General features: G+C 58.6%; 57 protein-coding genes, 1 tRNA gene and 2 pseudogenes (1 of these 60 only partly in view). 8 read left to right on the forward strand and 52 right to left on the reverse strand.

Translation table 11 applies throughout. The features are described 5' to 3' along the window. Positions 1-333: IS30 family transposase (locus tag T518_RS00005; RefSeq protein WP_036373367.1), on the forward strand; the 333-nt coding region annotated here is incomplete at its 5' end. Here the strand turns inward: T518_RS00005 and T518_RS00010 are convergent. The 4 genes from T518_RS00010 to T518_RS00025 all read right to left on the reverse strand — a co-directional run bounded on the left by T518_RS00010 (position 325) and on the right by T518_RS00025 (position 2,713). Beyond that, positions 325-771 carry a hypothetical protein gene (locus T518_RS00010; protein WP_036373370.1) on the reverse strand — a complete coding sequence of 149 codons (447 nt, stop codon included), beginning with the start codon at positions 769-771 and terminating at the stop codon, positions 325-327. The two genes, T518_RS00005 and T518_RS00010, sit on opposite strands and share 9 nt — an antisense overlap. Before the next feature lie 25 nt (positions 772-796). Beyond that, a complete protein-coding gene (locus tag T518_RS12275) occupies positions 797-1,105 on the reverse strand; it encodes an RtcB family protein (RefSeq protein WP_282722817.1) in 309 nt (102 codons plus the stop codon). A 159-nt stretch (positions 1,106-1,264) separates the two neighbouring features. Further along, positions 1,265-1,573, reverse strand: a complete 309-nt coding sequence (locus T518_RS12280) for an RtcB family protein (RefSeq protein ID WP_051652109.1) — start codon at positions 1,571-1,573, stop codon at positions 1,265-1,267. A gap of 510 nt (positions 1,574-2,083) precedes the next feature. Beyond that, positions 2,084-2,713: a formate dehydrogenase gene (locus T518_RS00025; RefSeq protein WP_036373375.1), complete on the reverse strand. Its 630-nt coding sequence runs from the start codon at positions 2,711-2,713 to the stop codon at positions 2,084-2,086. Positions 2,714-3,063: 350 nt separating this feature from the next. Between T518_RS00025 and T518_RS11505 the strand changes: the two are divergent. Further along, a pseudogene (locus T518_RS11505) lies at positions 3,064-3,324 on the forward strand (transposase); the annotation flags it as partial. 214 nt (positions 3,325-3,538) lie between these two features. On the opposite strand, the gene T518_RS00030 reads toward T518_RS11505, so the two are convergent. From T518_RS00030 to T518_RS00040, 3 genes are all read right to left on the reverse strand, one after another. Beyond that, positions 3,539-3,997: a DoxX family protein gene (locus T518_RS00030; RefSeq protein ID WP_051652110.1), complete on the reverse strand. Its 459-nt coding sequence runs from the start codon at positions 3,995-3,997 to the stop codon at positions 3,539-3,541. Between the two features lie 256 nt (positions 3,998-4,253). Continuing rightward, positions 4,254-4,958 (reverse strand): hypothetical protein, encoded by a 705-nt coding sequence (locus tag T518_RS00035; RefSeq protein ID WP_051652111.1) that lies wholly within the window; start codon positions 4,956-4,958, stop codon positions 4,254-4,256. Between the two features lie 36 nt (positions 4,959-4,994). Further along, a complete protein-coding gene (locus T518_RS00040; protein WP_036373381.1) occupies positions 4,995-5,381 on the reverse strand; it encodes a hypothetical protein in 387 nt (128 codons plus the stop codon). Positions 5,382-5,616: 235 nt separating this feature from the next. Between T518_RS00040 and T518_RS00045 the strand changes: the two genes are divergently transcribed. Further along, entirely contained in the window at positions 5,617-6,327 is a 711-nt protein-coding gene (locus tag T518_RS00045; RefSeq protein ID WP_036373384.1) for a hypothetical protein, read from the forward strand. 54 nt (positions 6,328-6,381) lie between these two features. Here T518_RS00045 and T518_RS00050 read toward each other — a convergent pair whose 3' ends face one another. Both T518_RS00050 and T518_RS00055 read right to left on the reverse strand, forming a co-directional pair. After that, positions 6,382-6,609 (reverse strand): hypothetical protein, encoded by a 228-nt coding sequence (locus tag T518_RS00050; RefSeq protein ID WP_036373386.1) that lies wholly within the window; start codon positions 6,607-6,609, stop codon positions 6,382-6,384. Positions 6,610-6,620: 11 nt separating this feature from the next. Further along, entirely contained in the window at positions 6,621-7,574 is a 954-nt protein-coding gene (locus tag T518_RS00055) for a magnesium transporter CorA family protein (protein WP_036373389.1), read from the reverse strand. A 320-nt stretch (positions 7,575-7,894) separates the two neighbouring features. On the opposite strand from T518_RS00055, the gene T518_RS00060 reads away from it, so the two are divergent. Beyond that, the gene (locus T518_RS00060; protein ID WP_036373392.1) at positions 7,895-8,317 is read left to right on the forward strand and encodes a PPC domain-containing DNA-binding protein; all 423 of its coding nucleotides are present in this window, start codon (positions 7,895-7,897) and stop codon (positions 8,315-8,317) included. A 35-nt stretch (positions 8,318-8,352) separates the two neighbouring features. Continuing rightward, the gene (locus T518_RS00065) at positions 8,353-9,294 is read left to right on the forward strand and encodes a ketopantoate reductase family protein (protein ID WP_081828367.1); all 942 of its coding nucleotides are present in this window, start codon (positions 8,353-8,355) and stop codon (positions 9,292-9,294) included. Between the two features lie 63 nt (positions 9,295-9,357). Here T518_RS00065 and T518_RS00070 read toward each other — a convergent pair whose 3' ends face one another. The 5 genes from T518_RS00070 to T518_RS00085 form a co-directional block, all read right to left on the reverse strand. Continuing rightward, positions 9,358-10,464 carry a DUF362 domain-containing protein gene (locus T518_RS00070; protein WP_036373395.1) on the reverse strand — a complete coding sequence of 369 codons (1,107 nt, stop codon included), beginning with the start codon at positions 10,462-10,464 and terminating at the stop codon, positions 9,358-9,360. 36 nt (positions 10,465-10,500) lie between these two features. Beyond that, positions 10,501-10,668, reverse strand: coding sequence for a flavodoxin (locus tag T518_RS11510; protein WP_081828368.1), 168 nt, complete (start codon positions 10,666-10,668; stop codon positions 10,501-10,503). Between the two features lie 61 nt (positions 10,669-10,729). Next, on the reverse strand, positions 10,730-11,188 hold the full coding sequence (locus T518_RS00075; protein WP_081828369.1) for a carboxymuconolactone decarboxylase family protein: 459 nt from the start codon (positions 11,186-11,188) through the stop codon (positions 10,730-10,732). Between the two features lie 31 nt (positions 11,189-11,219). Then, positions 11,220-11,639 (reverse strand): cupin domain-containing protein, encoded by a 420-nt coding sequence (locus tag T518_RS00080; RefSeq protein ID WP_036373397.1) that lies wholly within the window; start codon positions 11,637-11,639, stop codon positions 11,220-11,222. Beyond that, a complete protein-coding gene (locus T518_RS00085) occupies positions 11,636-11,845 on the reverse strand; it encodes a hypothetical protein (protein ID WP_036373401.1) in 210 nt (69 codons plus the stop codon). Before T518_RS00085 ends, T518_RS00080 begins: the two co-directional genes overlap by 4 nt. Positions 11,846-11,999: 154 nt before the next feature. Here T518_RS00085 and T518_RS00090 point away from each other — a divergent pair, with 154 nt between their 5' ends. Beyond that, positions 12,000-12,200: a hypothetical protein gene (locus T518_RS00090; protein WP_036373404.1), complete on the forward strand. Its 201-nt coding sequence runs from the start codon at positions 12,000-12,002 to the stop codon at positions 12,198-12,200. Positions 12,201-12,270: 70 nt separating this feature from the next. On the opposite strand, the gene T518_RS00095 is transcribed toward T518_RS00090, so the two are convergent. Next, positions 12,271-13,395: an MBL fold metallo-hydrolase gene (locus T518_RS00095; RefSeq protein WP_036373407.1), complete on the reverse strand. Its 1,125-nt coding sequence runs from the start codon at positions 13,393-13,395 to the stop codon at positions 12,271-12,273. A 139-nt stretch (positions 13,396-13,534) separates the two neighbouring features. Here T518_RS00095 and T518_RS00100 point away from each other — a divergent pair, with 139 nt between their 5' ends. After that, complete coding sequence (locus T518_RS00100; RefSeq protein ID WP_051652112.1) at positions 13,535-14,413, forward strand: phosphatase domain-containing putative toxin; 879 nt, start codon at positions 13,535-13,537, stop codon at positions 14,411-14,413. Between the two features lie 17 nt (positions 14,414-14,430). Here T518_RS00100 and T518_RS00105 read toward each other — a convergent pair whose 3' ends face one another. The 8 genes from T518_RS00105 to uvrC all read right to left on the reverse strand — a co-directional run bounded on the left by T518_RS00105 (position 14,431) and on the right by uvrC (position 22,294). Then, positions 14,431-15,528: an alpha/beta hydrolase gene (locus tag T518_RS00105; RefSeq protein WP_248617130.1), complete on the reverse strand. Its 1,098-nt coding sequence runs from the start codon at positions 15,526-15,528 to the stop codon at positions 14,431-14,433. A gap of 181 nt (positions 15,529-15,709) precedes the next feature. Then, the gene (locus tag T518_RS00110) at positions 15,710-15,997 is read right to left on the reverse strand and encodes a hypothetical protein (RefSeq protein ID WP_051652113.1); all 288 of its coding nucleotides are present in this window, start codon (positions 15,995-15,997) and stop codon (positions 15,710-15,712) included. Between the two features lie 22 nt (positions 15,998-16,019). Beyond that, positions 16,020-17,384 (reverse strand): MATE family efflux transporter, encoded by a 1,365-nt coding sequence (locus tag T518_RS00115; RefSeq protein WP_036373412.1) that lies wholly within the window; start codon positions 17,382-17,384, stop codon positions 16,020-16,022. Then, positions 17,353-17,883, reverse strand: coding sequence for a tRNA adenosine(34) deaminase TadA (gene tadA, locus T518_RS00120; RefSeq protein WP_051652114.1), 531 nt, complete (start codon positions 17,881-17,883; stop codon positions 17,353-17,355). The genes T518_RS00115 and tadA overlap by 32 nt, the downstream gene beginning before the upstream one ends. Positions 17,884-18,024: 141 nt before the next feature. Then, positions 18,025-18,993, reverse strand: coding sequence for a malate dehydrogenase (locus T518_RS00125; RefSeq protein WP_036373415.1), 969 nt, complete (start codon positions 18,991-18,993; stop codon positions 18,025-18,027). A gap of 317 nt (positions 18,994-19,310) precedes the next feature. After that, on the reverse strand, positions 19,311-19,475 hold the full coding sequence (locus T518_RS00130; protein WP_036373418.1) for a rubredoxin: 165 nt from the start codon (positions 19,473-19,475) through the stop codon (positions 19,311-19,313). A 55-nt stretch (positions 19,476-19,530) separates the two neighbouring features. Beyond that, positions 19,531-20,433, reverse strand: coding sequence for a PHP domain-containing protein (locus T518_RS00135; RefSeq protein WP_036373421.1), 903 nt, complete (start codon positions 20,431-20,433; stop codon positions 19,531-19,533). A 7-nt stretch (positions 20,434-20,440) separates the two neighbouring features. After that, the gene (uvrC, locus tag T518_RS00140) at positions 20,441-22,294 is read right to left on the reverse strand and encodes an excinuclease ABC subunit UvrC (RefSeq protein ID WP_036373424.1); all 1,854 of its coding nucleotides are present in this window, start codon (positions 22,292-22,294) and stop codon (positions 20,441-20,443) included. A gap of 185 nt (positions 22,295-22,479) precedes the next feature. Here uvrC and accC point away from each other — a divergent pair, with 185 nt between their 5' ends. Then, positions 22,480-23,847: an acetyl-CoA carboxylase biotin carboxylase subunit gene (gene accC / locus T518_RS00145; RefSeq protein ID WP_036373427.1), complete on the forward strand. Its 1,368-nt coding sequence runs from the start codon at positions 22,480-22,482 to the stop codon at positions 23,845-23,847. 58 nt (positions 23,848-23,905) lie between these two features. Here the strand turns inward: accC and T518_RS00150 are convergent, their stop codons facing one another. The 29 genes and pseudogenes from T518_RS00150 to T518_RS00285 all read right to left on the reverse strand — a co-directional run. Further along, entirely contained in the window at positions 23,906-25,111 is a 1,206-nt protein-coding gene (locus tag T518_RS00150) for an alanyl-tRNA editing protein (protein ID WP_051652115.1), read from the reverse strand. Between the two features lie 24 nt (positions 25,112-25,135). Beyond that, a complete protein-coding gene (locus tag T518_RS00155) occupies positions 25,136-25,792 on the reverse strand; it encodes a potassium channel family protein (RefSeq protein WP_036373432.1) in 657 nt (218 codons plus the stop codon). A gap of 55 nt (positions 25,793-25,847) precedes the next feature. Then, positions 25,848-27,161 carry a TrkH family potassium uptake protein gene (locus tag T518_RS00160; RefSeq protein ID WP_036373438.1) on the reverse strand — a complete coding sequence of 438 codons (1,314 nt, stop codon included), beginning with the start codon at positions 27,159-27,161 and terminating at the stop codon, positions 25,848-25,850. A 59-nt stretch (positions 27,162-27,220) separates the two neighbouring features. Beyond that, positions 27,221-27,305, reverse strand: a tRNA-Leu gene (locus T518_RS00165). A gap of 61 nt (positions 27,306-27,366) precedes the next feature. Next, positions 27,367-28,536: a D-alanyl-D-alanine carboxypeptidase family protein gene (locus T518_RS00170; RefSeq protein ID WP_244881831.1), complete on the reverse strand. Its 1,170-nt coding sequence runs from the start codon at positions 28,534-28,536 to the stop codon at positions 27,367-27,369. Between the two features lie 103 nt (positions 28,537-28,639). After that, positions 28,640-30,019, reverse strand: coding sequence for a DNA repair protein RadA (gene radA / locus T518_RS00175; protein WP_036373442.1), 1,380 nt, complete (start codon positions 30,017-30,019; stop codon positions 28,640-28,642). A 51-nt stretch (positions 30,020-30,070) separates the two neighbouring features. Next, positions 30,071-30,202 (reverse strand): hypothetical protein, encoded by a 132-nt coding sequence (locus T518_RS12380; protein ID WP_255240516.1) that lies wholly within the window; start codon positions 30,200-30,202, stop codon positions 30,071-30,073. Between the two features lie 2 nt (positions 30,203-30,204). Continuing rightward, positions 30,205-32,706: an ATP-dependent Clp protease ATP-binding subunit gene (locus tag T518_RS00180; protein WP_036373445.1), complete on the reverse strand. Its 2,502-nt coding sequence runs from the start codon at positions 32,704-32,706 to the stop codon at positions 30,205-30,207. Continuing rightward, positions 32,703-33,791 carry a protein arginine kinase gene (locus T518_RS00185; RefSeq protein ID WP_036373448.1) on the reverse strand — a complete coding sequence of 363 codons (1,089 nt, stop codon included), beginning with the start codon at positions 33,789-33,791 and terminating at the stop codon, positions 32,703-32,705. The genes T518_RS00180 and T518_RS00185 overlap by 4 nt, the downstream gene beginning before the upstream one ends. After that, the gene (locus T518_RS00190) at positions 33,778-34,329 is read right to left on the reverse strand and encodes a UvrB/UvrC motif-containing protein (protein WP_036373451.1); all 552 of its coding nucleotides are present in this window, start codon (positions 34,327-34,329) and stop codon (positions 33,778-33,780) included. Before T518_RS00190 ends, T518_RS00185 begins: the two co-directional genes overlap by 14 nt. An 87-nt stretch (positions 34,330-34,416) precedes the next feature. Beyond that, the gene (locus tag T518_RS00195; RefSeq protein ID WP_036373454.1) at positions 34,417-34,869 is read right to left on the reverse strand and encodes a CtsR family transcriptional regulator; all 453 of its coding nucleotides are present in this window, start codon (positions 34,867-34,869) and stop codon (positions 34,417-34,419) included. 167 nt (positions 34,870-35,036) lie between these two features. Further along, a complete protein-coding gene (locus T518_RS00200) occupies positions 35,037-36,326 on the reverse strand; it encodes a hypothetical protein (protein ID WP_036373459.1) in 1,290 nt (429 codons plus the stop codon). A gap of 37 nt (positions 36,327-36,363) precedes the next feature. Continuing rightward, complete coding sequence (locus T518_RS00205; RefSeq protein ID WP_155948019.1) at positions 36,364-37,011, reverse strand: hypothetical protein; 648 nt, start codon at positions 37,009-37,011, stop codon at positions 36,364-36,366. After that, on the reverse strand, positions 36,989-37,843 hold the full coding sequence (locus T518_RS00210; protein WP_036373468.1) for a hypothetical protein: 855 nt from the start codon (positions 37,841-37,843) through the stop codon (positions 36,989-36,991). Before T518_RS00210 ends, T518_RS00205 begins: the two co-directional genes overlap by 23 nt. A 42-nt stretch (positions 37,844-37,885) precedes the next feature. Then, a complete protein-coding gene (locus T518_RS00215; RefSeq protein WP_036373473.1) occupies positions 37,886-38,563 on the reverse strand; it encodes a CsgG/HfaB family protein in 678 nt (225 codons plus the stop codon). A 41-nt stretch (positions 38,564-38,604) separates the two neighbouring features. Continuing rightward, positions 38,605-39,471: a hypothetical protein gene (locus T518_RS00220; RefSeq protein ID WP_036373476.1), complete on the reverse strand. Its 867-nt coding sequence runs from the start codon at positions 39,469-39,471 to the stop codon at positions 38,605-38,607. A 135-nt stretch (positions 39,472-39,606) separates the two neighbouring features. After that, positions 39,607-40,482, reverse strand: coding sequence for a metal ABC transporter substrate-binding protein (locus tag T518_RS00225; protein WP_415950080.1), 876 nt, complete (start codon positions 40,480-40,482; stop codon positions 39,607-39,609). A gap of 141 nt (positions 40,483-40,623) precedes the next feature. Continuing rightward, on the reverse strand, positions 40,624-41,031 hold the full coding sequence (locus T518_RS00230; protein ID WP_036373482.1) for a biotin/lipoyl-containing protein: 408 nt from the start codon (positions 41,029-41,031) through the stop codon (positions 40,624-40,626). Positions 41,032-41,112: 81 nt separating this feature from the next. Beyond that, positions 41,113-41,268 (reverse strand): hypothetical protein, encoded by a 156-nt coding sequence (locus tag T518_RS00235; protein WP_036373485.1) that lies wholly within the window; start codon positions 41,266-41,268, stop codon positions 41,113-41,115. Positions 41,269-41,288: 20 nt separating this feature from the next. Further along, positions 41,289-42,818: a methylmalonyl-CoA decarboxylase subunit alpha gene (mmdA, locus tag T518_RS00240; RefSeq protein WP_036373488.1), complete on the reverse strand. Its 1,530-nt coding sequence runs from the start codon at positions 42,816-42,818 to the stop codon at positions 41,289-41,291. Between the two features lie 90 nt (positions 42,819-42,908). Then, positions 42,909-44,438, reverse strand: a complete 1,530-nt coding sequence (gene scpC / locus T518_RS00245) for a succinyl-CoA:acetate CoA-transferase ScpC (RefSeq protein WP_036373491.1) — start codon at positions 44,436-44,438, stop codon at positions 42,909-42,911. 197 nt (positions 44,439-44,635) lie between these two features. Beyond that, complete coding sequence (locus tag T518_RS00250) at positions 44,636-45,265, reverse strand: redox-sensing transcriptional repressor Rex (protein ID WP_036374397.1); 630 nt, start codon at positions 45,263-45,265, stop codon at positions 44,636-44,638. Between the two features lie 604 nt (positions 45,266-45,869). Then, positions 45,870-47,192: pseudogene (locus tag T518_RS12400) on the reverse strand (O-antigen ligase family protein); the annotation flags it as partial. Positions 47,193-47,217: 25 nt separating this feature from the next. Further along, a complete protein-coding gene (locus tag T518_RS00260; RefSeq protein ID WP_036373495.1) occupies positions 47,218-48,522 on the reverse strand; it encodes a bifunctional folylpolyglutamate synthase/dihydrofolate synthase in 1,305 nt (434 codons plus the stop codon). A gap of 17 nt (positions 48,523-48,539) precedes the next feature. Next, entirely contained in the window at positions 48,540-51,218 is a 2,679-nt protein-coding gene (locus T518_RS00265) for a valine--tRNA ligase (RefSeq protein ID WP_036373498.1), read from the reverse strand. A gap of 361 nt (positions 51,219-51,579) precedes the next feature. Beyond that, entirely contained in the window at positions 51,580-52,998 is a 1,419-nt protein-coding gene (locus tag T518_RS00270; protein ID WP_036373501.1) for a diguanylate cyclase domain-containing protein, read from the reverse strand. 146 nt (positions 52,999-53,144) lie between these two features. Continuing rightward, positions 53,145-54,437: an ISL3 family transposase gene (locus T518_RS00275; RefSeq protein WP_072003553.1), complete on the reverse strand. Its 1,293-nt coding sequence runs from the start codon at positions 54,435-54,437 to the stop codon at positions 53,145-53,147. A 318-nt stretch (positions 54,438-54,755) separates the two neighbouring features. Next, a complete protein-coding gene (locus tag T518_RS00280) occupies positions 54,756-56,054 on the reverse strand; it encodes a fused HPr family phosphocarrier protein/2-hydroxyacid dehydrogenase (protein ID WP_036373504.1) in 1,299 nt (432 codons plus the stop codon). A 437-nt stretch (positions 56,055-56,491) separates the two neighbouring features. Next, a protein-coding gene (locus T518_RS00285; RefSeq protein ID WP_036373507.1) for a restriction endonuclease subunit S crosses the window boundary here: on the reverse strand, positions 56,492-57,156 show its 3' portion. Its footprint extends 619 nt past the window's final position; 665 of the gene's 1,284 nt are visible here — the last part of the coding sequence; the start codon falls outside the window, past its right edge — the gene reads right to left on this strand; its stop codon occupies positions 56,492-56,494.

Genomic DNA, 57,156 nt, shown 5'->3' on the forward strand with positions numbered 1-57,156 from the left:
AACAAGGTGATGTGTGAGGCACTCTCGGGGCAACCGCATCTTTCGGTCACGCCAGATCGCGGAAAGGAATTCTCGAAACATGCTCAGCTCAGCAAGGAACTGAAGCGTGTGACGTTCTACTTTCCTGCTCCGCACCATCCATGGGAGCGCGGGACCAACGAGAATACCAATGGGCTTCTGCGGGAGTTCTTCCCGAAAGGCAAGGACATCACGGATACGCCAGAGGATTACATCCAACGGAAGTACCATGAGTTGAACCTGCGCCCTAGGAAGTGCCTTGGCTACAAAACACCATATGAGGTCTATTTCTCAAAGGTGTTGCACTTAGCTTGACAATTCGCCTCTTTTTATTTCACTTCCTCCAAAATTACCAGCGAATGTTCGCTCAAGTGCTTTGCCATAATCGTTGGACGACATATTCCTTTTAATATTTTCGTTGGCATTCTTGACAACGCCTATATAAAGATGTATTCCATCTTCTTCACCACTTAAGATATAGACAAAATTAAACCCAGTGTTATCAAGTGCTAACAGGACATTTTCAAAAGCCTCACGATGGGGATAATCCTCATCATAGGATAACTGCGTTATTTCATAGAAGCAAACATCGTTGCGTTTAAGTCCGTCAATTTCGATTACATTGTCTGTATGGACTTTAAGCGGTTCATTCTGCATAGCCGGAATTTGATAAGACAACAATGCCATAATACTTTCAGCGTCCATTGACTCGTGTGCAATACCAGTAATCAATTTATTTTGTATAATAGGCATCTACATTCACCTCTATTTTCGCAATTCATTCTGCCGCCTTAAAATTACAAATGGGCTTCAAAATATCCAAAACTTTCACGGTATCGCCAATCACACTCAAAATATCATCAATGGACTTATACGCCATTGGCGATTCGTCCAGTGTGTCTGCTCCGACAGATGTGGTATAAATTCCCTCCATGGCGTTTTGATAATCTGTCACAGTAAGTGTTTCTTTCGCTTGTTTCCTGGACATACTCCTACCTGCACCGTGAGGAGCGGAGTTGTTCCAATCGACGTTACCTTTACCGATGGCAAGAATACTGCCGTCACGCATATTGATTGGGATAAGCACCCAATGTCAGTAAGTTAACAGAAGTAACAACCAGTCCAAAGCCAGTAGCTACATGCCTTTTGGAGAAATGAGAGTGGGATAAATCTGTCATGAATGAAATTTTAACATGGCAAACAAGCGGTTAGCCACCTCCAAAGTACCAATGCCGTTTTCTACCGATTATATACTATCACAAGATTTCAACTTCTCGTAGCAATACAGCCTTTTCAGGTCAAAAGCCTCCTGCGGTTTATCCCAAACATTCATTCCGGAAGGCATAAAATGCGCAACTTCGTCAAAATACGAAAAATCAACTGTCGTTGTGTTCAATCGAACGGTATACATACCGCAACCGATATCCCCCCCCACAATATTCGGTACTACTTTATCCGTCACGGTCATAGTCGTACCGATAGTACAGCCTTTCCCCGCATGGACATCAGGCATAATGCGAATCCTACTACCGACGGCAAAATCGTAATCACACATACGGGCAATTTGCTCTCGCGCCGTGTCATCGATGGCTTTGGCGTAAGAAATTGTCGCAGCTTTTGTTCCTTTTTATTCCTTCCATAACGATCTCCTATTTCAGCCGTTTGAGCAGAGACAGCCACCAAAGTTCCTCCTATTGCCATTCGCTCATGCTATTGCAAGTGCGAATGGCGTAATCGTTATTTTTGCGCTCCCATCAAGGGAACATTCTCCAATCGGCGAAGCGTAGCCACGGATTGGTGTCTGTCCGAAATATCGGTATAACGCAAGGACGAATGGCGCAAGCGCGATGTCAATGATACGTATTGGCGGTAGAGATTTCGAGCCAAATGCTCATAAGGCTCTCTATGCCTCCATCTCATCATTATCGAGACAGCTTTTAGCCATTTTTCGTATTTTGTGTGGGCTCATAGTTCATCCACACCTGAACCGAAGTCCCTTCGTTGCCTGTCCCTGCTCAAGCGGCTGCGACGCGAAGCTAGTCCCGTCTGGAATGCCGCCCGTATGCTACTTCTCCATCAATTCCTCCAAGATAAAGCGATTTTCTCCGGCAAGGTCGAATTTCAGCGCATAATCCACCTGCGTCTGGAGCAGAGCCTCATCAATCTTGATAGACACCTCGTCCGAGGAACGGTTCAGTTCCTTGACCATGGCGCGAACCTTGTTTCGGTCGTAGTCAATGGTCAAGATGCGATCAATGTCGTAGCAGTAGGATGTCTGGTTGCCATCATTGTTGAACACATAGCCACGTCCCTCGCCCTTTTGGAGTTCGTGGGAGCTTTTGCGGTTCGCAAGTTCCTGCAACATACCGAGGAACGCACGACGGCTCTTGTTGGCATCCACTGCCGCATCGAGGTTAAAGCCCATGCCCGCCTTGGCCTTGCCGATAGCCGCACCCAAGCGTTCCTTTTCCTCCATTAGTTCCTGCCAGATACCGAGCAGTCGCCCTACATCAAAGCCCTCGTCAGCTTTCCGGCTGACATCCACGGTGTCATCCTGCTGCCCCGCCAGAGCCTTGCTGCGGAGATGTTTCTCTGTGATAGTCATCACATTGTCCGCATCGGACAGATAGCGGTTGATATACGACATCAACTCGCTGATTTTGTTCTGCGCCTGAAAGGCTTCCTTTAGGTTCATTGCTACATTCCTCCTCTGGCTTTATATTTCTACGCATTTCCTCGCATTCCTGCCAGATTCATGTAAATTGTTTAGCTGTCTTGAAATGATTTAGTGCGTATACTCCGCTGTCACCGACATCAATAGACTATCATGCGCTCCCAAAAGTCCCGGATAGACTCAAGCTCATGGGACTCGGCGATACCCGTCTTATACCACACGGCGAGGTGTTCACTGGTAAGATAGATAAGGTAAAATATATTTCGCAAATTCAATTTCATAAAAAATAGACATAGTCTATTGCCGCTAGTACAATTAAGTTACCGCACCAAATTCGTAAGGAGGCAATAGACCATGTCTGGTAACATTATATCACCGAATTGCTTTGGGGCACAAAGGTCTCTTCGGACACCATCAGCAACCTCAACCAGAAGGCGTACAAGCACATCGAAGAATGGCGTCAGCGTCCTTTAACGGGCGAATACCCATACGTTTACGTCGACGGCATTTACCTCAAGCGCTGCTGGGGTGGTGAGATTCAGAATGTATCCGTTTTGGTCGCTATTGGCGTCAACAAAGACGGATTTCGTGAGATTCTCGGTGCAGTGGAAGGTATGAAAGAGGACAAATCGCCCAATGCCTTGCGTCCTGCTGTCTGTTTTTCCATGATAAATCCTCCTATCTCACGACTTCATCTTTTGCTATCATCAATAGCATGGCATGCGTGCCATGTGAAATGCTTATCAAAAATCATCTGTCATTCTTAAAATGTATTCCATATAGACCAAAGAGAAAGCCCTGCCTGTTCCAGGTGAACCAAAACAGACAGGGCTTTCTTGCGGATATTCAGAAAGGATTGTGTTCTTCTTCACTGACTTCATTGCGAAGCAGGTGGTCGAGGCTGTAGCGTCCCGGGCCGGCAAAGACGACGCCGAGGTAGAAGACGCCTTCCTCAAACGGGCGCGAGACCTGCAGGAGCGGTGCGCCGGAGGCAAGCTCGATGGAGGTCGCCATCATGAGGTTGCCGACGAGGAAGAGGGCCATCGGGCGGTAGAACAGGCCGAGCAGGATGAAGAGTCCGCCGAACGTCTCCGCCAGGCCAGAAAGCAGTCCGAAGAACGTCGGGAAGATATGGATGCCGAGTGCGCCCATCATCGAGCCGAGTGCCGTCCACCCCTCAGGGCCGCTTAAGAGCTTCGGCACGCCATGCCAGATGAAGGCAATGCCGATCAAGATGCGGAAGACGAGCAAGCCGATGTCCTTCTTCGACGCGATGATGCTGTTGAGGTACTGCAATGATTTCATGGTAATCGCTCCTTATTTCTATTATAATATCTAACGGATATTTATTATCTACTTATATGATATATTAAGTATGTGATCGACACAAGAGCGATTTTTTCATTTACCAGGTATGAAATGCTTGCGTATTGTTGCAACACAAAGAAAAACAGCCCGGCGATACATCGCCAGGCTTATGAAAAGAAGAACATGCCCCGCCTGCTCGTATCATAGGGATGGAACAGGCAGGGCTCTCTGTCAAGAAGACAGCGAATTACTCTTACGCAGTCTCATCGGCCTGTTTCCTGCGCCGCATGTAGAGGAAACCGCCCGCGAGCAGCAAGGCCAGGACGATGATACCGACCGTCAGGGCGATGTGCGCCTGGTTGTAGATGCGGTAGCTCGCCTGCATCCTGACGTCTTTGCCCTCCGAGATGGTCTTCTTGAGGTTCCAGGTCAGGCTCTTGCCGTCACCAGCGATGCTGTCTGCATTCTGCGTCTCAGGCTTGACAGGCAGGTTCAGCGTGAAATTATACTGGACCTGGTCGAGCATGCCCTGTACCATCTTCTTGCTCTCGGGATCCTGCGCGCCCATGTCCGTCTCCTCGCCCTTGGCGAAGAGATCGAAGGTGTAGGCGTCGTAGAACCACGAACGCGTGACGGTGACGCCTGCATTGCGGCCTTCCACCGCCGTGAACATGTCGCCGCCCTTGGCTGCCAGTGTCTCGATGTCCGGATACGATACCGTGACCTCGTAGCCCGTCATGTCGCCGTCATTGACGTCTTTGACGACGGCATCGGGATTCTCCGCGACGAATTCATTCTTCGTGGCCTTCAGGGCCTCTGCGGCAAACATATTGCCGACCATGCGCGTCACCATCGTGCTGGAGCCGTCCTCCTTGATGGTCACGCTTTCTTCCGCTTTGATGCAGCCCGCTGCTGCCAGGGAAAAGACGATGAGCAGGACTAGGAATATCCGCTTCACGTTGCTCACTTCCTCTCAAAACTCAACACCGATCCGTCACTTATCCTTTGCCTGTTTCTCGAACAAGATGGTCATGCCCGAATAGTCCGTCTTGACTTTGCCAGTCTCCACCTTCACGAAGACCATCTCACCGGACGAATCCTTGATCTTGAAGCCATTCGCCGTCTCCTCCCAGTCGCCGTTGCCCTTTTCATCGCCGACGACAGCCTTGACATCGCCGTTCGGCTGGAGGTCCAGCGTGAACTCGCCGCCGACCGTCTTCGCGACATTGACATTGATGCCGCCCATCGAGCCCGTCGTAGCCTTCCATACGCCGACGTATTCGCTGTTCTCGTACTTGTCCGACATGCAGCCAGAGAGCAGCAGGCAGAGCAGGCAGCCCGCCGTCAAGATGAGCATCATGCGCTTTGCGAATCCCTTCATGGCAATCTCTCCTTCCTCAAAGTCAAAATCCTTGAATCGCTTTCTCATTCGCTTTCAGTATACAATGGCGGAAGGCCCGACCGTACTGTACAAAATGACAGGTCAGCCAAAAAAATCAGGCCAGCATGAAAAACTGTCGCAGAAATATCCGACCTGTCATTCCCGACAGGTCGGTCGGGTCGCCGATTGTCGTATACTAGGGATAGAGAGGATTCTGTGATGCGGAGGTGATGTTATGCTGAAGCGATTCCTGATGATGCTGCTCATCTGTGGATACCTGCTGTATGCGCCGACAGCAAGGGCTTGTGAGGAAAGCCCGCTGCCTTACTGGATGGATTATCAGGCATTCCTGAGCGAGTACCGCTCTGCCATTGTCGAAGACCGTGATACGATAGGCGGCTGGCAACTGAGTGCCGCGGCCAAGGTGGCCGGCCCCGAGGGGACAGGCTACGCCTTCGTCTGGATGGACGAGGACGATGTGCCGGAACTCCTGATTGGAGATCTGGAGCGCTGGCATGTCTGGCAGGCCTACACCTGGAAGGACGGCAAGATCTACAATCTCTACCCGGAGGGCGACCCCGGCGGCGAGATGTGGATGACCGAAGGCAAGCTGCTCTACCTCGAGATCGCGACGATGAGCTGGAGCTATCACGCCTGGTCCGGCAAGCGCGCACACGCAACGGACCTGTCTTTTGCGGCGGCCTACACGCAGGACCTCGAGACGCACACGATCCGCGTCTACTGCGGCGAGCGCGATGAAGAAGGCGTTCCCATCTGGCACGAGATCCACACGGATGTCGAGAACGTCATCGCGATGATGCCGACGACGCGGATGCTCGAGCTCGACTGGCAGCGGCTCGCGGACCTGTCTGTCCCGGCTGACCATGAACACGATTTCAAGACGGGGCCGACCCGCTTCTACCGTGGCGAGGACGACAACACCTGAAAAAAAGACACATGCAGCAATACACGATTGCAGCATGTGTCTTTTCTTCTCCGTTCAGCAGGAGCTCTCTCCCCAGACGGGGTGGCGGGCGGGCTTGAGGCTCCGCACGCGGATGAGGCGCAGGGCCTCGTGCATGTCGATGTCTTCGCGCATGCCGTCTGCTTCGTAGACGCAGACGGGATCCTTGACGCCGAGCTCACTGCCCGGCATGTAGACGTATTCGCTGTTTTCAGGGTCGCCATAGATGACGCCGACCCTGAGTTTCGATTCGGCAAGTACCATGGTTCTCCTCCTCAGAACATATCGCGGTGCCAGAGCACGTAGGCACTGACGATACTGATGCTGAAGGCGATGCACATGACGTAAAGGAAGCCGTGCGCATTTTCGGCAAACGGCACAGGCACGTTCATGCCGAAAAAGCTCGAGACGACGGTCGGGATGGCCAAGATGATCGTCATCGCCGCCAAGAATTTCATGACGAGATTCTGGTTGTTCGAGATGATTGACGAGAACGTATCAGCGAGGCGCGCGAGGATCTTGCTGTACATCTCGACCATCTCTTTCGCCTGCTTGTTCTCGATGATGACATCCTCCAAGAGGTCCTCATCCTCCTCATACGCCTTGAGGATTGGCGTCAGGCTCGTGTTGTTGCGCATGCGCAGCAGTTTGTCAAGCACGGCGCCGTTCGAGCGGATGGCCGCATTGAAGTACGTCAGGCCCTTCTGCAGCTCGAGGAGGCGCAGGATCTCGCTGTTCTTCATGTCGTGGCGCAGCTGGTCCTCGATCTCCTCCGAGAGCTTCGAGATCTGGCGCAGATAGCGCAGGAAGTACGTCGCCGACTTGTAGAGGATCTGGAACAGGAAGCGCGTCTTCTTGTAGGTTCGGAAGAGACGCGATGTGCGCTCGTTGAACTCCGTGATGACAGGCGTCTCCTCGAGGCAGACGGTGATGATGTACTCATCCGTCACGATGATGGCGAGCGGCAGGGCATCGTAGCTGTCCTCGCCGCGGAAGACCGGCACATTCGTCAGGACCATGACCGAGTTCTCCTCGACGTCCGTATGGGAGCGCTCCTCATCATCGAGTGCGGAGCGCAGGAAGTCGGGATCAACCTCGGTGAGATTGCTGACGACCTTGAGCTCGTACGGCGTCGGATCGACGATGTTGATCCAGGCGCCCTTCTCGAGCGTCTTGAGCGTCAATTCCTGCAGTGGGCCGCTCTCCAGGGATTTATAGATCTGCAGCATGGATAGAATCTCCTTTCCACGGGGAGACTCCTGCCCGCTGCGCTTACCGGCAGGCCATGGAGATCACTCCCCCACTTGTATCACATCGTTTGGGATCTATCGCACTAGGGTGATCGTCCATGATCTCACCAGCCTTTCTTCTCTGTCACTTGATTCTCACAAGAAAAATGCAGCTGCCGCACGGGCAGCTTTTCCGAACTTCATTATATTACCAACGCCGCAATCTTGTCCAGCATCCGCGTGTAAAAAATGTGTTAAACCGCGCAGAGAAGGATTTCACCCCAAAAAGGCGAATCCATCCAATGAAGGAGTGATGAAACATGGAATACAAGAATATCGACAGCCAGCACATCCTCGTGCGGCTCGACCCGAACGACGAGATTGTCACCTCGCTGATGCAGGTCGCCAAGGAAGAGAAAATCGAGCTCGCCATGGTCCAGGGGATCGGCGCCGTCAAGAAGGTCGTCATGGGCGTCTACAACGTGCCGGAGCAGCACTACAAGGCCAACACCCTAGAGGGCGCCTTCGAGATGCTCTCGCTGACGGGCACGATCGACACGATGGCGGGCAAGCCCTACAGCCACTTCCACATCGCCGTCGGCGACGAGCAGGGCGCAGCGCACGGCGGCCACCTCAACGAGGCCATCATCAGCGCGACGGCCGAGATCGTCATCACGAAGCTCGCGGGCAGCGTCGACCGCCGCAAGAGCGAGGAAACGGGCCTGAACATCTGGAAGTTCTGATTTCCTCCCGAGGTCCGATCAGAAAGGAATCCCTCATGAATACCACAAATCTGAAATTCGCCATCTTCGGCGTCGGCGGCACGGGCGGCGTCATCGGCGGCTATCTCGCAAACGCCGGCAACGATGTAACGTTCCTCGCGCGCGGCGCGCACCTCGCCGCCATGCAGAAGGACGGCCTGACCATCCACACGAATCATCGCGGCGACATCCGCATCAAACCGTGCCAGGCGATGCTCGCAGACGATTACCATGACACACCCGATGTGCTCTTCATCTGTGTCAAGTATTACGGACTCGACGCTGCCATCGCGCTCACGCGCCGCATCGCGGGCCCTGACACGCTCGTCATCCCGATCCTCAATGTCTTCGGCACGGGCGCCGTCATGCAGGAAAAACTGCCCGGCAAGACGGTGCTCGACGGCTGCATCTACGTCTTTGCCAAGCGCGGAGGCCCCGGCATCATCGAGCAGCCGCAGGAAATCCTGCGCGTCTTCTACGGCTTCCGCCCGGGACAGTGTGACCGTCTCGCCCCGAAAGCTGCTGCACTCGAGAACATCATGCGCGCGGCTGACATCCACGCCCATTTCACCGAAGACATCCAGCGCGATGCCCTGACGAAGTTCTCCTTCGTCTCACCGATGGGTGCGGCTGGCCTCTACTTCGGCGTGACGAGTGAGGCATTTGGGGAGAAACCGGAAGTCCGCGAGACCTTTATCGGCCTCATCAAAGAAGTCGAAGCCGTCGGCCACGCCATGGGCATCACCTTCGACCGCGACCTCGTCGCGACCGACCTGCGGCTCATGGACGCCTTCGCGCCGGGGCTCACGACCTCGATGCAGCGCGACGTCGCCGCGGGAGGCCCGTCGGAATTTAAAGGTCTCGTCTCACGCATCGTCGAACTCGGCGAGAAGTATCACGTACCAACCCCGCTCTACCAGAAAATCAACGACTGGGGCAAGGCCCAGGGGCTTGCCTGAATCTAGATAAAAAAGCCCTGCTCCTTCCATATATAAGGAACAGGGCTTTTTATTTCGCTGAAATTACGCTTTGAACGGCTTTACATTCTTCACGGCTTCGGCCAGCGTGATGGGCGTATCCCCATGATCCATATCGAGAATGACATAGCGGTCGCAGCCCATGCCAAGTTCTTTCATATAGCTGAGCTGACGCAGGCCATGGCGGGTTTCCATGCGCTCGACGAGGTCGTGGCGGTATTTTTCCGGCAAAGCATAGACGAGGTCAACAGATGCTTGGTCGGCTGCGAGAATATCCGTCGAAGCGAGAATGCCGATATTCGGCGTGACGACCGGCTGAGCCGCCGTACCTTCGCAGTCACACGAAACCGACATGTTGCGCAGCACGTTGATGTAGGCAATGTGGTCGCCAAAATGGTCAGCCGTTGCTTTCGCAGATTCAGAGATACGCTCCATGAGTTCTTCCTTACTGATGCCCCACTGCGTACCCGTATCGCCGGTATGAATCATCTTCTTGCCGATGCGGCCGTCGGCGCAGCCAATGCCGATGTTCTTGTTGGAACCGCCGAAGCCGCCCATCGTATGGCCCTTAAAATGCGTAAGGACGAGCAGCGAGTCGTAATTCAGCATGTGCGAGCCCACAGACATTTCCGTGAACCATTTGCCGCCCTTGACCGGCAGCATAGCCGTGCCCTCTTCATCCATGATATCGACCGGCGCAAAATCCCAGCCGTTGACAGCCAGCGTCTTGCGGTGTTCGGCCGTCGTATAGCGCGCGCCCTGATAATAGGTATTCGTTTCGACAATATTGGCTTTCGGCAGTTTCTCTGCTATAAGCGTCTTGACCCACGGACGCGGGATGATGTTCGGGCCGTGCGGCTCGCCCGTATGCAGCTTGATGCCGACTTTGCCCGTCATATTCTGCGCAATGGCATCGTACGCCTTGAGCAGGCCGGCCGCAGAAAGATCCCGCGTAAAATATACGACAGCCTCACCGCCCTGACGCTGGGAAGGTGCTACATAATGGTCGCCGCCCTCTGCCGCCTTCGGTGCTGCAGGAGCATCTGCCGTCTCTGCCAGTGAAGTCTTATGCTGCCAAAGACTGCCTGCTGCTGCCGTCGCCATCGCAATTCCGGCCATTTTTACAAAATTACGTCTTGTCATGCCTTTCATGATAGTACCCCTTCCTAACGTATCAGTAAAATAAAGTTAAGCGGAAACAGACTTGGAAACGCTGACGCGGCTGCCTTTATTATGGTAGTCAAGGTCTGCCTCTGTATACTCAGGATCTGCCTCAATTTTCATGATATCAGCATTCTTGGCCTTTGCTAAGTCCTTAGCGACCTGTTCCGTACGGCCTGTATTCGAATAGTAAATACTGCCTCATAAATTTCTGCCCATCTGCTCGATCATATCGCCAAATGAGAAATGATGCAGCTTATTCTGCGTAAACTTCTTTGGCGTAACGGAACGCCGCCCACGCCTTGGGCCAGCCGCCGTAAAAGCCGACCTGCGTGATGATTTCAGCCATCTCGGCCTTCGTCACGCCATTTTTCTTGGCCTCACCGATATGGTATTTGAGCGAGCTATCCGTGATGCCCTGTGCAATAAGTGCTGAAACCGTCACGATGCTGCGGTCATGCAGCGAAAGCACATCATTTTTGCTCCAGACCTCGCCGAAAAGGATATCATCGTTATAGCGCGCAAAGTCCGGTGCAAAATCGCCGAGCTGGTTGCGTCCGGCCGTCTGCACGATTTTGACGGCCTTTTTCTGCGTTTCTGTTTTGCCATGATTCTGTTCCATTGCACTTGCCTCTTTCATCGAAAAACCACTGCCCAAAAGCATGATACCTGCCAGTAGGGCAGCCATGACTTTCATCTTGCCACTCTGTTTCATTTTATTTTTCTCCTTATTTTTCTCCCGGATTTCATGGCAGTGCATCATAGGCAGCCGAGTCTACGGGCTCGCACCATTCGTTGCTCGTCTCCTCGCCCGGTACCTCGATGGCCAGATGCTGGAACGCACTGTCTTTGGCTGCGCCATGCCAGTGCTTGACTTCCGGCGGGATGTTGACGACATCGCCGGCCTTGAGTTCTCTTGCCGGTTTTCCCCATTCCTGATACCAGCCGCGGCCGGCCGTGACCAAAAGGATCTGGCCGCCGCCCGATTCGGCATGGTGGATATGCCAATGATTGCGGCAGCCCGGTTCAAACGTTACATTGCCGACATAAACCTGCTGCAGCGAGAGTCCATTTAAATAACTCTTGCCATCAAAATACTGTGCGTAATTGACATTTTCCCCGCCGATGGCAAAGGGACTTGCCTGCTTGATTTCATCGAGTGTCATACGATCTCCCGTCCTTTCGAATGCTGTTCGAGTGTAAAAATCATATAATCGAGGCAGGAAAGTTTTTCCTGCTGCTGGTGCAGGGTCTCGACCAGATGGCGCCTGTGCCGTTTCAAGTAGCAGAGGCGCGCCTCATCGTCGGGCAGGGCATCGTACTCTGCCTGGCATTCAGGCGTGCAGCCAGCGTCAAGGAGTTCATCATGCATGTCTTTCGCTCCTTTCCTCTCCTGATGCTTTTATCATAGCAGGACATAATTGTAATGTGAAATGCTTATGTCTTAGGATATGTTATATGTTTTGCGTATCAAAATCATTGTAAAAAAATCACCTGCCCGGTAAAATAAAAGCAGATGATACTCGATGAGATTTACGCGTACCAGCCGCAGCACGCTTCTGACCGAGGACGGCATGCACCTTCGGCAGCGCGCGGAGGAAATTCTCGCGCTCGGCCTCATCGATTTCGCGCTGATGATTGAGCCGTTCCCACTTGAAGATTATCATTATATCCGCCTGCCCGAGCCTATTCCTATTGGCATCGTGACACGCGATGACAGCAAATAGGCTAAAAAAAGCTGCTGGCTGTATCATATATGGACGCAACCAGCTGCTTCCCAGTGTCTTTTACAGTTTCTTATGCCGTCTGCCACCAGGGCGAGAAGCTCTGCTTCTGGTCAAGCAGCACGAGGGCGCCGATTTCCGGGGTCAGGAGCTGATAAGATTTATCCTGGCTCGCCGCCTGCAGCCTTGCCATCGGCTCCTGCCACGGATGGCGGGCCAGCGCGAATTTGCTGTTATGCGTGGGGATGACAAATTTTGCCCCGACATCTTCACAGGCCTGCGCCGTTTCCTCGGGCAGCATGTGGATGTGATGCCATGCGAGGTTGTACTGGCCGTTTTCAGCGAGCACGCAGTCAAAGCCGCCGAACTTCTTGCCAATGACCTTAAAATGCGCGCCATAGCCGCCATCGCCCGTGTAATAAAGGCTGCGCTTTGGCGTGATGAAGGCCATGCCGCACCAGAGCGTGGGATTCTGCTTGAGGAAACGGCCCGAAAAATGCTGCGACGGCAGGATATGGACGGAGAGCGTAGCCGAAAGCTTGATTTCCGTATCCCAGTCTTCTTCGTGGATGCTGTCTTTCGCAAAGCCCCACTGCTCAAAATAGGCGCCGACGCCGAGCGGGCAGACGACGTGATGAACCCTTGACTTCAGGGCCATGACCGTCGGATAGTCGAGGTGGTCCCAATGGTCGTGGCTCATGGCAAGCACATCGATTTCCGGGAAATCCTCGGCCGTATAGACATTCGAGCCTGCAAACGCGCGGTTGATAAACCACAATGGCGAAGCGTAGCTGCTGAACACGGGGTCGATGAGAATGCGGCAGCCGCCGAGCTGCACGAAAAAGCTCGAATGGCCAAGCCAGACCACGGCATCCTGCTCGCGCGGCAGAGCCAGAAGATTCGCCTTCTCTGTCGGCAGGGGATGAGCGGGCACCAGGCCTTTCTTATCACCAAACAGAAATTTCCACGTGGCTACGAAGCGGTTTTCATGCCCGCCCTCGTCTTCCGACATGACGGGCACAGGTACGAGGTTCTCAAAATGGTCCCCATGGTAATGCGGCGAGGCCTGCATGCGTTTTAAGCGGTCACCTGACGGCAGCTCTCCAAACTTTGGCCGATGCACATAAGAATAAACGCCGCCCGCAGCCGCTGCGCCGAGCAGCCCCAGACCGGCTAAAATAAATTCACGTCTTGTCATCGTTTGCTTCCTCTCTCATTCGATAGAATGGTATTGCGAACAATTATACCGCATTTTTCTTCCTGCGCCAACAAAAACGGTAAAAAGTCACGCCGTATGTAGAAAAATTCATTTTACAGTATTGAAAGGATGCTGCCACTTGCTTTATCATATCCTGCACAAAAAAATAAATTTCTCTCTGCTGCTGGCCGTCTGTCTGATACTAATAAATGCACCAGCCATCGCTGCGGCTGCAGTTCCTGAGGAACCTGCCTGGCGGCTCGATGCGGCCATCGGCAGTGACGAGCCGATTCATTTCCGCCGCGATGCAGATCTTAAAATTGCGGGCGGCGGGCAGCCGACAAAAGAAGTCCTCGCCCATCTGCCCGCACTTCTCGGCGTCCCGCCCGATATGCCTATCTGGGATATTGACCTGCGGCAGGAATCCCACGGCTTTCTCAATCATGCGGCCGTGAGCTGGCATGGCCCGCAGAATGCGGCGAATCGCGGCCTTGCCGCAACAGAAGTCGAACAAGACGAAACGGCCCGCCTGCAGGGGGCCCTTGGACACGTTGTCCAAGCCCTGCCGATGGGCCGTTATGATGAAGAACACATCAAGGATTTGTTTGATGAACCGGTTCAAAGCTGGTCGACGGAACGCGAACTGGCGCGCAGAGCCGGGCTCGGCTACAAGCGCTTTGCCGCGACCGACATGGAATGGCCGGCACCTGCCGTCATCGATGAGTTCGTCGACTTTTACCGCAGCCTGCCAAAGAATCACGGCTGGCTCTTCTTCCACTGCCAGGCCGGACAGGGGCGCACGACGACCTTCATGGTACTCTATGAACTGCTCGAAAATCCATCTGCCACAGTCGACGAAGCCATCGCCCATCAGCGCAGCCTTGGCGGCGCCGACCTTTCAAGCGGGCCGCGTTATCATGGCCTGCAGCTTTTCGCCCATTATGTCAAAGAAAACTGTGCGTCAAATTTTCAGCAAACATGGAGCCAGTGGCTGGCTGCCCGACAAAATTCTTACTAACAAATTTTCTCATCTCATCATTTCAGATACTTCTGGAAGAATGACGTGATTTTGTCAAACGGGATTTTTTCCATATTGTCGTAAAGATCCGTATGGTTGGCACCGGGGATAATCATCAGCTCTTTGTTATCGCCTTTGAGCTTCTTGAAGGCATCCTCACCGAAGTAGCGCGAATGCGCTTTTTCTCCGTGGATGACCAGTACGGCACTTTCGATTTCATCAGCATAGGTAAGCAGCGGCATATTCATGAACGAAAGAGCATTCGTCAGATTCCAGCCCTCGTTGGAATTCAGGGAACGCGGATGATAGCCGCGCTTCGTCTTGTAATAAGCGTAGTAATCCTTGACGAACTGCGGGGCATCGGCCGGCAGCGGGTCGACGACACCGCCCGCCCGCTTGTACGTGCCCGTGCGGTAGTCCTCGGTGCGCTGAGCATTGAGTGCCCTGCGGTTTGCCATGCGCTCTTTCTTGATGGTCTCTGCGTCCTTATCGTAATCGAAGTAGCCATTGGCCATGACACGGCTCATATCATACATGGTCGAAACCACCGTAGCCTTGATGCGCGTATCCATGGCCGCCGCATTGAGAGCCATGCCGCCCCAGCCGCAGATGCCGAGAATGCCGATGCGGTCCGGGTCGACATCTTTTTCATTGGACAGGAAATCGACGGCTGCCGAAAAATCCTCGGTGTTGATATCAGGAGATGCCACATTGCGCACACCGTTCACGCCGCCGCTCTCGCCCGTAAACGAGGGATCAAAGGCAATCGTCAGGAAACCGCGTTTCGCCAGTTCCTGTGCATAAAGCCCTGAAGACTGTTCCTTAACCGCGCCGAAAGGTCCGCTGACCGCAACGGCCGCGAGTTTGCCTGTAATTTTTTTCGGCTCATAGAGGTCGGCGGCAAGTTCAATGCCGTAACGGTTGTGAAACGTCACTTTGCGATGGTTGACATCCCTGCTTTCCGGAAAAACTTTATCCCATTCTGTTGTCAGTTTCAAATTGCTCTCCCCCTGTACTTTCGTGTCTGCGACAGCCTGCTGTGTCTGCACGTTCGTCTGTGCCTTATCCGTCTGGGCGGCGGCTTCTGCCGTCATGCCCACTGTGCCTAAAGCCATGGTCACGCCTAACGTGGCCATAACCAACATCCTTTTCATGTATTTTTTCTTTTGCATCAAAAACACCTCTCATCGTGTAAGCAAATCGTCATTTTGTTCCTTGAACTGATTTAATTATACAATGAGAGGTGTTTTATTACCAATACTTGGTATTTATCCCTTTTCATGCTCAGTAAGCATATTATTCGCGAGTGCCGAAAATTTCGTCCAAACGGGCACGTACGACGCCGGCAGCCCGCGAAAATGTCTGCCCTTCCTTCCAAATCAAGTAATTATGAGAGTACAAGGCCGGCTGCAGCGGACGAAACGTCAGCTCCGGATGATGCGCTTCGTCGGTGGCAACTATACCGGCAAACGAAAGCATCAGTCCCAGACGCTGTTCGGCCAAAAAAGCTGCGTTATACGCCAGATTGCAAGTCGAACGGATGGAGAGATCGCTGGTATCACAGCCCAACCAATGATTGAACATTCCCCATATCTGCTTTCTGCTCTCAAAGACGCAGCGCTAACGGCTTAATGTGTTTGCGGTAGAAGGCGTAAATGCCGATGAGCAGTACGGCTGTGATGACCCAGCTCAGAGGATATGAAATCATGATGTTCGTGAACGTCGGTTTGGCGGCAAACGCCGTATAAATCCACGCGATGCGCACGCCGCAGATGGTCACGAGCATTAAAAGAGCCGGCGGCAGCGAGTAGCCGTAGCCGCGCAGGGCCCCCGAGAGAATCTCGATAAAGACACAGAGAAAATAAAAGCCGATGATGTAGAAAATGCGGATACGGCCAATCTCGATGACAGCGGGGTTATCATTGAACAAGGCCAGAAGCTCGTTCGCAAACAGGCAGGCCAGCGCGGAAAGCACGACGGTCACGAGCATCGTCACGCTGAAGCCCGTTTTTGTGGCTTTGCGGCAGCGCGCAAGATTGCCCGCGCCGTAGTTCTGACTCACGAACGTCGTCACGGCCTGGCCGAAGGCGATGAGCAGCACGTAAATGTTGATTTCGATGGTGAACGCCGCCGTCGAAGCTGCCATGACGACCGCACCAAGGCTGTTGATGGCCGCCTGAATGACGAGATTCGACAGGGCAAACACCATGCCCTGAATGCCTGCAGGCAAGCCGATGCGCAGGATTTCCTTCGCGTACGACTTTTCCATGCGGATGGCGCCGGGTTCGAGCCGGATGATGCCGTGTTCATGGCAGAGCGCATGATAAAGCATCCAGGCACTCAGATAATTAGACAGCGCCGTCGCCGCAGCCACGCCGCCCACGCCCCAGTCGAAAACGAGCACGGTCACGAGGTTCAGCACGATGTTGAGGCCGCTCGCTGCGGCCAAGGCTTTGAGCGGTGTCCACGTATTGCCGCGGCTTCGATAGATGGCTGACTCGAAGTTATAGAGCCCGATGGCCGGCATGCCGAGGAAGTAGATGCGCAGATAGAGCTCTGCAGCCGGCATGACGGAATCCGGCACGGCCAGAAGCTCGAGCATGGGTCTTGCGATGAGCTCACCGAGGACGGCCACGAAAATGCCTAGGAGCAGTGCCAAAAGAAAAGACGTATGGACGGCCCGTATCGTCTCTTTTAAGTCATGCGCACCGATGAAGCGTGCGATGACGACGTTGGCACCGAGCGAGATACCGATAAAGAGATTGACGAGCAGGCTGATAATCGGCGCGTTGTTGCCGACGGCCGCGAGGGCATCCGTGCCGACGAATTGACCGAGCACCAGCGTATCCGCCGTATTGAAGAGCTGCTGCAGCACGCCCGTGAGCGCGAGCGGCAGGGCAAAGATAACCATCGGCCCCGCCATCGAACCGTGCAGCATATCAACCGTCATCTTCTTCTGAACATCCATCATCTGCCGCCTCCTTCTGCTTTTTCAGCTTCTTGAGTGCCTTTTGCTGCTCGCGCCGCATCTTGAAGAAGCGCTTCATGATGCCCGCACATTCTTCCTGCAGCACGCCGGCCGTGATTTCCGGACGGTGATTGAGCGTTGGATTGCCCGGGATATTGAACACCGATTCACAGGCCCCGGCCCTCGCGTCCGTACTGCCGTAGACGACGCGGTCGACGCGGCTCATGACAATGGCACCGGCACACATCGGGCACGGCTCGATCGTCACGTAGAGCGTGAGTCCCGAGAGGCGCCAGCGTTCCTGCTTCGCGCAGGCCTCGCGTATCGCGATCATCTCGGCGTGCGCCGTCGCATCGTGCCAGACCTCGCGCATGTTGTGGCCGCGCGCGACGACCTCGCCCTCGCTGTCGACGAGCACGGCGCCAATCGGCACCTCCTCGAGGTCATACGCCTTCTGCGCCTCCTCGAGCGCCAGCCTCATGTAGTAGGCATCATCGTGCATCAAACATCCCCCTGTTCTTCTCACCAATTCATTCTCAATACGAACATCATAGCGCAGCCCGCCCTCCACCGTCAACTGGACACAAAAAAGCTCCTGCCGAAGCAGGAGCTTTCTTTATGCGATTGCAATTGCAGGAGGCAATTATTTGAGGGCATCGCCGAGTTTTGCGTTCGTGTTGCGAGCAGCCTGAACGCTCTCTTCGAATTTAGCCTTCTCGTCGCCATCGAGCTTGATCTCGACGATCTTCTCGAGGCCGTTCTTGCCGAGGATGCACGGTACGCCGATGCAGAGGTCCTTCTCGCCATACTCGCCTTCGAGGTAGACGCAGCACGGGATGAGCTTCTTGGCATCGAGGGCGATGGCTTCAACCATCGTAGCAGCTGCAGCGCCCGGTGCAATCCAAGCGGACGTGCCAAGGAGCTTCGTCAGCGTAGCGCCGCCGACCTTCGTCTGAGCGACAACGTCGTCGAGTGCTTCCTTGCTCAGGAGCTGCGTTACAGGGATGCCGCGCAGCGTTGCATAGCTGACGAGCGGAACCATCGTCTTGTCGCTGTGGCCGCCGATGACCATGCCATCAACGTCAGCCGGCGTAGCCGGATAGCCAGCCTTCGTCAGAGCCTGTGCGAGGAAATAACGGAAACGGCTGCTGTCGAGCATGCCGCCCTGGCCGAGGATGCGGTTGCGCGGAAGCTTCGTGTCCTTGAGCGTCAGGAACGTCATAGCATCCATCGGGTTGGAGATGATGATGAAGTAAGCATTCGGGGAATACTTGAGGGCCTGGTCAACAACGCTCTTGACGATCTTAGCGTTGACGCCGATGAGATCCTCACGGCTCATGCCCGGTTTGCGCGGCATACCAGACGTGACAACGACAACATCAGAACCAGCCGTCGGAGCATAACCTTCCGGATCGTTCGGCAGAGCCGTAACGCCCGTTACCGTCGTGTCAAAGTTCAGCATGTGAGCCGTCTGCATGATATCCATGGCCTTGCCCTGCGGAACGCCTTCCTTGATATCAACAAGAACAACCTCGCTGCAGAACTTCTTCGTAGCAAGAACGTTTGCGACCGTTGCACCAACATTACCTGCACCAACAACTGTTACCTTCATAATAAATTGCCTCCTTATAGTTTGAAAGCGACATTCTGAGCAACCTGTCAGAAACCGCCTTCGGAATGCCAACAAAGTATGCATCAGACTTATGATTCATTACGTGTAAATTATAGCAAAGTAACATCAAAAAATCAATGCATTCTGTGTACATTTTATTGCGGCATTAGCATAATTTATTCATGACGTGTGATTCCAATCGGTCATGAATGGCTGAAAGACGCGCCGCATAAGGGAATGATGCAAAAAAGGGGAGAGAAACCACCCGGTCTCCCTCCCCTTGCGCATGCCTGCTTCACGACACGGCAGCACGGCCATCAGGACTGCTGTTCTTCGAACATGTCCTTGCCGACGCCGCAGAGCGGGCAGACGAAATCATCCGGCAGATCCGCAAACGGAACGCCCGGTGCGAGATCGTAATCCGGATCGCCCTTTGCCTCGTCGTAAATCCAGCCACAGACCGTGCAAACCCAAACTTTCATCAGAAAAGCCTCCTTTTGACTTTTGATTCCATACACTAAATACTTCTACAGGTCTTTAATTCGCGATGCTCCCGCCATTCTCCTGCTTGCCATCGCGAAATTTTTTGCAGGAAAGAATGATTTTCGTGTAGACCTCGTAGGGAATGGCCATATTGCCCGCGATGCCGTGGCCCATCTCGATCTGCGGGCGGTTGCTGCCGTGGAAGTCTGTGCCGCCTGTCGTGAGCAGATGGTACTTCTCAATCATGTGCGCGGCAAAGTCAGAATCCTCCTGCGTGTAGTTCGGATACCAGCGCTCCATGCCGTCGAGCCCCATCGCGTGCAGGCGCGCGATGGCCGCTTCCTGCTCGGCGCGCGAGAGGCCCTTGAGGCCGATCTTCTTGTGGAAGTGTGCGAGAGATGTCACGCCGCCTGCCTCGTGGATGACGGGCAGTGCCTCCTCCACCGGCATATTCTGGTCGAGGCCGAGCTCTCTGACCGCCGGATCGAGGTAGTGATCCCAGAGCGGCTGCGCCCTGTCGTAGAGGTGCAGCGAGACGAGGTAGCGCATGATGGCGTAGCGGTCGAGCACCTTGCCATAGGCGAACGGGCGGACTTTCTCCAAGGAGATGTCGATGCCCTTGGCGCGCACGTAGTCGATAATCTCAGGGATTTTCCCCTCCTTGACGCGGCGGATCTCGGCGTAGAGCTGGCGGAAGCTCGGATGGTCCGCATCAAAGCCCAGGCAGACAATGTGGAGCTTGCGATCCATGAAGTCGGCCGTGAGCTCCATGCCGTTCAGGAAATCCAGCCCCTGCTCCCTGGCGGCGGCAGCGGCCTCCTCATTGCCCGCGATGTTGTCGTGGTCTGTCAGCGCGAAGGCTGAGAGACCCACTTCTCTGGCGTGGACGGCCAGGTCGTGCGGCGAATAGCTGCCGTCCGAGACAAGAGAGTGGACGTGCAGATCGATGATGTTCATAATTTCTTTATTCCTTTCCATTGGCGCCATCTGCATGATAGCGCGTCATATCACGCTGTGCCTGAAAAAAATGATAGACTGCCTCGGCCGCGGGGCGGTTCATGCCCGGCGCCTGCTGCAGTTCCTCAACGCTCGCCTCGCGGATGCGCGCAATCGTGCCGAAGTGGCTGCGCAGCGCCTGGCGCCGTTTCGGGCCGATGCCGACAATGTGGTCGAGGATGGAGACGAGATTGCGCTTGCCGCGCAATTTGCGGTGGTACGTGATGGCGAAACGGTGCGCCTCGTCGCGGATGCGCTCGATGAGGTAGAGCGCCTGGCTGTGGCGCGGCAAGACGACAGGCTCGCTCTCGCCCTCCGTGAAGACGAGCTCGAACTGCTTGGCGAGGCCGACGACAGGCACATCCTTGTGACCGCCCGCGCCGCGGATGATCTCGAGGGCTGAAGAGAGCTGTCCCTTGCCGCCGTCGATGACGATGAGGTCTGGCAATTCTTCCTCGGGCAGTCCAACATAGCGGCGCGTCGTGACCTCGCGCATTGAAAGGAAGTCGTCGGGCTTGCCCTCTGTGCTCTGGATCTTGAAGCGGCGGTAGTCCGACTTCTTGGGAAGACCGCCCTCGAAGACGACCATCGAGGCGACAGTCTCCGACCCCTGGATGTGCGAGATATCGAAGCACTCCATGCGGTAGGGCATCTTCTTGAGCCCGAGATAGCGGCCGAGCTCGCGCACGGCACCCATCGTCTTCTCGTCAGCCTGCTTGATGCGCGCGGCTTCATCCGAGAGGTACTTCTCGGCATTGCTCTCGGCCATCGCGACGATGTCGCGCTTCGTGCCGCGCTGCGGCACGAGGAGCTGCACCTTATTGCCGTGCTTCTTCTCGGTCAGCCAGCTCTCGAGGAGCGCCCGCTCCTCCTCTGCGATGGCCAGCGGCAGCAGGACCTCGCGCGGCACGAAGGCCGCCCGATGATAGTACTGCGAGAGGAACGCCGCGAGGATGTCGGCGTCGCTCTCCTCCTCGCTGCCCTGCAAGAGGAAGTGCTCGCGCCCGATCATCTTGCCCGCGCGGATGAAGAAGACCTGGACACAGACGCCGATCTCCGAGCGCGCGATGCCGATTGCGTCCTGATCGCCCGCACCCGTGACGATATTCTGTTTCTCGGCGATCTTCTGCACGGCGCGAAGCTGGTCCCGCAGGCGCGCCGCCGTCTCGAAGTGGAAGGCCGCGGCCGCCTGCTCCATGCGGAACTTCAATTCGCGCTCCACATCCTCCGTGCGCCCTTCGAGGAAGAGCAGGACGGCGCGGATCATCGCCGCGTAGTCCTCCTTCGTGACCTTGCCGACGCACGGCGCGAGGCAGCGCTTGATGTGGTACTCCAGACAGGGCCGGTCCTGCAGGTGGCGGCAGGTGCGCAGCGGGAAGAGGCGGCGCAGGAGCTTCAAGCTCTGGTGCACGGCCGTGACGTCCGTATAGGGGCCGAAGTAGCGCGAGCCGTCCTTCGTCACGCGGTGCGTCAGGAAGACGCGCGGGTACTCCTCCTGCACCGTGACCTTGACGTACGGGTAGCTCTTGTCGTCCTTGAGGCTGATGTTGTAGTGCGGGCGATGCTTCTTGATGAGGTTGCACTCGAGGATCAGCGCCTCGACTTCTGAGTGCGTCATGATGATCTCAAAATCCGCGATGTGCGAGACCATTGCCTTGACCTTCGGCGAGTGGTTCTTGTTGTGCTGGAAGTACTGGCGCACGCGGTTCTTGAGGACGACCGCCTTGCCGACGTAGATGATGCGGCCCGACGCGTCCTTCATGATGTAGACGCCGGGGCTGTCCGGCAGCAGCTTGAGTTTCTCTGCGACAATGTCCGTCAATCGCTCACGACCTTTCTTAAACTGCATGGTTGAAATTCATTCCATTATACCGCAAATCCCACGGGGATTCCATGAGGGAATATTGCATTTCCGCGGTGCATGTGATAAAATCAAGGCAGATTTGGAATTAGCAGCTGGTTATAATATCTGCTATCGTAATACTGTGATTCAGGAGGGATTTTCCCATGTTCAAACGCGTTCTGATCGCCAACCGCGGCGAGATTGCCGTGCGCATCATCCGCGCCTGCGAGGAGCTCGACATCGAGACGGTCGCCATCTTCTCGGAAGCAGACGAGAATGCACTTCACGTACAGCTGGCCGACCACGCCGTCTGCGTCGGCGGCGCCGATGCCACAGACAGCTACTTAAACAAGGACTCGATCCTGCGCGCAGCGCTCGAGACGGGCGCTGACGCCATCCACCCGGGCTACGGCTTCCTCTCGGAGGATGCAGACTTCGCCCAGCAGGTCACCGAGCACGGCATCACCTGGATCGGACCGATGCCGGAGACGATCCGCCTCGTCGGCGACAAAGACGTCGCCCGCGCCTCCATGCAGCCGTCCGGCATCCCGATGGCCAAGGGCAGCGAGCCGCTCAAGAACAACAAAGAGGCTGTCAAGGCGGCCAAGGAAGTCGGCTACCCCGTCATCCTCAAGCCGGTCTCGGGCGGTGGCGGCAAGGGCATGTATGTCGCACACGATGAGGACGAGCTCAAGGACATCCTCGACACACTCGTCGACCTCAAGAAGATCAACTACTACTTCGAGCACTACATCGAGCGTTCGCGCCACATCGAAGTCCAGATTGTCGCCGACAACTACGGCGAGGTCATCCACCTCGGCGAGCGCGAGTGCTCCATCCAGCGCCGCAACCAGAAGCTCCTCGAGGAGTCGCCGTCGATCGCGCTGACGCACGAGATGCGCAAGCAGGTCGGCACGCTGGCCGTCAAGGCCGCCAAGAGCGTCCACTACTCCAACGTCGGCACGGTCGAGTTCCTCCTGGACCTCAAGGACAACCAGTTCTACTTCATGGAGATCAACCCGCGTATCCAGGTCGAGCACGGCGTCACGGAAGAAGTCACGGGCATCGACATCGTGCGCACGCAGATCCGCATCGCTGCCGGCGAGCCGCTCGACATCACGCAGGCCGACGTCCACTTCCAGGGCCATGCCATCGAGTGCCGCATCAACGCCGAGGACCCGGACAACAACTTCATGCCGTCGCCGGGCCAGATCACGTTCCTGCACGAGCCGAGCGGCCCGCGCGTCCGCTTCGATTCAGGCGTGACGGCTGGCCTCTCGATCGAGCCGTACTACGACTCGATGATCGCGAAGCTCATCGTCCACGGCCGCACGCGCGGCGACGCCATCAAGATCATGCAGCGCGCGCTCAAGGAGTTCCGCATCGACGGTGTCAAGACGACAATCTCCCTGCACCAGAAGATCCTCAGCGACAGCTACTTCCGCACAGGCAACATCGATACGCAGTTCATCAAGAAGCGCATCGCCACCTACGAAGCACAGAAGGGCAACGGCAAGAACTACTTTGCCTGAGCCATGCCCCATAAAAAAAGGAGCCCCAAAGGGGGCTCTTTTTTTATGGGCTCATGGCTCAAAGAGCGGACATGAGCGCCTCCGCCTTCTCGCGCCAGTCTGCAGGGCAGATGGCGCTGCCCTGGCACGACTCGGGGCGTCCGCCGCCGCGGCCGCCGAAGGCTTCGTTGACCGTGCGGATGACCTGCTGGCAGCTCAGCTCAGCGCCGTCCGTCGCAAGGAACATGTAGTTGAGGCGCTCGCCGTTCTGATAGAAGATGGCGGAGAAGGCTTCAGGGATCTCGCCGAGGCGCTTGGCGAGTGCCTTGGCCTCCTTCGGCGTCATGTCGGACTCGAGGAAGACGAATTTCGCATGGCCCGCCTCTGTCGTGGCCGGATGCGCCTTCATCTCCTCGATGCGGTACTCCAGGAGCTTGCCCGTGCACTCCGTCAGGCGCTCGCCGAGCTCCTTCGTCTCCTGCTGCAGGCGCGCGACGCCTTCTGGCAGCTCCGTCTCCTTGATGGACAGGAGATTCGAGGCCTCGAGAGCCGCGAGCATGTACTGCTCGACGCGCTCGAGCGCCTCTCTGCCGCAGAGGAAGCTGATGCGCGAGCCTTCCTTGTGCTTCTCCACCTTGAAGATCTTGACGAGGCCGACCATGCCGCTCGAAGTCGGATGGGTGCCGCAGCACGTGCAGGAGTCACTGCCCTCCACCGAGACGATGCGCAGGGTGCCGGTGAGTTTGTCGTTGAACTTGCGCAGGTTCATCTTCGCCGCCTCTTCTGCCGGCACGAGCTTCGTCGTGATGGGACGGTCTTCCTGGATTTCGCGGTTCGTGAAGCGCTCCGCCTGCAGGGCCTGCTGCCAGTCGACTTCCCTGTCGAGATCGATACCGACCATGTCCGCGCTCATGTGGAAGCCCACATTGTGGGCGCCGAAGAGCTTGTAGAAGGCGTACGAGAGCATGTGCTCGCCGCAGTGCTGCTGCATGTGGTCGAAGCGGACAGGCCAGTCGAGCTTTGCCACTACCTTCGTGCCGGGCGCCAAGGGCTCCTTCGTCTCGTGGAAGATCTCGCCCGCCTTCTCGTGGACGTGCTTGACAGGAAGCGCCTTCTCCCCTGCCGTCAGTGTGCCCGTGTCGCTGAGCTGGCCACCGCCCTCCGGGAAGAAGACCGTCTGGTCGAGCACGACAGCATAGCCCTCATGATACGGCTCGGTGTGCACGACTACAGCCTCACATTCTCTCTGCATGACATTCTCGTCGAATAAACGCTTTGTCTCCACGTTAACCCTTCCTTTCTCAAAAGCTTATCTCTCACCATCGTCTATCAATTTCTTTACGGCCTCCTGTGCGCCGAGCAAGAGGATGGAGTCCTCTGCCCGTAGCAGCGTCTTCGGCGTGATCTCCACGTCGAGGCTGCCCTCGTGCTTGATGCCGAGGACATTGACGTGGTGGATGCGGCGGATGTCAAGCTCGCCGACGGTGTGGCCTGCCCAGATTTCCGGCATCGCGATCTCGTAGATGGCGTAATTCTTGCTGAGCTCGAAGTAGTCGAGCAGGTGGTCCGAGCCGCAGCGGATGGCCGTCCAGAGGGCCAGCTGCTTCTCGGGGTAGACGACCTCGTCGGCACCGTTGCGCAGCAGGAATTTCTCGTGGATGCTGCTCGAGGCACGCGCGACGATGTATTTCGCGCCGAGCTCGCGCAGGCGCAGCGTCGTCTCCAAGGAGCTCTGGAAGTCGTCGCCGATGGCGACGATGCAGGCGTCGAAGTTGCGCACGCCGAGTGACTCGAGGAAGTGCCCGTCCGTGCTGTCCGCGATCAGCGCGCTGTTCGTGTAGGGCAGCACCTCATTGACGAGCTCCTCATTCTTGTCCACCGCCATGATCTCGTGGTGCATCGCGTGGAGCTTGCGCGCGACATGGCGGCCATAGCGGCCGAGGCCGATCAGTAATATGGATTTCATGGTTTCATCTACCTCACGTAACGCATGGAAGAAATAGCATCAGGGCACAGCCCGGTCAGCCGACGGTCAATCTGCCCTCTGGCAGGCGGCACGGCACGGCCTTCTTGCGCTTGTGCAGCGCGTAGATCATCGTCAGGGCCCCGACGCGGCCGAAGTACATCAAGAACATCAGCATGATCTGCGACAGAGGCGACAATTTCTCCGTCAGGCCGATGGACAGTCCGACTGTCCCGAGCGCCGACGAGACTTCGACCATCGCATCGATCATCGGAGCACGGTCGAGGTAGCCAATGGCGATGCTCGCGCCGAAGAACAAGAAGAGGTACATGACGAAGATGGCCAGCGCATGGCGCACCGTCTCCGTCGGGATGCGGCGCGACTGGCACTCCACATCGCCGCGCATGCGCAGGACGGATACCATCGTCATGAACAGGGCAAAGGCCGTCGTCGTCTTGATGCCGCCGGCCGTCGAACCCGGCGCGCCGCCTGTCAGCATCAGGATGATCATGATGCAGCGGCTCCCCTCGCTCAAGGTTTCGATGTCCATCGTATTGAATCCTGCCGTGCGTGTCGTGACCGACTGGAAGAGCGCCTGCCAGCCGCTTATGGGCTCCTGCGTGAAAAAGAGGAGCGCCGGCACGGCGACGAGCAGGGCCGTCATCAGGAGGATGATGCGCGTCTGGAACGTCCACTTGCGCCAGTGCAGACGATTGACCGAGAAGTCGGCCCATGTCAGGAAGCCCAGGCCGCCGGCCACGATGAGCCCCATGATGGTCAGATTGACGAGCGGATCGCCCGCATAGGCCATCAGCGAGCCGCCGCCGCGCGAGCTCATGAGGTCGAAGCCGGCGTTGCAGAACGCCGAGACGGAGTGGAAGATCGCCATCCAGATGCCCTGCAGCCAGCCGTAATCGCGCGCGAAGTGCGGCCAAAGCAGACAGGCGCCCAAGAGCTCCGTGCCGGCCGTGAACTTCAGGACGAAGCGCAGCATGCGCACGATGCCGCCGATCTGCTGCGCCGAGATGGCGTCCTGCATCGTGCTGCGCTGCATGAGACTGACGTGCTGGCCCATGCCGACCGTGATGGCGACAGCCATCGTCACAACGCCGAGGCCGCCGACCTGGATGAGGAGCAGGATGACGAGCTGGCCGAACGACGACCAGTAGGCCGCTGTGTCGACGACCGTCAGCCCCGTCACGCACGAGGCCGAGACGGCTGTGAAGCAGGCAGTCAGCAACGCCGCCCCCTGCCCGTCCTGCGTCGCCCAGGGCGTCATCAAGAGAAGCGTCCCCGTGCCGATCAGGAAGGCGAAGCTCAGCACGATGATCTGGAACGATGAGAGCCGCTGCAGCAAGGAAAAGATATTCATGGAACTCCTCCAACATATAAAAACAGGCAGCATCAAAGATGCTGCCTGTCGTCTTTGGCTGGTGCGGATGAAGGGGCTCGAACCCATACGCCTTGCGGCACTGGATCCTAAATCCAGCGCGTCTGCCAGTTCCGCCACATCCGCTCAAATCAACGAGGACTATTATACCATATCCTCAAATTCGCTGTCAATTTTTAAGAATCGCTCAGAGCCAGGAGAGCGGTCTCTCAAAGAGGCCGACAAGCCACGAGCCGAGGCTGAAGCCCTCGGGCACGTCATCGGCCACCATGTCGACGCGGCCGATCTCCTCGCCGTCGTACGTGAGGATGACGCGGCCGACGACCTGGCCGGATGCGACGGGCGCGCTGATGACCGCCGGCACATCATATGTCACCTTGACATGGCTCGCCTCCTCGCCCGGCAAGAGCGGGTACTCGATGTCGGTCGCCGGGCGCACGACGGTGCGCGCTGCCGTGCCGTCCTTGACCCAGACGTGGCGCGAGGCCTCCTTGATCGTCGGACCCTTGACGAGCGTCACACTCGCGAAGCCGTAGTCGAGGATCTTCCGCATATCGGAGAAGCGCGTCGTTTCATCCGGCGCCTTCATCAAGACGGCGATGAGGTGCACGCCCTGGCGCTCGGCCGAAGCCGCAAGGCAGCCGCCCGCGGCACGCGTCCAGCCCGTCTTGACGCCCGTGATACCTTCATAGCGGCCGAGCAGCTCATTCGTGTTCTCGGCCATGAGCGTCTTTCCGGACGGCGCGATCCAGGTGACGCGGCGCTCCTTCTGGCGCACGAAGTCGCGGAAGACGGGATTCTTCATCGCGTACTGCGCGAGGCGCGCCATGTCGTGCGGCGTCGAGTAGTGGTTGGGGTCTGTAAGGCCATTCGGATTGGCGAAGTGCGTGTTTTGCATGCCGATCTCCTGCGCCTTCTCGTTCATGCGCTCGGCAAAGACGGCCGCGCTGCCGTCGATGTGCTCGGCAATGGCGACAGCCGCCCCGTTGTCGGACACCATCATCATGCCGCGCATGAGCTCTTCCGCCGTCAGGACGTCGCCGCGCGCGATGTGCAGCGGCAGATCCTCCGTGCTGGCCGCCGCCTGCGAGATCGTGACCTTCGCGTCGGGCGGCATGAGCTGGATGCCCAAAAGGCATGTCATCATCTTCGTCATGCTGGCCGGATAATGGCGCTCCTCGCCGTTCTTCGACCAGAGCACGCGACCCGTATCGGCGTCGATGAGGATGGCGGCCTCCGCCTGTATGTCAGGCTCCGCTGCAGCAGCCTCGCCCATCCGTGCCACAGACGGCAGCACGACGGCGAGCGCGAGCAGGAAGACGAGGCCTATCTTATGAATATGCGGCAGGATTCTCAAAGAATCACCCTTCCCTTCCATGATTGATTCCCGATTACTGCGGGGATTACCGTCTCATTATAGCACGGATACGGGACAGATGGAACGGACAGCAGGGACAGTCTCACGATTCGCGCGGCATGGCCAGGCGCAGGGCGTCGCCTATCGTCTCAGCGCCGTAGAGCGCGATGCCCTCGACGCTGCCCTTGAGCTGACGGTAGTTCTTCATCGGCAGCACAACGTGCGTGAAGCCGAGGCGGCGTGCCTCGTTGATGCGCAGGTCGGCCTGGCTCACGGCGCGGACCTCGCCCGACAGTCCGACTTCGCCGAAGACGATCGTCTTCGGGCGCAGCAGGCGGTTCGCAAAGCTCGAGGCCATGGCGACACAGATGCCGAGGTCGGCCGCCGGCTCGTCGATGCGGATGCCGCCGGCCACCTTGACGTAGACGTCGCAGGCACCGACCGACAGGTGGACGCGCTTCTCGAGCACGGCCAAGAGGAGCTGGATGCGCTTGATGTCGACGGAGTCGGCCGTGCGGCGCGGCGGCACGTAGGGCGTCGGGGCGACGAGCGCCTGCAGCTCGACGAGCAGCGGCCGCGTGCCCTCGACGGTCGGGATGATGACCGTGCCTGTGTCCTGCTCGCGGTCCGACAGGAAGAGCTTCGAGGCATCGGGCACATCGACGAGCCCGACGTCGCGCATCTCAAAGAGGCCGAGCTCATTCGTGCTGCCGAAGCGGTTCTTGACGGCGCGCAGGACGCGGTACTCGGCGTTGCGCTCGCCCTCGAAGTAGAGCACGGTGTCAACGATGTGCTCGAGGACGCGCGGGCCGGCCAAGGTGCCATCCTTCGTCACATGGCCGATGATGAAGGCGGCAATGCCGTTCGTCTTGGCGATGCGCAGAAGGTCGACGGCGCACTCGCGCACCTGCGAGACGCTGCCCGGCGCGCTCTGCACGTCGGGCTTGAGGATGGTCTGGATGGAGTCGATGACGAGGAGTTCCGGCTTGAGATTCTCCACATGCGTCTCGATCGTCTCAAGGTTCGTCTCGCTGACGACGAAGAGCGTGTCGGCAAGCGCCTGCAGGCGGTCGGCGCGCATGCGGACCTGGCGCGTGCTCTCCTCGCCCGTCACATAGAGGACTTTCTTGCCCTGGCGCGCGACGTCGGCGCAGACGCGCAGTGTCAGGCTCGACTTGCCGACGCCCGGATCGCCGACAATCAGGACCATCGAGCCCGGGATGATGCCGCCGCCGAGCACGCGGTCGAGCTCTCCAGAGCCCGTCAAGAAGCGCGGCATGTCCTCGATCTTGACCGCAGCGATTGGCTGCGGCTTCTGGGCATCCGAGAGGCCGAGGCGCAGGCCGCCCTTTGCGCTCTCCGGTGCGATTGTCTCCTCGACGAGCGTATTCCAGGCCCCACAGCCCGGACAGCGCCCCATCCACTTGGGTGTATCGTAGCCGCACTCCTGGCAGACGTAGACGGTTTTCTTCTTCTTTGGCACGACGCCACCTCCTATGATCGATCAGCCATATCTCATTTCCCTATGTTACATTCAGCGCTGCAGAAAGCGCCTGAGCAGACGGATGGTCCACCGCCCGAGCCAGGCGATGGACCATATGGCGTTCAGGATGAAGTTCTGCAGCCTTGCCCAGAATCCTTCTGGGCGAAGCGTATTCTTCCGCACCGTCACGCCTCCGTCGTCTTGGACACTGCCTTCTCTTTGGCCTTCTCCTTATCCTTGCGCACAAAGTCGAGCTTGGCGCCGCTCTTGCGCACCTGGATCGTGTCGCCGCGGCGGAAATCGCGCGCGAGCAGGTGCTCGGCGATCTCATCCTCGATGAGCTTCTGGATGGCGCGCTTCAGGGGACGTGCGCCGTACTTGAAGTCCGTGCCCTTCTCGACGAGCATGCTCTTGGCGGCCGGGCTGACCTCGAGGCGGATCTCCTTGTCGGCGAGGCGCTCGCGGACATCGCGCAAGAGGATGTCGATGATCTTCGAGAGCTCTTCGCGGCCGAGCGGGTGGAAGACGATGAGCTCATCGATGCGGTTGAGGAATTCCGGCTTGAAGATGTGGCGCACTTCTTCGAGCACGCGCTTCTTGGCCGCCTCCTCTGCCTCCTGCTTCTCATCGCCCGAGCCGACGGCAAAGCCGAGGGCAGGAGCACTCTTCTTCAAGAGGCTTGCACCGGCGTTGCTCGTCATGATGATGACGGTGTTGCGGAAATCGACCGTGCGGCCCTGGCCGTCCGTCAGGCGGCCATCGTCGAGGACCTGCAGCAGCACGTTGAAGATGTCGGGATGTGCCTTCTCGATCTCGTCGAGCAGGATGATGGAGTACGGCTTGCGGCGCACAGCGTCCGTGAGCTGGCCGCCCTCTTCGTAACCGACGTAGCCAGGAGGCGCGCCGACCATGCGCGAGACGGCGTACTTCTCCATGTACTCCGACATGTCGAAGCGGATGATGGCGTCCTCCGTGCCGAAGAGAGCCTCCGAGAGCGCCTTGGCAAGCTCTGTCTTGCCGACGCCCGTCGGGCCGAGGAACAGGAAAGAGCCGATCGGGCGCTTCGGGTCCTTGAGGCCGGCCCGAGCGCGGCGGATGGCCTTGCTGACGGCCTCGACAGCCTCTTTCTGTCCGACGACGCGGCGCGAGAGGATCTTCTCCATGTGCAGCAGGCGGTCGGACTCCTTCGCCGCAATCTGGCGCACAGGCACGCCCGTCCACTGCGCGACGACGTCGGCGATGTCGTCGGCCGTGACCGTGATGCGGCTCTTGCCGCGCTTCTCGAACCGGCGCTTAGCCTCTTCGAGCTCTTCCTTGACCTTCTGCTCATCATCGCGGATCTTGGCCGCGCGCTCGTAGTCCTGCGCCGAGATGGCAGCTTCCTTCTCCACGCCGAGCTTCTCGAGGCGCGAGCGGATCTCCTGCAGCTTCTCCGGCTGGGCGACCTGCTTCATGCGGACCTTCGAGGCCGCTTCGTCCATGAGGTCGATGGCCTTGTCCGGAAGGAAGCGGTCGGTGATGTAGCGGTGCGAGAGGCGCACGGCCGCCTCGATGGCCGCGTCCTCGATATGGGCGCAGTGGAAGGCCTCGTACTTGGCGCGCAGGCCCATGAGGATCTTCTTGGCATCCTCGATGCCCGGCTCCTCTACGAGGATGGTCTGGAAGCGGCGCGAGAGCGCGGCATCCTTCTCGAGATGCTTCTTGTACTCGTCGAGCGTCGTCGCACCGATGATCTGGATCTCGCCGCGCGAGAGCGCCGGCTTCAAGATATTGGCGGCGTCGAGCGCGCCCTCTGCCGCACCCGCGCCAACGAGTGTGTGCATCTCATCGATGAAGAGGATGACCGAGCCGTCCTGACGCACCTCGTCGATGAGTCCCTTGAGGCGCTCCTCGAACTCGCCGCGGTACTTCGCGCCGGCGACGATTGAGGCGAGCGACAAGGAGATGACCTTCTTGTCCTGCAGCATGTACGGCACAGAGCCCTCGACGATGCGCTGCGCGAGTCCCTCGGCGATGGCCGTCTTGCCGACGCCCGGCTCGCCTAAGAGGATCGGGTTGTTCTTCGTGCGGCGCGCGAGGATCTGGATGACGCGCTGGATCTCCTTATCGCGGCCGATGACGGGATCCATGCGGTCTTCCTTGGCCATGTCGTTGAGGTTGCGGCCGTACTTCTTGAGGAGCTGCGGCGCCTGGCGCCCCTTGCCCTTCTCGGCGCGGCCCGGCTCGGGGCCGTCGCCCTCCGGATGCGGGTGGTCGATGCGGTCGAGCACCTCGTTCTGCAGGGCGTCGATATCGACGCCCATATTGGCGAGCAATTCTGCCGCCGCGCCCTCCGTCTCCTCTAAGAGCGAGAGCAGGATGTGCTCCGTGCCGATGTAGTTGTGGCCGAGCGTCTGCGCCTCCTCGATGGCCCCCTCCATGACGCGCTTGGCGCGCGGCGTGTAGTAGGGGTTGTCGGCCGGGTACTCGGCGTCGCCGGCGACCATCGTCTCGACGCGCTGCATGACGTCGTCGAAGCGCAGCCCGACGGCCTGCATAGCCGCCGCGGCGACGCTGCCCTCCTCGTGCAGCAGGCCTAGAAGCAGATGCTCCGTCCCGATATAATCTTGTTCGAGCTCACGCGAGGCGTACTGAGCAAACTCAATCGCCTTGATGGCGCGGCTCGTGAAGTGATTGCGATAATTCATTTTGGAGCCTCCTGACTCCGGGTGTGAGCGAGCAGGGCATTGCGCACATGCTCGGCCCGCAGCCTGTCGATTTCATGCTTCGATAAATTCTCGTTCTCCGCGAGATTCTGCAAGTAGCTCGTGCGGCTGCTGATGAGGATCTCTGCGTAGCAGTCCGGCGCGACCTCGTTGATGAGCTTGAGGTCGATGCCGAGGCGCACCTTCGACAAGAGCTCGAGCACTTCCTTCTCCGAGAGCAGCCGCGCGTAGCGCAGCGTGCCGTAGGAGCGCCAGACTTCGTCCTCGAGACGCTCCTTCATGTAGAGGGCCAGAGCCTTGCGCGCCTGGCGCTCGTGCGAGACGATCTCCATGACGGCCGTCTTGAGGTTCTCGAGGATCTCCTGCTCCGAGAAGCCGAGCGTCAGCTGGTTCGAGATCTGGAACAGGTTGCCGACGCTCTCCGTCTCGTCGCCGTAGACACTGCGGATGGCGAGGCCGAGCTGCGGCGAGATGTTCATGATGCTCTGGATGTTGCGCGTGAAGACGAGGCCCGGCAGGTGCAGCAGCACCGAGGCGCGCAGGCCCGTGCCGAGATTCGTCGGACACGAGGTCAGGTAGCCCATCTTCTCGTCAAAGGCGATGTCGACCTGCGACTCGACCATGTCGTCGATGTGCGAGGCGCGCGCAAAAGGCGTGTCGAGGTCGAGCCCCGGCGCCATGCACTGGATGCGCAGGTGATCCTCTTCGTTGACCATGATGCTCGTCGCGCGGTCCGCCGTGATGAAGGCGATGCGGTGCTGCGGATTCTGGATGAAGTTGCGGCTGATGAGCTGCTTCTCGATGAGGACATCGCGCTGCAGGGGCGTGATGCGCTCGAGGTCGAGGAGGTCAAAGGCCTGCCCGAGATCCGCCGCGATGCCCGGCAGGAGCTTCTCGGCCTGCAGGCGAACCGCGGTGAGCTGGTTGAAGTCCGCGCGGTTCGGGAACGGGATTTCCTTGAAATTGCGCGCGAGGCGGACGCGGCTCGAGAGCACGACATCGCTGTCCTTGCCCGAAGCGGCGAGCCACGAGAGGCTGCTGCTGCGCAGGAGTTCATTGACGGCCATCGCTCTCGCCCCCTTCCGTCTCCATGAGTTCATGCTCGAGCTGGCGGATCTTGTCGCGCAGCTCCGCGGCCTTCTCATACTCTTCCTGCGCGACGCACTCCTTAAGCGAGCTGCGCAGACTCTCGATCGTGTGCTTCATCGTAAGCGTGCCGCCCGTGCGGTGCGGGATCTTGCCGCTGTGTGTGCTCGACCCGTGGATACGGCGCAATAGCGGCTCGAGCTGGCGGCGGAACGTCGCGTAGCAGACGCTGCAGCCGATCTTGCCTGTCTGCTGGAAGTCGCGGTAACTCATGCCGCAGTTCGGGCAGACGAGCTCCGTCACCTTCTCCTGCTGCGGCTTCTCCCCCTGCGCCCCCGCACTGAAGACGCCCTTCAAAAAGTCGTTCATCGACACATTGCGATGTTTCTGGTTCTCCATGAGGAATTCGCCGTACTTGGCCGCGCATCTCTCACAGAGGTTCTTCTCGATCTTGCCGTCCGGCCCGATCTGTGTAATATGGACGACCGCGCGGTTGCGGCCGCAATCCTCACATAACATGATATTCCTCCTCTACTCTTTCGTTCCATGATGACGATGACTCTTCTCTGCATGACCCGTCAGTCGGCCGCATGGCAGTCGGCGGCCCTACGAGAATTTCTCCACCGTCAGCAACATGGATTTCAAGAGGTGGACGCGCTCCTTCGGCGTCATCCCCTCCGACTGGAAGACCGAGGACACGACCTGCATCATCAGGGCGGCCTCGCGGTTCGTGATCATCGCGTGCTGCAAGAGGTAGTGCACCATCGACTGGATGGTCGCGTAATCCGTCTCCTCCGTGATCTTGTCCATCATGTCCTGATAGACGAGATTCTTGAGCGGCACCTGCACGATGCGGATATAGCCGCCGAGGCCGCGGCGCGACTCGACAGCAAAGCCCTTGGCCGGCGTGAAGCGCGTCGACAGCACGTAGCTGATCTGCGACGGCGCGCACGAGATCTCATCGGCGATATCCGTGCGGCGCAGTTCCACTTTGCCATCCTGTTTCGCAGCGAGCTGGCGCAGGATGTAAGCTTCAATCAAATCTGCAATATTACTCAAGATAATCACCTTCGTTTTTAAATTGACTATTTGACTATTATTACCTTTATTATATTTGTTTTTTTGACTTATTGCAAGAAAAAAGTCACCGCATGGCGAAAACATCGCCGCGGTGACGCAGTAGGACAGAGTCGGACGAGCCGTCGGACCGTCCGACGATCCGGCAGTCAGCTGTCTATGCCGATGGCCTTGTCGACATCTTTGTAGAAGCTCTTGAAGATCTTGCGCAGGGCGTTGGCGTAGCGGTCGTCATCTTCTGCCGCGAGGCTGCACGAGAGCACAACGCGGCCCGTGCGCGAGTCGACGAGCGAGAGGTCGGCCGCCGCGCGGTACCAGAAGCGGTAGTAGCCGTAGGAATCCGTGACCTCGGTCTTATAGTAGACGCGCTTGCCCTTGTGCTCATTTCCCTTGTCGTCGTACCACTTGAATTCCTCTTCGCGGTCCTTCACCGCGCTCGTCGAGGCTGTCGGCGGACACCAAGTCTCACCGCGCGCGTAGTCCGTGATGGCACCCGTCACGTAGTAGCGGCCGCCTTTCGGCGCGTAGTCGGCCTTGACGCGCCGGAGGTCGTCGCCCGCCTCGTCCTTGTAGGCGTAGTAGATTGTCTTGATCGCGAATTCATCCTGCGAAGCGCTCCACGGCAATTCGAGATTGCGGAAGCCGAGCGTCGGCGCACCGGCCGGCACATCCCGGTCGCGGTCCTTCTTGAGGCGGTTCCAGTCGCCCGTGAAATTCTTGGCGATCTGGTCGAAGGCGTGCCACTGGTCGACTCCGTAGTTGCGGTAATAGTCAATGAGCGTCATGGCCTCCTTGCCCGTCGCCGCGTCGTAGAGGCGAAAGTCCATGTCGAGCATCTGCAGTGTGGAGTCATGCGCGGGGATCAGGTGATTGGCGTACCAGCTGTGGTAGTTGCACTTCGACTTGTCGCCTTGCGGGCCGTTCTCGATGTCGTAGTACGATTCCATCTTGACCGTCGTCCATGTCGCCGGCGAGTGGTCGACGCGCTCCTGCTCGTAGCGGATATGCGGCAAGAGATATCCCTCCGCGCCCGTCGTGTCGTAGACGGCCTTCGCGCGGTCTGCCTCGCTGTCGAAGTGGCGCAAGAGTTCGCGGTAAGCAGGATCGTCGCGCAGGATCTCGCGCTTCTCGCGCTTCTTGTCGGCCGCCTTCGCGTCGCCCGGATCCTCGAACTTCATGAAGTTCGTCCGCTTGATGCGCTTGTTGATGCGCTTCGCGAGAGCGGCGTTGTAGCCCTGGAACTGGTCGACACGGCCATCCGGTTCACCCAGGTAGCGTATCGGGAACAGGACGACCTTCTTAAAAGACTTCGCCTGAACCTCCGCACTCTCATCCATCCAGATATTGCCCGCCGCCTCAGACGACACGGGCTGCGCGAGCGAAAGCGCCGCCATCAGGCAACCTAGCGCCAAGCCGCGCAGCATTCCCTTCTTCCCCATCATTCCATCTCCTCCGATTCTCTCAGATGGCCTGCTCTCACATGGCCTGCTTGAACTGCGCCGCAAGGTTGGTCGCCGCATCCTCTATGGCTTCAGCAATGGCGTCTTCCTCGCCGCTGTCGTGGCGCTGCCAGACAGCGTTGTAGGCGAGCTCTGCCTTGCGGCGCGAGTCGGCCTTCGTCACGAAGACAATGGCCCCCGTGTGCGCGTCCATGACGCGCAGGGATAGCTCGGCGTGGACCGTCTTGTCACGGCCCGATAGGCCGAGCGCGCCGCTCTGCGCCTTGACCTTGCCGAGCGTCGTCAGGTAGCCGAAGACATAGTAGTCGGCCTTGCCCGCCAGCTCCGGCACGATGTCGCCCGCACCGAGCGCCTCGACAAAGGCGGCCTCATCGCAGCGCGCTTTTGTCGACTGCGCGCCGAAGTCGTAGAGGTCGAACTTCGCCTCGCCCGCGAGCTCTGCGGTCAGCTGCTCGCGCGCGACCGTCAAGATCTCGGGCAGCGGCTCCTTGAGGTCCGTCAGCGTGATGTCCGTCTTCTGGACGCGGCTCGTGAAGCCGACGATGGCGACGCGCGGCTTGGCGGCCTCCGCCGTCAGGCTGCCGAAGGCGAGGACGGCCGTCAAGGCAAGCAGCATGGCCGCAAGGCAGAGCCTGCCTTTCTCAATGAACCAACGATGTGCCATTGCCCTTCACCTCATCCAGTCCGTGCTTCTTGACATCGTCGGCGATGTCCTTGGCCGACGTCTCCATGACCTCGCCGAGCAGAGTATCGACATCCATGCCCTTGCCCGTCTTGCCGAGGCCGAAGTTGACCATCTGCGCCGTCTTCTTGTTCTCGATGTGCTTCTCGTAGACGCGGCCCGTCCTGGCGTTGACGAGGTAGTAGTCGAGCGAGGCGCTGAGCTTCTTGCCCTTCGTCTCGCGCTCCGTATGCGTCGCGAAGATGCTGTGCTTGAGGCGCACATCGAAGTCCTTGAGGTTGACGAAGAGCATGTAGTCGGCACCGTACTTCGCGGCAATGGCTGCGGCCGTGCGCTGCTTGTCCGGCGAGAGGCGGTAGACCTGCGTGCTCTTTTTCCAAGCGGCCAGTCGCTCCTCCTGATGGAAGTAGGCGCGGCCCATCGCCAGGTCCGCATAGTGCGCGAGCTTGGCCGCCGTGTAGCCGCGGTCGAACTGATGGCCGTGGACGATGGCGTCCATGTGGATCTCCGACAGTTCCGCCGCCTCATCGCCGCTGCCGATCGCGTCGTGGCGGCCCTCCTCGTTCGTGAGGTCAGCTCGCCCGCTGACGGCAATGCCCTGCTGACGCAGGGCCTCGGCCAGCTTGTCGACAAACGTCGCGCAGGCATCCGCCTTGAGCTCATAGTCACCGTAGCTCTGCACCTCGCCGACAAAGACGCTGTCCCCTGCCGGCGTGCCGCCGAAAAGGCCGGCAGCCTGGGCAGGCGTGCCCGTCAGTGGTAGGGCAAAGAGAAGGGCCGCGAGCAGGAATACATTCTTCCATGAAATCTGCATCGATTATCCTCCGTCAACACACGATAAACACGACACATGCGCTCAGCGCTTCGATTTCTTCGCGCCCACCCTGCCGTCCATGCGCGCGAGCAGGCCGCGCGGGCCGTCGACGGCATCCGAGATGGCGTCTTCGAGCGCTTCATTGACCTGTTCCTTGTCGACCTCTTCCGTGCCAATGCGGATGAGGCCGAGCGGTGCCTTGACGAGCGTGTTGTTCTTGCGCGAGCGGCCCGTCGCCGCGAGCACGACCTGGCCCGTCTCTGTGTCGACGAGGCGCAGGCTGACGGTCGCCGTGACCTGGGCGCGCTTCGTGCCCGCGCCGACGACCGTCGTCTCCGAGCGGCGCGTCGTCACGCCGATGATGCTGCCCATGAGCAAGTACTGCGCGCCGTACTGATTGCCGATGGCAGGCGCCGTATCCTCATCGACGAGCCCGGATAAATCATGCGCGTACTCATCGGTCAGCGCGCGTTGGCGCGTCCGGTCCAGCAGCTTGAAGCGGCCGCTGTCCAATAAGTCCGTATAGATGTACTCGACGGCTGCACCCATTTCGTCGCGGTCCCAGTCGGGCGAGATGAGTCCCCGATTCTCAAGCGGCAGGATGCCGACAGTCGGATGGCTCTTGAGACTGGCGGCCATGCACGTGCCCGCCATGAGTGCAAAGCACATGAACAGCACAGCGATGATGCGCCCGAGCCTGCTTCTCGTTCTCTCTATCATAAAGATGCCCCTCTCTTTGACCGATCACTCTTATCTTTCGCTCACCATTCCTGGGTGCCAGCTTCCGACCCGAGATGGCGGAACTTCTCCTCGAGGCGCTCCGCGGCCTTAGAAGAAGCCTTCTCGACGGCCTTGCTCCTGGCCATCGCCTCGCTCGTGCCGACGCCCTTTGCCGTCGTGGTGAAGGTGCCGACGACTTCGCCCGTCGCGGTGCGGATGACATTGACCGTCAGGCGCGCGCGACCCGACTTGAGCTGCGTCTTGCGGTAGCTGCCGTCCTCGCCGTCGGGCAGCGAGATGTCCGTGGCCTGCGACTCGACGCTGCCGAGCACGAGGTAGTCGGCACCGAGCGACTGTCCGGCCGCCGTGCGCGAAGAAGCACTGACGAGGCCGCTGAGGTCGAGGCCCGCCGTGCGCTCTGAGGCGACAACATGCGAGAAGCCGAGCTCGAGCAGCTTGGAATCGAGCGCCGACTCCGCTGCGCGGTCGTGACCGCCGTCCGCTTCGCGCACCACGACGGCAATGCGCGGGTCATTGAGCATCATGATCATGCTGAGGTTGTTCATGAGCTGTGCATCGGGACTCGTGTCGACATCGATGCGGGCGCGCAGGTGGACAAAGCCGCCCTGCTGCTCCTTCGCAAGGATCTCGGTCCCCGTGACGAAGCCCTGTGCCTTCGTGTAGATCTGGTCGAGTTTCACGGCCGCGTTCTCGACGAGCGTGCGCGAGTCGATGAAGGTACCCGCGACCTGCTCGACGGCCGCGCGCGAAGCGTCGATCAGTGCCGCGCGCTCATCCGCGCCGACACCGTCGACGACGACCGACTGCGCCGCTGCCGACGCACTCAGCAGGAAGAGCGCCGACACCGTCAGCAGGCCGCGCTCGATAAGTCTCTTGAATCGCTCCATTTCTTCCTCCGTTCTCTGATTCTCTCCTAATCTTCATCTTCGATAAAATTTATTATATCCTCATATGGCTCATTTCGCAAATAAAGAAAGTCTCCCGCACGTTGTGCAGGAGACTTCCCCCAGGCCCAAGTACGCTTACTGCAGCGCCTCCTTGAGCACCTCCATATTCTTTTTCATCGCCGTGATGTAGGCGTCCATCGCCTCTTCGTTGGCCTCACCCGTGACGACCGGGTCGAGCTCGTACATCTTCGCGCCCGTCTCGCTCGCAATCGTCTGCGCGGCGGTCGGCGAGTACTGCGGCTCCGTGAAGAGCACCTTGACAGGCAGCGCGTTGACCTTGGCGACCGTCTCCTCGAGCTCGTGCGGCGTCGGCTCCGTGCCCGGCTCGCGCTCGATGACGCTGATGATGTTGAGCTTGAACTCCTTCGCGAGGTACGGGAATGCCTCGTGGAACGTCACGATATCCCTGTGCGGCAGGTTGTCGAGCTCCTTGTGCATCTCCTCGCGCAGGGCCGTGAGCTTCGTGACGTAGTCGAGCGCATTCTTGCGGTAAGCGTCGGCGTGCTCCGGGTCCGCCTCACAGAGCTGCGAGGTGATGGCCTCGACTTGCGCGATGTTGTAGGTCACGCTGAGCCAGACATGCGGGTTGACCTCGTCGCCGTCCTTGAGGAAGTTGATGTCGTCCGACTTCGAGGCGTCGATGATCTTGAGGTTCTTCTGCTGCTTGATGACCTTGTCGAGGAAACTCTCCATGCCCGCGCCATTGACGATGAACGCATCGGCTTTCTCGAGCGTCTTCATGTCCTCCGTCGTCAGCTGGTAGTCGTGCAGGCAGCCCGTCTGCGGCTTCGTCATGTTGACGACCTCGACGCCGTCGACGCCCTTCGTGATGTTGATGGCATCGATGTACATCGGGTAGAACGACGTGACGATGCGGAACTTCTTGTCGTGGCCGCTCTGCTGCTGTGTGCCGCAGCCAGCTGCACCCAGAGCCAGCAGCACGAGCAGCATGGCAATAAGGATTCGTTTCAAAAGATTCCCTCCTGTTCGCATTACATTGAAATATCTTCTCAATTATAAAGGACAAGCTCTGCGCTGTCAAGAAAAAGAGGCCGCCACATGGGCAGCCTCTTCCTTTATCGCTCGATTGGCTCAGCCAAGGATCACAAGCGATTCCTTGACCTTGACATTCTGGCCAGCTTCGACGTTGACGGCCTTGACCGTGCCGTCTGCATCGGCCGTGATCTCATTCTGCATCTTCATGGCCTCGAGGACGAGCAGCACTTCGCCAGCCTTGACGCTCTGGCCTTCTTCGACAACGACCTTGACGATCTTGCCCGGCATCGGCGCGTCGATGGAGTGCTCACCGGCACCTGCTGCAACAGCTTCCTTGGACTTGACCGGTGCAGCCTTCGGTGCCTCGACCTTCGGAGCGGCAACCTTCGGCGTCACTTTCGGTGCGGCGATTTTCGGTGCAGCAGCCTGCGGGGCGCCGTCCTTGACTTCCTCAATCTCTACCTCATACGAGATGCCGTTGACCTTGATGTTGAACTTTTTCATGAAATGTTTCCTCCAACCTGTATCATCTTTCGATTATCCGATCATCGATTCCCTGAACCGACTCTAGCGCTTGCTATTGTCTCAGCGTCTGCCGCCGCGCGCGGAGAGCGACCATTCATTGCTGCTGCGGCGGATGCGCAGCGCAACGACCTTGTGCTCCGGCGTTGTCATCATCTGGATGGCAGCCGCGATCGCAGCGACGACTTCCGGCTTGACACCTCTTACATCAAATCTCATCTTTAGCCTCCGAATCCAAATCAAAGCGGGATATTGCCGTGCTTCTTCGCCGGGCCTACCTCGCGCTTGCTCGCGAGCGCATTGAAGGCCGTGATGAGCAGCGGGCGCGTCTCCTTCGGCTCGATGACCATGTCGACGTAACCGCGCTCTGCGGCGAGGTACGGCGTCGAGAAGTCGTCGATGTACTGCTGCGTCTTGGCTTCCTTGTCCGGATCGCGGCGGAAGATGATGTTGGCCGCGCCCGACGGACCCATGACGGCAATCTCAGCCGACGGCCAGGCCATGACCTGATCCGAGCCAAGCTCGTGGCAGCACATGGCGATGTAGGCACCGCCGTACGCCTTGCGCGTGATGACCGTGACCTTCGGCACCGTCGCCTCGCTGTAGGCGTAGAGCATCTTCGCGCCGTGGCGGATGATGCCCGTGTGCTCCTGGTTGACGCCCGGCAGGAAGCCCGGGACGTCGACGAGCGTCAAGAGCGGGATGTTGAAGGCATCGCAGAAGCGGACGAAGCGCGCCGCCTTATCGGACGCATCGACGTCGAGGCAGCCCGCCATGACCTTCGGCTGGTTGGCGACGATGCCGACGACCTTGCCGTCGAGGCGCGCGTAGCCGATGACGATGTTCGTCGCAAAGAGCTTCTGGATCTCGAAGAACTCGCCGTCATCGACGAGCGAGCGGATGACTTCCTTCATGTCGTATGGCATGTTCGGATTGTCCGGCACGATGGAGTTGAGGCTCTCATCCTGGCGGTCCGGGTCGTCCGTCGGCTCGACAGCAGGCGCGTTCTCGAGGTTGTTGCTCGGCAGGTACGAGAGCAGCTCGCGAATCTTCGCGATGCAGTCGTCCTCGTCCTCGCAGGCGAAGTGCGCGACGCCCGAGCGCGTGCTGTGCGTGATGGCGCCGCCGAGCTGCTCCGGCGTGACTTCCTCAGCCGTGACCGACTTGATGACGGCCGGGCCCGTGATGAACATCTGGCTCGTGTTCTTGACCATGAAGATGAAGTCCGTGATGGCCGGGCTGTAGACAGCGCCGCCCGCGCACGGTCCCATGATGACCGAGATCTGCGGGATGACGCCCGAAGCGGCCGTATTGCGGAAGAAGATGCCGCCGAAGCCTGAGAGCGCGTCGACGCCCTCCTGGATGCGGGCACCGCCCGAATCATTGATGCCGATGCACGGAGCGCCCATCTTGAGCGCGAGATCCTGGACCTTCCAGATCTTGTGGGCGTGCTTCTCGCCGAGGCTGCCGCCCGAGACGGTGAAGTCCTGTGCGTAGGCGTAGATCAGACGGCCGTCGACCGTGCCGTAGCCCGTGACGATGCCGTCGCCCGGCATGTCCTTCTTGTCCATGCCGAAGTTCGAGCAGCGGTGCTTGACGAACATATCGAGCTCGACGAAAGAATTCTCGTCAAAAAGCTTCTCGAGGCGCTCGCGCGCCGTGTATTTTCCCTGAGCATGCTGTTTCTCAACGCGAGCGGCGCCACCACCCTGACGGATGTGCTCCTTCATCGCGTTCATCTGAGCGATTTTTTCCTGAACGCTTGCCATTAAAATCCTCCTATACGAGTTATGAGCATAGTTCTGCCCTCTTATTGTGCACTATTTCACCCAAAATTGCAAGCTGATACTAAATTCTGGTCACACCTTTCCTGTATCTTCCTGACTCTCGCGCTTCATGCTGCCCGTCTCCAGATAGCGCTGGTGGAACGAGAAGGCCTCATCGAGGAGGTGCGGCGTGTGCGCGTGGTTCGTCTTCGCGTCGGCGCGCTGGAAGTAGTCGCGCAGCATCGGGCGGAAGTCGGGGTGCGCGCAGTTCTCGATGATCTCCTTGGCGCGCTGGCGCGGCGACTTGCCGCGCAGGTCGGCCACGCCCTGCTCCGTGATGATGACGTCGACGTCGTGCTCCGGCTGGTCGACATGCGAGCAGAATGGCACGACGGCCGAGATCTTGCCGCCCTTGGCCACCGACGGCGTGTAGAAGATGGTCAGGTAGGCGTTGCGCGCGAAGTCGCCGCTGCCGCCGATGCCGTTGATCATGTGCGTGCCCGCGATGTGCGTCGAGTTGACATTGCCGTAGATGTCGACTTCGACGGCCGTGTTCATCGCAATGACGCCAAGGCGGCGGATGACCTCCGCGCTGTTCGAGATCTCCTGCGGGCGCAGGATCATGTACTTCTTGTACGTCTCGATGTCCTTGAAGAAGCGCGCCATGCCCTCAGGAGACGGCGAGAAGGCCGTGCCCGAGGCGAAGTTGAGCTTGCCCGCATCGATGAGGTCGAGCATGCCGTCCTGGATGACCTCCGTGTAGACCGTGAGGTCGCGGAAGTCCGAGCGGACAAAGCCCGCCGTGACGGCATTGGCGACATTGCCGACGCCCGACTGTATCGGCAGCAGGTTCTTCGGCATGCGGCCAGCCTTTATCTCGCGCTTGAGGAAGTCAATCGTCAGGTCGGCCATCTGCTGCGCCGTCGCGTCGAGCGGCGCGAGCGAGCGCGTGTGATCCGCGATGTCGCACGGCACGATGTAGCGGATCTTGTCCTGCGGGCACGGGATGTACGGCGTGCCGATGCGGTCGTCGACGCGCACGATCGGGATGGGCAGACGGTTCGGCGGGTCGAGCGGCAGGTAGACATCGTGCATGCCCTCGAACTCCAGCGGCTGCGCGTTGTTGACCTCGATGATGACGGTGTCGGCCGTCTGCACGAACGAGGCCGAGTTGCCGACGGCCGTCGTCGGGATGATGTTGCCTTCCTCCGTGATGGCGCAGGCCTCGATGACGGCAACGTCAAGGTTGCCGAGGTAGCCACAGCGCGAGAGCTGCGCGACCTCCGACAGATGGATGTCGATGTAATCGACCGTGCCGTCGTTGATCTGGCTGCGCAGCACCTTGTCCGTCTGGAACGGCAGGCGTTTCTTGATGCCGTGGACCGAGGCGAGCGCTTCATCGAACTCCGGCCCCGTCGAAGCGCCCGTCATGATGTTGACCGTGAACGGGTCCTTCTTCATGCGGTCCGCGAGAGCGAGCGGCATCGCCTTCGGGTAGGCCGAGGATGTGAAGCCGCTCGTCGCAAGGGTCATGCCCGGCTTGATAAAGTCTGCCGCTTCCTCCGGCGTCACGATCTTGGACTGCAGCGCCTTGTTGCGCACACGATCGAGGATATCTACCATGGAAAAACCTCCTTGTTTCCCTTTGCCCAGAGACGCACTCCAGGCCATTCCATAAAAATGGATCATCGTCTTTGTGTATCGTTTTGGCATCGATGATAATGCCTATGTATCCTGCTTCTTACTATTCTCGCTTTTCTCCCGAGTTCCTGCCTGACAGCAAAAAAGCACGCCCTTAGAGCGTGCTTCTTGCTTGACGGTCACATGCGCGTGATGTGGTACGAGAGGCTGCTGAGCCCAATCGAGAGGTCTTCGTTGACGATGTGCATCGTCTCGGGGACCTGCATCTTGATTGGCGCGAAGTTCCAGATGCCCTTGACGCCGGCCGCGACGAGCTGATCGGCCACGCCCTGCGCAAACGCTGCCGGCACCGCGATGATGCCGATCTGGATGTTGCGCTGCTTGACGATGGCCTTGAGATGGCTGATGTCCTCCACCTTCACGTGGTTGACCGTGCGGCCGATGACATTCGGGTCTTGGTCGAAGAGTGCGACGAGGTTGAAGCCGAGCGTCACGAAGTTCTGGTAGTTCGCGAGCGCGACGCCGAGGTGGCCGATGCCGACGATCGCGATGTTCCAGTGATTGTCGAGGCCCAGGATCCCGCCGATGTTGCGCTTGAGCTCATTGACGTAGTAACCGACGCCCTTCTTGCCGAACTGGCCGAAGGACGCGAGGTCCTTGCGGATCTGTTCCGGCGTGATGCCGAGGCGGCGGCCGAGCTCATCCGACGAAACGATGTCGCGGCCCTCGTCCTGCAGGAGGCGCAGGGTGCGGAAGTAGAGCGGCAGGCGGTCAATGGTCGCCTTTGATATCGCGTTCGTTTTCTTCATGGCTGTCTGCCTCCTTCGCTTTCTTCTTCTCTTCTGCCTTCTTCTCAGCTTTCTCGCCATCTTCTGGCTTTCCGGCTGTCTCTGCCTTCTCTTCCGTCAGCTCCGTCTGTTCCGTCTGTTCCGGTCTGTCTGGCTCAGGAGATGCAGCGTCTTCAGCAGATCCTGCAGTGTCAGCACCTTCCTGCTCCGGCTCAGATGCCGGCGTTTCGGCCTCAACTTCGCCCTTCGGCGCTGCGGCAGTCTCTTTGGCTGCCGCTTCTGCCTCAGCCGCTTCTTCTTCCTGCTTGCGCTGCTCGAGCGCCTTGCGGACTTCTTCAGCCAATTCGTCCATCGGGTCGAGCGGCTTCTGCGGTGCTTCAGACGCTTCTGGCGCGTCAGCCGTTTTCACCGGCTCAGGTGCGCTGCTTTCGGCAGTCGTCTCGGCCGACTTGGAGTCGGACGCCGCTTTGGCCGCTCCCACCGGCTCGACCGGCGTCTCGCGGTAGAGCATGCCGTGGACTTTCGCCTCGACCTTGCCCTGCACCTTGTCCTTGGCCTCTTTGGCGTTCTGGACGGCTGTCGCGCGGAACCTTGCGAGGAATTCATTGCCGCCCGCCTTCTTCTCCGCGGCCGTCTTCTGCGGGCTCATGCACGAGAGCACGCCCGCGAGGGCCGCGATCATCCAGAGCAGCATCGATGACGGGATGTTGAAGAGCAGATCGTCCGTCAGGCCGTTGAGCGCGACGGAGAGCACGGCGAGGCCGATGCCCTGGCTCAGGCCCGCGAGGATGTCACTCTCCTCCCAGTCGGTCCAGAGGCGTTCCCAGCGGAAGGCGCCGCGCAGCTTGCGCACAGGCATTTCCGGGAAGTGCGTGCGCAGTGCCATGATCATCGTGCCGAAGAAGAACCAGAAGAACGCGACGGCGCCCGGGATGCCGATCTCTGCCATGTAGTTGAGGTAGATGTTGTGCGCATGGACGATGAGCACATTGGCCCCCTGCAGGTAGAAGTCGTACTCGGGGTAGACCATCCAGTAAGCGCCCCAGCCGATGCCGAGGAACGGGTGGTCCTGGATCATCGCGACCGTGCTCTCCCAGAACGCCAGGCGCATCTCCGTCGAGGTGTCCACCTTCGTAAAGACGGACGTGATGCGCTCGTAGAGCATCGGGTCAACGGCGAAAAGAAGCGCGATGACGACGACACAGGCGGCGAGCACGCGGCGGTCACGGAGCGCACCGTAGCCCGCGAGGATGACCGCAATGACGAGGCAGGCGCCGCGCGCATACGTCATCGCCAGGCAGGCCGCTGCCGCGAGCATGAACGCGCCCAGGAGGATGCGGCGCTCGCGGTTACGGCACTTCATGAAGAGGCCGAAGGCCAGGCAGATGAGGATGTCGAGGTAACCCGCGAGGATGTTCGGGTTCTCCCAGGTCGAGAAGACGCGCTTGCGCAGCTCTGGGAAGGCATCGCCGTCCACCCACTTCATCGAACTGATGTCAATGCCGAACAGGAACTGATAGTAGCCATAGAGCAGGACGATGACAGCTGCCGCGCAGGCCATGCGCAGGATGGACTTCATCTGCCAGGGCTCCCGGACGTTCTGCCCGATCAGGAGATACGTCAGCACGTAGACGCCGACGAGGTTGTAATAGTTGTAGAAACTAAAGCCGCGGTCCGGCGAGGACAGCACCGACAGGGCGCTGATGGCCACGAAGAGCACCGCCGGCACGTCGAAGCGCAGGTGGCGGAAGTGGAAATCCTTGTCCACGTAGAACCGCAGGGCAGTCCCCGCGATGCCGACGAGCAGAGCGACTGTCGCCGCGCCCGGCGAGAGCGGCAGGAAGAACACCTCGGCCAGGAGGCCGTACCAGGCAATCGCGCTCGCGCGCCGCTTCCAGCGGCCTTGTGCGAGGGCCCGGCGCTTCTCGCGGATGTGCGCGCCCGTCAGGTTTGTCTTATCCTTCTTCATTTGCTCACCCCTTCCGCTGCAGCAGCATCTCGCGGACGCCGCCGACGAGGTACAGGGAGCCCGCGATGACGAGAAGCTTCTCGCCGTTGGCGAGCTCCAGCGCGCGGTCAAGCGCCTCTTTGTTCGCCTCGAAGGCCTCGACATGCTGCACGGCCGGCGCGACGCGGCGCAGGAGGTCGGCAGCCGAATCGGCGCGCTCCGACTGCGGCACGGTCACGACGACTGTGTCGTTCGGCCGCAAGAGGATGTGGAGCATCGCATCGATGTCCTTGTCCTTGAGGATGCCGAGGAGCAGTACGCGCTCCTCGGCGGGAAAGATCGCATCGAGGCTAGAGCGCAGCGCCCGCATGCCGGCCGGGTTGTGAGCGCCGTCCACGATGACGGTCTGCGCCCCGAAGTCGAGCCGCTCAAAGCGGGCCGGCCAGCTCACGAGGCGCAGCGCCTCCGTGACCGTCTCCATCGTAAGGCGCGCGTCAATATTGTGCAGCAGGCGCAGGGTCATCAGGGCCACCGCGCTGTTCTCGACCTGATGGACACCGAGCAGGTGCAGCTCATACGGCTGATGATCGATGCCCAGAAGCTCCGAGCTGAACTCAAGCTGCTGCACGCAGCCGTCGCAGCTGATGAACTTCGAGGAGAAATCCTCGCCAGCCACGAAGATGTCGGCGCTCTTTTCCTCGGCCACCGCGCGAATGACAGAAAGCGGCTCCCCCTTGGCGGCCGTCACGACGGGCACGCCGTCCTTGATGATGCCAGCCTTGTTCTCCGCGATGCTCTGAAGCGTGCCGCCGAGCTTGTCGGCGTGCTCCATCGTGACATTCGTGATGACCGAGACTTCCGGCGTAATGACATTCGTCGAGTCGAGCGTGCCGCCGAGGCCGACCTCGATGACGGCATACTCGACCTGGCACTTGGCAAAGTAGTAGAAGCCGAGCGCCGTGAGCACTTCAAACTGCGTCGGACACTCCGCGCCCTCTGCGAGCATCAGGTCGATCTTCTCGCGGATGACCGTCATGCCCGCTGCAAAATCCTGCTCACTGATATTCTGCCCGTCAACGCGGATGCGCTCCGTGTACGAGACGAGGTGCGGCGAGCTGTAGAAGCCCGTGTGGATGCCGCTGCGTCGCAGCGCCCCCTCGACCATCGCCGAGACAGAGCCCTTGCCGTTCGTGCCCGTCACATGGACCGTGCGATAGCGATCCTGCGGCCGGTCGAGCAGCTCGAGGAGCCGCTCGATGCGCGTGAGTCCCAGGCGGATGCCAAATATCTTGAGCCCTTCCAGATAAGAAATGGCTTCCTGATAATTCATATCGCGTCGCTCCATTCTCAAAGCTTGGCGAGGTCCTGGATGCGTCCCTCGACCGCCTGCTTCTTCTCCTCATAGCCAGCGAGCTTCTCGCGCTCCTTGGCGACGACAGCCTCCGGGGCCTTCTTGAGGAAGCCCTCGTTGCTGAGCTTGCCCGAGAGGCGCCCTATCTCCTTCTCGAGCTTGTCGAGCTCCTTCTGCAGGCGGGCCGTCTCTTTCTCGACATCGATGAGGCCCTTGAGCGGCAGGTAGATCTCCACGCCGTCGACGACGCCGGCCATGGCGTTCTCCGGCTTCTCCGCATCGTCTGCGAGCAGCGTGACCGGCTCAGCCGCAGCCAGGGCCTTGAGGTAGCCCTCGTTCTCCGCGAAGACCGGGCGCAGGCTGCTCTCCGTGAAGTGCAGCATGACCTCACTCTTGTGGCCCGGAGCCGCACCGACTTCTGCGCGCAGGTTGCGGACCGTCTTGATCGTCTCCATGATGGCTGTCATCTGCGCCTCGGCAGCGTCGTCGAGCAACGCTTCGTCAGCCGCCGGCCAGTCCGCGATCATGATGCTCTTGAACGCCTCATCATGCGGCACTTTCTGCCAGATCTCCTCCGTGAGGAACGGCATAAAAGGATGCAGCAGGCGCAGCGTGTGCTCGAGGACGTACGACAATACGTAGAGGGCCGTGTTCTTCGCGCGCTCATTCTCCTTATCGTAGAGGCGCGCCTTCGTCAGCTCGATGTACCAGTCGCAGAACTCGTTCCAGATGAACTCGTAGATCATGCGGCCGGCCTCGCCGAGCTCGAAGTTATCGAGGCTCTTCGTCACGCCCTCAGCCGTCTTGGCATAGCGCGAGAGAATCCACTTGTCAGCCAGCGTGAAGTCGCTCTCCTCCGGCTTGAAGTCCTTGTCGAAGCCCTCGAGGTTCATGAGCATGTAGCGCGAAGCATTCCAGATCTTGTTGGCGAAGTTGCGCGCACTCTCGACGCGCTCCCAGTAGAAGCGCATGTCGTTGCCCGGCGTATTGCCCGTGATGAGCATGAAGCGCAGCGTATCGGCGCCGTACTTCTCGACGACTTCGACCGGATCGATGCCGTTGCCGAGCGACTTGCTCATCTTGCGGCCCTGGCTGTCGCGCACGAGGCCGTGGATGAAGACATGGTGGAACGGGATGTCCTTGCCGAACTCCAGGCCCATCATGACCATGCGGGCCACCCAGAAGAAGATGATGTCGTAGCCCGTGACGAGCGTCGCCGTCGGGTAGAACTGCTCAAGCTCCGGCGTCTTGTCCGGCCAGCCGAACGTCTCGAACGGCCAGAGGCCCGAGCTGAACCACGTGTCGAGCACGTCCTCGTCCTGATGGATGTGCTTGCTTCCGCAGTGCGGGCACTCCGTCAGATCCGTGCGCGAGACGCTCGTCTCACCGCAGTCATCGCAGTACCAAGCCGGGATGCGGTGGCCCCACCAGAGCTGGCGCGAGATGCACCAGTCGCGGATGTTCTCGAGCCAGTTGATGTACGTCTTCGTGAAGCGCTCCGGCACGAACTGGATGCGGCCATCCTCGACGGCCTCGATGGCCGGCTTGGCAAGGCTCTCCATCTTGACGAACCACTGCTTCGAGACGAGCGGCTCGATCGTCGAATGGCAGCGCGAGCAGTGGCCGACGGAGTGCTCATGCTCCTCGACCGAGACGAGCACGCCCGTCTCCTCGAGCTCCTTGACGAGCGCCTTGCGGCATTCGTAGCGGTCCATGCCCGCGTACTTGCCGGCACCCTCGAGCATCTTGCCCGTATTGCCGATGACCTTGATCTCCTCGAGGTGATGGCGCTGGCCCATCTCGAAGTCGTTCGGATCGTGAGCCGGCGTGACCTTGACGGCGCCCGTGCCGAAGTTCTTGTCGACGTACTCATCCGCAAACAGCGGGATGCGGCGGCCGACGATCGGCAGGATCAGCGTCTTGCCGACGAGATCCTTGTAGCGCTCGTCATCCGGATGGACGGCGACACCCGTATCGCCGAACATCGTCTCCGGGCGCGTCGTCGCAATCTCAACGTACTTGCCCGGCTCGCCCTCTACCTCATAGCGCAGATGCCAGAGATGGCCCTGCTCCGTCTCGTGCTCGACCTCGATGTCCGAGATGGCCGTGTTGCACGACGGGCACCAGTTCGTGATGCGCGTGCCCTGGTAGATGAGCCCCTTCTCGTAGAGGCTGACGAAGACCTCGCGGACAGCGCGGCTGCAGCCCTCGTCCATCGTAAAGCGCTCGCGATCCCAGTCAAGCGAGGAGCCGAGCGAACGCAGCTGGAACATGATGCGGCTGCCGAACTTCTCCTTCCAGTCCCAGACGCGCTCGAGGAACTTCTCGCGGCCGAGCTCATAGCGGTTCGTGCCCTCCTCGCGGAGCTTGCCCTCGACCTTTGCCTGCGTCGCGATGCCGGCATGGTCGCAGCCCGGGATCCAGACCGTGTTGTAGCCCTGCATGCGGTGGTAGCGGATCAGGATGTCCTGCAGCGTGTTGTCGAGTGCGTGGCCCATGTGCAGCTGGCCCGTGACATTCGGCGGCGGGATGACCATGCTGTACGGCTTCTTGCTCTTGTCGACCTCTGCATGGAAGAACTTGTTCTTCTCCCAGAACTCATACCATTTCTTCTCAAACGACTGCGGGTCATAAACCTTCGGGATGTTGTTCCCGAGCTCTTCTTTCTCTGGCATACGAATCCTCCTCATAAATAAAGCGCTTCCGTCCCAAAAGGACGAAAGCGCCTGCCTTCGTGGTACCACCAATCTTCTCACGCAGCCCATGCCGCGTGACTCTCGCGTTAACGCCGCCCACGTCCCCGCCTAAGCAAAAGCCTCAGCGAAGCAACTCCGAAGCGACCTTCCGCATCCCCCTGCCAGGACTCACACCAGCCGTCCCGTCTCTTTGCCAGGGAAGATCCCTACTCCTCTTCGTCATCGTCTTTGCGTATTTCACATTATGGAAGTTATCTTATCACAAGAAGCCCTAAAATGCAATGCAAAGCATTCAAGACAAGGCAATCGTCCGACAGTCCGACCGCGCTCCCGGATGGCGTCAGTCCGCGATTGGCAGGTTTTTGGCGGCCATGCGGCGGAAGGCGTTGAGGTCGTGGCGAGTCTCGCGCTTCTTACCGCGGCGGTTGTAGTACTCGACCTTGTCGCAGTACATGCGCTGGTCGGTCTTTGTGATGGCCCTTTCGAGGTGCGCGGTGTCTGCCACCCATTCACTGCCGATGGCGATGGACAGGTCGGCCTTGCCCGCGGCCAATTCGCGCAGGCGGAGGACGCTCGTCTTGAAGTCGAGCTCGGTGACGAGCGGCACGAGGACGAGGAACTCGTCGCCGCCAATGCGGTAGGTGTTCTCGAGGCCGTAGCACTTCGTCAGCAGGCGCGCCGCCTGCCGGAGCGCCGCATCGCCCGCCTGGTGGCCGAGTGTGTCATTGATCTCCTTGAGGCCGTTGACATCGGCGTAGACGATGCCCACGCTGCTCGAGTACTTCGTGAGGAAGTCAATCTTCTCCATGCAGGCGTTGCGGTTGTGGAGGCCCGTCAGGGCGTCATGGCGGCTCGCGTGCTCGAGCTCCACCATGAGGCGGTGGTTCGTGATCTTCGACGAGATGAAGTACGACACCGTCTCGAGGATGGCGACCGTGTTGATCATATCGCTCTTCTCGTAGTTATCGGCGCCGAGGTAGCCGATGATCTTGCCATCGTGGTAGATCGGCGCATCGATGATGCGCTCGATGCCCTGGCGCTTGAGGTTCCAGTAGTCGACGGGGTCGTCCGCCTTGAGCACTTCGATGTCCTCGATGATGACGCTCGTCGCGTGCTTGAGGAATTTCTCCCAGCCGCCGATGTACTGCTCGTAGTCGAGATGCTGCAGCGTGTCGATCTCCGGCGCGACGCCCGGCGCGCACCACTCGAACGTGTTCGAGACGGTCTTGCCGTCCGTCTCGAGGATGTAGAGCCGGTCCGGATGCAGGATGCGGCTGAGTTCCTGCAGCGCGTGATTCATCGCCACCTCATAAGCCTCCTCGCTGCTGAGGATCTTTGAGATGCGCAGGACGATGTCCTTCGTCGTGAACTCGCGCTTCATCTCCATCTGCCTCTCACGGTCGATGTCGACATTTATGAACGTGTACGCGACATACCCCGGCTGCTTGAGCGGCATGATCGTGAAGTCGAGCCAGTGCCCAATCTCTGGCGCATAGATGCAGTCATGGATGACCTCACCATCCAGGCTAGCCTTCGCGCAGTACGTCATCCAGATCGGATTAGCACGTTCATAGCAGGACAGGAAACGCTGTCCCAGGAGCTCCTCAGGCCCCACACCTGCCATCTCACTGTAGATCTTGTTGACATAGACATACTCTGCATCCTCGACTGTCCTGCCATCTTCTGCAAAAATCAGCTTGTAGACTGCATACGCCACCGGAACATCGCTGTAGATGTCCGGCATCCAATTCTTCTCCATCGTGATCACCTACTACCTATCACGACATGCTCTGCACACTCTACAAAACAAGCCGTACTATTTTTCTCATTTCATTCTAACACTATTCGCCAACCTTTGCACATTTTTGAGGCATCATCAGTTTGTGTGGAGAAATTCCCAGCCTGCTAAGTAGCTTCATAATCCCATGGTAACCTTACATCAATGTCGGAGCAGCGGAGCATAATCATATCAATCATGTTGTCTATATTACGAAATCCGTAGGCCATGTAAACGGATAGCTTGATTTTCCGATTGGTCGCCTCCAGTACGGCGTTGGACAGATGATGCTCCATTGTTGCCAGTATGGCATCGTAGTGACGGCGTATTTTCCGTTGGAGCTCGACAAACACATTGATGCGACAGTGCTGAGCCCATTTAATCCATCCGTCCAGTTCTTTCTTGGCGATAGCGACATTCTCGCACTGGAAAACAAGACGGAGTTTCTCTTTTAGCAGATAGGCACGATACAGCCGCTTGTCAGCCTTGGCAATGAATTCAAGCTGAGCTTGCTGTTTCTTGGTGAGATGCTCCGGAGCCTTTCCCAGAGCAAACCGAGAGCCTTTCAAGTCTTTGGCTGTGGTATCTTTCTTGGGACGACCGCGTTTCTTCGGAGTCTTATCTGCTGGATTCCTCAAGGCATCACGCCATGCTAAACGACGCACCTCGTCAAGGGCTTCAGTAGCCCACTGTACAACGTGGAACGGGTCAATGCATCGCTTGGCTACCGGACAAAAATCGTTGATGCATGCCTGAATCCATTTGGCACCATCACCAGATACAAGCTGTATATTGGCCAGTTGTTCTTTGCTCAGCAGCTTGAAGAACTTGGTGAAAATGGTCTTGCCATGTCCTTCATGAGCCCAGATAACCTTACCTGTGTCATGATTGATGACCACCGTTATGTACTTGTGTCCCTTCTTGTAGCTGGTTTCGTCAACGCCTATGCGGACAAGTCCCACGAAGTGTGCGGCTGGATTTGCATCAAGTTCAGCCCGCATCCTGCTAATGATAGAGCCGATGGTATTCCAAGAAATCCTGAGCAAAGAGGCAACAGCGGTTTTCGTGCAGGACAAGGAGAGCCAAGTGGCCAGCTCCTCAAATTCCTTTGTAAAACGGGACTTATGCCTTGCCCAAGGAACAGATGCCGTAACGACCCCATGTTTGGGGCACATGACACGATGTATATCTGCTACAATATAGACTTTGTGGGTATTCCAGTCGCAAGCCCGCCAAGAACGGGTGCCACCGCGGCCATTGTCATAGTGGACAGATTTTCTGCCACATATGCCGCAACGGCATTGTTCGTCTTTGGTAGGATGTGCCTTGATGACAATTGTTCCATCTGGCAAAATTTTCATGTCATCTATAGCGGTATGCTTGACATTTAGGATTGATTTGAGTATCTTTTTGGTGAGCATACATTTCCCCCGTACGATGTGTTTTTTAGCCGAAAATATCGTACAGGAAAATGTATGCTTTTTCAATGGTCATAAGGGATGGGAAGAGTTAGTTCCCCACACATTCTGATGGAGTGCCACATTTTTTTACGCCCAAGCCCCCGCGAAACGCCCGCGCAAGGATCGACGGCTTCATGCTGTCGAAGCCTGCCAGCGCCGACTCTGCCGACTGCCGTCTTATCCCCTGCCAAGCCTCACGCAAGGCTTCGGCAAAAAAAGAGAGGGGCATTTGCCCCTCTCCGTAACGTAAAAGTTAGAGATCAGAATCTGTGATCGTGCTTATTTCACCTCAGCAGCACCGAACGGACGGCCCTCGTTGAAATTGCGGGCGTTCTCCATCGTCACCGTCGCGATGGCCTGCAGTGCCTCGCGCGTAAAGAATGCCTGATGGCTCGTGAGGATGACCTGCGGGAACATGAGCAGACGGCCCGTGACATCCTCCGTCGGGACATCGAAGCTGTGGTCCGTGTAGACATTGGCATCCTCGCCCTCGTAGACGTCGAGCGCAACCGCATGGAACTTGCCCTTCTTGAGCGCGGCAATGAGCGCTTCCGTATCGATGAGGCCGCCGCGTGCAGCATTCGTGAGCATGACATCGTCCTTCATGAGGGAGATGGCCTTCTCATCGATGAGATGATACGTGCCGCCTTCGCCCATGATGAGCGGTGCGTGAATGGAGATGAGGTCAGAGCGCTTCAGGACCTCTTCCTTCGAAGCATAGGTGAGCAGACCCTCTTCCTCGAGCTTCTTGTTCGGGAATGCATCCCAGCCGATGACCGTCATGCCGTAGCCCTTGCAGATGCGCGCCATGCACTGGCCGATGCGGCCCGTGCCGAGGATGCCGGCGACCTTGTTGTGGAGATCGACGCCGAGCAGGCCCGTGAGGTCGAAGTTGTTGTCGCGCACCTTGTTGTATGCCTTGTGCAGGCGGCGGTTTGCAGCCTGCAGCGTCGCCATGGCATGCTCTGCCACTGCGTATGGGGAGTAAGCCGGTACGCGCAGGACCGTGATGCCGTACTCGGCAGCGGCCTTCTTGTCGACATTGTTGAAGCCGGCGCAGCGCAGGAGGATCAGTCGGACACCGCCGTCATGCAGCTGCTCGATGACAGAACGCGGTGCCTCGTCGTTGACGAAGATGCAGACAGCGTCATAGCCGTTGGCGAGGTGTGCCGTCTCATCCGTCAGGCGGCTCGAGAAATACTTGAGTTCGACGTTGTACGTGCCCTCGCCCTTGTCCTTTGCGAGCTCGCTGAAGTAGAGGCGGTCATAGTCTTTCGTGCCGAAAAAGGCGACCTTGAGGACAGAGCCCTTCTTCTCCTTCGGGCCCATGGCATCGAAAACAGCCTGGATCTGCTGTGCAGCCTCTTCCTCATCAGGGCCGTCCACGGTGACATTGACCGTTGCGCCTTTCGGGGCGTGGAGGTTCAAGATCTCCAGCACGTTGTTGCCCTGGGCAGTCTCATTATCGACCTCGAGCGTCACCGCCGCCCGCAGGTTGCTGCATGCCTGCGCGATCTGAGCTGCGGGACGCGCATGGATACCGATTGAGCACTTCACGACGACTTGGAATTTTTTCATTGATAAGATCCTCCCCAAAAAATGCGGTACATTTATCGTATTGCTAATACGATTATACGACGCCGCGCGTGTGAAAGCAATAACATATTTGCAGTCCTCTGCACTTTTTTGAGCGACTGTTACCGAGATTGGCTAGTTGTGACTGCCTGATGGGTATCCCGTGAACTTCTTCCCTGTCTATAACTCTGTGGATTTCCTGTGGATATCCTGTGGATAAGTTGCGGCAGGTGTGGATAATTTGACGAACTGTCCCGGTTTATGGTTCAGGATATGATCAGGCTGTGTCCGCTCTGTGTTCCTATGTGACATAGTAAAAAGCCGCAATCCGTTGGCGCACAAGGCTTCCGAGCTCCCCTAAGACAAAGACAAAGCAAAGATAAAGAAAGAGTAACGTAGTAGCGAGCAAGGCTCAGCGATGGCGCAGGTAGCACGGGATGTCACGCCCCAAGTTCCCCATGGAACGCTCGCGCGAGGATTGACTGCTTCATGCTGTCGATGGCTACCAGCACCGACTCCGCCGACTGTCGGACTTCTTCTTCCCTGCCGAGCAGTCGGTCGAGGATGGCGACAATCTCTTGCTGCTCTGGAAGTGATGCCATCGGTATCGTTAACTGACGCAATCCTTTTATTGGAACCGTCAGTTGTGCCGTGCCCTTGGCAATTCTTGTAGCCTCTCGATAAAAATCCTTCTCTTGCAAGGCGTACCAAAGATACCTTTGCAGAATAACATCTTCCTTCGGCTTCAGCAAAGCCATGTGGCGCTGGAAACAAAACGCCTGGTCCGTGTCGACTAACACAGGAATCCCATACGTCCCGACCAATGTGTAGAGCACATCACCTGATTCCGGCTTACGCGTGTCGGTCAATTTGTCATAGTAGTCCTGCGGAACAAACCGCGTCTCCGAAAAATCGAGTTTACCTTTGTTCACATTCGAGATGACCAAGAACGGAATGCCTCTACTTGATTTTGGCGGCGGCATGTGATCACCGTCAAAGATGCTCTTGCAGACATCAGCTAATGGCACGCTTTGATATACGTCACCCGTCACACCTCGTGCTTCACGCCATTTCGCTGTCAGCTTACCTGCAAATGCATCGTGCA

Source organism: Mitsuokella jalaludinii DSM 13811 (genome assembly GCF_000702905.1).
GTDB classification, from domain to species: Bacteria; Bacillota; Negativicutes; order Selenomonadales; family Selenomonadaceae; genus Mitsuokella; species Mitsuokella jalaludinii.

Bases quoted from the DNA above. Each gene is read 5' to 3' on its own strand.
- T518_RS00010 (WP_036373370.1), bottom strand. From the start codon at position 771: ATGCCTATTATACAAAATAAATTGATTACTGGTATTGCACACGAGTCA.
- T518_RS12280 (WP_051652109.1), bottom strand. From the start codon at position 1,573: ATGTGTGATTACGATTTTGCCGTCGGTAGTAGGATTCGCATTATGCCT.
- T518_RS00025 (WP_036373375.1), bottom strand. From the start codon at position 2,713: ATGAACCTAAAGGAAGCCTTTCAGGCGCAGAACAAAATCAGCGAGTTG.
- T518_RS00030 (WP_051652110.1), bottom strand. From the start codon at position 3,997: ATGAAATCATTGCAGTACCTCAACAGCATCATCGCGTCGAAGAAGGAC.
- T518_RS00040 (WP_036373381.1), bottom strand. From the start codon at position 5,381: ATGAAGGGATTCGCAAAGCGCATGATGCTCATCTTGACGGCGGGCTGC.
- T518_RS00045 (WP_036373384.1), top strand. From the start codon at position 5,617: ATGCTGAAGCGATTCCTGATGATGCTGCTCATCTGTGGATACCTGCTG.
- T518_RS00050 (WP_036373386.1), bottom strand. From the start codon at position 6,609: ATGGTACTTGCCGAATCGAAACTCAGGGTCGGCGTCATCTATGGCGAC.
- T518_RS00055 (WP_036373389.1), bottom strand. From the start codon at position 7,574: ATGCTGCAGATCTATAAATCCCTGGAGAGCGGCCCACTGCAGGAATTG.
- T518_RS00060 (WP_036373392.1), top strand. From the start codon at position 7,895: ATGGAATACAAGAATATCGACAGCCAGCACATCCTCGTGCGGCTCGAC.
- T518_RS00065 (WP_081828367.1), top strand. From the start codon at position 8,353: ATGAATACCACAAATCTGAAATTCGCCATCTTCGGCGTCGGCGGCACG.
- T518_RS00070 (WP_036373395.1), bottom strand. From the start codon at position 10,464: ATGAAAGGCATGACAAGACGTAATTTTGTAAAAATGGCCGGAATTGCG.
- T518_RS00075 (WP_081828369.1), bottom strand. From the start codon at position 11,188: ATGAAACAGAGTGGCAAGATGAAAGTCATGGCTGCCCTACTGGCAGGT.
- T518_RS00080 (WP_036373397.1), bottom strand. From the start codon at position 11,639: ATGACACTCGATGAAATCAAGCAGGCAAGTCCCTTTGCCATCGGCGGG.
- T518_RS00085 (WP_036373401.1), bottom strand. From the start codon at position 11,845: ATGCATGATGAACTCCTTGACGCTGGCTGCACGCCTGAATGCCAGGCA.
- T518_RS00090 (WP_036373404.1), top strand. From the start codon at position 12,000: ATGAGATTTACGCGTACCAGCCGCAGCACGCTTCTGACCGAGGACGGC.
- T518_RS00095 (WP_036373407.1), bottom strand. From the start codon at position 13,395: ATGACAAGACGTGAATTTATTTTAGCCGGTCTGGGGCTGCTCGGCGCA.
- T518_RS00105 (WP_248617130.1), bottom strand. From the start codon at position 15,528: ATGGCTTTAGGCACAGTGGGCATGACGGCAGAAGCCGCCGCCCAGACG.
- T518_RS00110 (WP_051652113.1), bottom strand. From the start codon at position 15,997: ATGTTCAATCATTGGTTGGGCTGTGATACCAGCGATCTCTCCATCCGT.
- T518_RS00115 (WP_036373412.1), bottom strand. From the start codon at position 17,384: ATGATGGATGTTCAGAAGAAGATGACGGTTGATATGCTGCACGGTTCG.
- tadA (WP_051652114.1), bottom strand. From the start codon at position 17,883: ATGCACGATGATGCCTACTACATGAGGCTGGCGCTCGAGGAGGCGCAG.
- T518_RS00125 (WP_036373415.1), bottom strand. From the start codon at position 18,993: ATGAAGGTAACAGTTGTTGGTGCAGGTAATGTTGGTGCAACGGTCGCA.
- T518_RS00130 (WP_036373418.1), bottom strand. From the start codon at position 19,475: ATGAAAGTTTGGGTTTGCACGGTCTGTGGCTGGATTTACGACGAGGCA.
- T518_RS00135 (WP_036373421.1), bottom strand. From the start codon at position 20,433: ATGAACATCATCGATCTGCACGTCCACTCTCTTGTCTCGGACGGCAGC.
- accC (WP_036373427.1), top strand. From the start codon at position 22,480: ATGTTCAAACGCGTTCTGATCGCCAACCGCGGCGAGATTGCCGTGCGC.
- T518_RS00155 (WP_036373432.1), bottom strand. From the start codon at position 25,792: ATGAAATCCATATTACTGATCGGCCTCGGCCGCTATGGCCGCCATGTC.
- T518_RS00160 (WP_036373438.1), bottom strand. From the start codon at position 27,161: ATGAATATCTTTTCCTTGCTGCAGCGGCTCTCATCGTTCCAGATCATC.
- T518_RS00180 (WP_036373445.1), bottom strand. From the start codon at position 32,706: ATGAATTATCGCAATCACTTCACGAGCCGCGCCATCAAGGCGATTGAG.
- T518_RS00185 (WP_036373448.1), bottom strand. From the start codon at position 33,791: ATGGCCGTCAATGAACTCCTGCGCAGCAGCAGCCTCTCGTGGCTCGCC.
- T518_RS00190 (WP_036373451.1), bottom strand. From the start codon at position 34,329: ATGTTATGTGAGGATTGCGGCCGCAACCGCGCGGTCGTCCATATTACA.
- T518_RS00200 (WP_036373459.1), bottom strand. From the start codon at position 36,326: ATGGGGAAGAAGGGAATGCTGCGCGGCTTGGCGCTAGGTTGCCTGATG.
- T518_RS00205 (WP_155948019.1), bottom strand. From the start codon at position 37,011: ATGGCACATCGTTGGTTCATTGAGAAAGGCAGGCTCTGCCTTGCGGCC.
- T518_RS00210 (WP_036373468.1), bottom strand. From the start codon at position 37,843: ATGCAGATTTCATGGAAGAATGTATTCCTGCTCGCGGCCCTTCTCTTT.
- T518_RS00215 (WP_036373473.1), bottom strand. From the start codon at position 38,563: ATGATAGAGAGAACGAGAAGCAGGCTCGGGCGCATCATCGCTGTGCTG.
- T518_RS00220 (WP_036373476.1), bottom strand. From the start codon at position 39,471: ATGGAGCGATTCAAGAGACTTATCGAGCGCGGCCTGCTGACGGTGTCG.
- T518_RS00225 (WP_415950080.1), bottom strand. From the start codon at position 40,482: ATGCTGCTCGTGCTGCTGGCTCTGGGTGCAGCTGGCTGCGGCACACAG.
- T518_RS00230 (WP_036373482.1), bottom strand. From the start codon at position 41,031: ATGAAAAAGTTCAACATCAAGGTCAACGGCATCTCGTATGAGGTAGAG.
- T518_RS00235 (WP_036373485.1), bottom strand. From the start codon at position 41,268: ATGAGATTTGATGTAAGAGGTGTCAAGCCGGAAGTCGTCGCTGCGATC.
- mmdA (WP_036373488.1), bottom strand. From the start codon at position 42,818: ATGGCAAGCGTTCAGGAAAAAATCGCTCAGATGAACGCGATGAAGGAG.
- scpC (WP_036373491.1), bottom strand. From the start codon at position 44,438: ATGGTAGATATCCTCGATCGTGTGCGCAACAAGGCGCTGCAGTCCAAG.
- T518_RS00250 (WP_036374397.1), bottom strand. From the start codon at position 45,265: ATGAAGAAAACGAACGCGATATCAAAGGCGACCATTGACCGCCTGCCG.
- T518_RS00260 (WP_036373495.1), bottom strand. From the start codon at position 48,522: ATGAATTATCAGGAAGCCATTTCTTATCTGGAAGGGCTCAAGATATTT.
- T518_RS00265 (WP_036373498.1), bottom strand. From the start codon at position 51,218: ATGCCAGAGAAAGAAGAGCTCGGGAACAACATCCCGAAGGTTTATGAC.
- T518_RS00270 (WP_036373501.1), bottom strand. From the start codon at position 52,998: ATGGAGAAGAATTGGATGCCGGACATCTACAGCGATGTTCCGGTGGCG.
- T518_RS00275 (WP_072003553.1), bottom strand. From the start codon at position 54,437: ATGCTCACCAAAAAGATACTCAAATCAATCCTAAATGTCAAGCATACC.
- T518_RS00280 (WP_036373504.1), bottom strand. From the start codon at position 56,054: ATGAAAAAATTCCAAGTCGTCGTGAAGTGCTCAATCGGTATCCATGCG.